The 57,671-nt window shown below is 51.7% G+C and carries 48 protein-coding genes and 1 other annotated feature (1 of these 49 only partly in view); of the genes, 25 read left to right on the top strand and 23 right to left on the bottom strand.

The window, feature by feature from the left end:
• Positions 1-375 precede the first annotated feature (375 nt).
• Together FD28_RS00685 and FD28_RS00680 are read right to left on the bottom strand one after the other, a co-directional pair.
• Positions 376-1,707, bottom strand: a complete 1,332-nt coding sequence (locus FD28_RS00685) for a C1 family peptidase (protein WP_057731533.1) — start codon at positions 1,705-1,707, stop codon at positions 376-378.
• 247 nt (positions 1,708-1,954) lie between these two features.
• Positions 1,955-3,136, bottom strand: coding sequence for an NADH-dependent flavin oxidoreductase (locus FD28_RS00680; protein ID WP_057731530.1), 1,182 nt, complete (start codon positions 3,134-3,136; stop codon positions 1,955-1,957).
• Positions 3,137-3,268: 132 nt separating this feature from the next.
• Between FD28_RS00680 and FD28_RS00675 the strand changes: the two genes are divergently transcribed.
• Positions 3,269-4,189: a LysR family transcriptional regulator gene (locus FD28_RS00675; protein ID WP_057731527.1), complete on the top strand. Its 921-nt coding sequence runs from the start codon at positions 3,269-3,271 to the stop codon at positions 4,187-4,189.
• Between the two features lie 97 nt (positions 4,190-4,286).
• Here FD28_RS00675 and FD28_RS00670 read toward each other — a convergent pair whose 3' ends face one another.
• The 7 genes from FD28_RS00670 to lepB all read right to left on the bottom strand — a co-directional run bounded on the left by FD28_RS00670 (position 4,287) and on the right by lepB (position 9,668).
• Positions 4,287-4,931 (bottom strand): TetR/AcrR family transcriptional regulator, encoded by a 645-nt coding sequence (locus FD28_RS00670; protein WP_057731524.1) that lies wholly within the window; start codon positions 4,929-4,931, stop codon positions 4,287-4,289.
• Between the two features lies 1 nt (position 4,932).
• On the bottom strand, positions 4,933-6,129 hold the full coding sequence (locus tag FD28_RS00665; RefSeq protein ID WP_057731520.1) for an ABC transporter permease: 1,197 nt from the start codon (positions 6,127-6,129) through the stop codon (positions 4,933-4,935).
• On the bottom strand, positions 6,107-6,850 hold the full coding sequence (locus FD28_RS00660) for an ABC transporter ATP-binding protein (protein ID WP_057731517.1): 744 nt from the start codon (positions 6,848-6,850) through the stop codon (positions 6,107-6,109). Before FD28_RS00660 ends, FD28_RS00665 begins: the two co-directional genes overlap by 23 nt.
• Positions 6,851-7,013: 163 nt before the next feature.
• Positions 7,014-7,466 (bottom strand): MarR family winged helix-turn-helix transcriptional regulator, encoded by a 453-nt coding sequence (locus FD28_RS00655; RefSeq protein WP_057731514.1) that lies wholly within the window; start codon positions 7,464-7,466, stop codon positions 7,014-7,016.
• Positions 7,467-7,533: 67 nt separating this feature from the next.
• Complete coding sequence (locus tag FD28_RS00650; RefSeq protein ID WP_057731511.1) at positions 7,534-8,184, bottom strand: YczE/YyaS/YitT family protein; 651 nt, start codon at positions 8,182-8,184, stop codon at positions 7,534-7,536.
• Between the two features lie 7 nt (positions 8,185-8,191).
• Positions 8,192-8,872, bottom strand: coding sequence for a DUF6198 family protein (locus tag FD28_RS00645; protein WP_083478075.1), 681 nt, complete (start codon positions 8,870-8,872; stop codon positions 8,192-8,194).
• 196 nt (positions 8,873-9,068) lie between these two features.
• Entirely contained in the window at positions 9,069-9,668 is a 600-nt protein-coding gene (gene lepB / locus FD28_RS00640; RefSeq protein ID WP_057731509.1) for a signal peptidase I, read from the bottom strand.
• 339 nt (positions 9,669-10,007) lie between these two features.
• Here lepB and FD28_RS00635 point away from each other — a divergent pair, with 339 nt between their 5' ends.
• On the top strand, positions 10,008-11,207 hold the full coding sequence (locus FD28_RS00635; protein ID WP_057731507.1) for a multidrug effflux MFS transporter: 1,200 nt from the start codon (positions 10,008-10,010) through the stop codon (positions 11,205-11,207).
• Between the two features lie 154 nt (positions 11,208-11,361).
• The gene (locus FD28_RS00630) at positions 11,362-13,149 is read left to right on the top strand and encodes a DUF5776 domain-containing protein (RefSeq protein ID WP_057731505.1); all 1,788 of its coding nucleotides are present in this window, start codon (positions 11,362-11,364) and stop codon (positions 13,147-13,149) included.
• 49 nt (positions 13,150-13,198) lie between these two features.
• On the opposite strand, the gene FD28_RS00625 is transcribed toward FD28_RS00630, so the two are convergent.
• Positions 13,199-14,410 (bottom strand): condensation domain-containing protein, encoded by a 1,212-nt coding sequence (locus FD28_RS00625; protein ID WP_057731501.1) that lies wholly within the window; start codon positions 14,408-14,410, stop codon positions 13,199-13,201.
• Between the two features lie 158 nt (positions 14,411-14,568).
• On the opposite strand from FD28_RS00625, the gene FD28_RS00620 reads away from it, so the two are divergent.
• A complete protein-coding gene (locus FD28_RS00620) occupies positions 14,569-15,096 on the top strand; it encodes an acyl-CoA thioesterase (protein ID WP_057731497.1) in 528 nt (175 codons plus the stop codon).
• Positions 15,097-15,124: 28 nt separating this feature from the next.
• Here FD28_RS00620 and FD28_RS00615 read toward each other — a convergent pair whose 3' ends face one another.
• Positions 15,125-15,706: a GNAT family N-acetyltransferase gene (locus FD28_RS00615; protein WP_057731495.1), complete on the bottom strand. Its 582-nt coding sequence runs from the start codon at positions 15,704-15,706 to the stop codon at positions 15,125-15,127.
• A 122-nt stretch (positions 15,707-15,828) separates the two neighbouring features.
• Here FD28_RS00615 and FD28_RS00610 point away from each other — a divergent pair, with 122 nt between their 5' ends.
• The 4 genes from FD28_RS00610 (at position 15,829) to FD28_RS00595 (ending at position 19,210) form a co-directional block, all read left to right on the top strand.
• Positions 15,829-16,476, top strand: coding sequence for an NAD(P)-dependent oxidoreductase (locus FD28_RS00610; RefSeq protein WP_057731494.1), 648 nt, complete (start codon positions 15,829-15,831; stop codon positions 16,474-16,476).
• Positions 16,477-16,573: 97 nt separating this feature from the next.
• A complete protein-coding gene (brnQ, locus tag FD28_RS00605) occupies positions 16,574-17,917 on the top strand; it encodes a branched-chain amino acid transport system II carrier protein (RefSeq protein ID WP_191982149.1) in 1,344 nt (447 codons plus the stop codon).
• A gap of 158 nt (positions 17,918-18,075) precedes the next feature.
• Positions 18,076-18,759 carry a YjjG family noncanonical pyrimidine nucleotidase gene (locus FD28_RS00600; RefSeq protein WP_057731489.1) on the top strand — a complete coding sequence of 228 codons (684 nt, stop codon included), beginning with the start codon at positions 18,076-18,078 and terminating at the stop codon, positions 18,757-18,759.
• Positions 18,760-18,943: 184 nt separating this feature from the next.
• Positions 18,944-19,210 carry a hypothetical protein gene (locus FD28_RS00595; RefSeq protein ID WP_057731486.1) on the top strand — a complete coding sequence of 89 codons (267 nt, stop codon included), beginning with the start codon at positions 18,944-18,946 and terminating at the stop codon, positions 19,208-19,210.
• Between the two features lie 40 nt (positions 19,211-19,250).
• Here the strand turns inward: FD28_RS00595 and FD28_RS00590 are convergent, their stop codons facing one another.
• From FD28_RS00590 to rpmH, 8 genes are all read right to left on the bottom strand, one after another.
• Positions 19,251-19,478, bottom strand: coding sequence for a type II toxin-antitoxin system Phd/YefM family antitoxin (locus FD28_RS00590; RefSeq protein WP_057731484.1), 228 nt, complete (start codon positions 19,476-19,478; stop codon positions 19,251-19,253).
• Between the two features lie 81 nt (positions 19,479-19,559).
• Complete coding sequence (locus tag FD28_RS00585; protein WP_057731481.1) at positions 19,560-19,940, bottom strand: hypothetical protein; 381 nt, start codon at positions 19,938-19,940, stop codon at positions 19,560-19,562.
• 337 nt (positions 19,941-20,277) lie between these two features.
• On the bottom strand, positions 20,278-22,188 hold the full coding sequence (gene mnmG, locus FD28_RS00580; RefSeq protein ID WP_057731478.1) for a tRNA uridine-5-carboxymethylaminomethyl(34) synthesis enzyme MnmG: 1,911 nt from the start codon (positions 22,186-22,188) through the stop codon (positions 20,278-20,280).
• Positions 22,189-22,260: 72 nt separating this feature from the next.
• Positions 22,261-23,655, bottom strand: a complete 1,395-nt coding sequence (mnmE, locus tag FD28_RS00575) for a tRNA uridine-5-carboxymethylaminomethyl(34) synthesis GTPase MnmE (RefSeq protein WP_057731476.1) — start codon at positions 23,653-23,655, stop codon at positions 22,261-22,263.
• 257 nt (positions 23,656-23,912) lie between these two features.
• Positions 23,913-24,701: an RNA-binding cell elongation regulator Jag/EloR gene (gene jag, locus FD28_RS00570; protein WP_057731473.1), complete on the bottom strand. Its 789-nt coding sequence runs from the start codon at positions 24,699-24,701 to the stop codon at positions 23,913-23,915.
• A gap of 543 nt (positions 24,702-25,244) precedes the next feature.
• Entirely contained in the window at positions 25,245-26,078 is an 834-nt protein-coding gene (gene yidC, locus FD28_RS00565; RefSeq protein WP_202813056.1) for a membrane protein insertase YidC, read from the bottom strand.
• A gap of 2 nt (positions 26,079-26,080) precedes the next feature.
• A complete protein-coding gene (gene rnpA / locus FD28_RS00560) occupies positions 26,081-26,437 on the bottom strand; it encodes a ribonuclease P protein component (protein ID WP_057731471.1) in 357 nt (118 codons plus the stop codon).
• A gap of 104 nt (positions 26,438-26,541) precedes the next feature.
• The gene (rpmH, locus tag FD28_RS12990) at positions 26,542-26,676 is read right to left on the bottom strand and encodes a 50S ribosomal protein L34 (protein ID WP_081624573.1); all 135 of its coding nucleotides are present in this window, start codon (positions 26,674-26,676) and stop codon (positions 26,542-26,544) included.
• Between the two features lie 537 nt (positions 26,677-27,213).
• Between rpmH and dnaA the strand changes: the two genes are divergently transcribed.
• From dnaA to FD28_RS00520, 8 genes are all read left to right on the top strand, one after another.
• A complete protein-coding gene (gene dnaA, locus FD28_RS00555; RefSeq protein ID WP_057731468.1) occupies positions 27,214-28,572 on the top strand; it encodes a chromosomal replication initiator protein DnaA in 1,359 nt (452 codons plus the stop codon).
• Between the two features lie 274 nt (positions 28,573-28,846).
• Positions 28,847-29,986 (top strand): DNA polymerase III subunit beta, encoded by a 1,140-nt coding sequence (gene dnaN, locus FD28_RS00550; protein ID WP_057731466.1) that lies wholly within the window; start codon positions 28,847-28,849, stop codon positions 29,984-29,986.
• A gap of 556 nt (positions 29,987-30,542) precedes the next feature.
• Positions 30,543-30,770: a S4 domain-containing protein YaaA gene (yaaA, locus tag FD28_RS00545; RefSeq protein ID WP_057731463.1), complete on the top strand. Its 228-nt coding sequence runs from the start codon at positions 30,543-30,545 to the stop codon at positions 30,768-30,770.
• On the top strand, positions 30,770-31,924 hold the full coding sequence (gene recF / locus FD28_RS00540; protein WP_057731461.1) for a DNA replication/repair protein RecF: 1,155 nt from the start codon (positions 30,770-30,772) through the stop codon (positions 31,922-31,924). Before yaaA ends, recF begins: the two co-directional genes overlap by 1 nt.
• Before the next feature lie 3 nt (positions 31,925-31,927).
• Positions 31,928-33,874: a DNA topoisomerase (ATP-hydrolyzing) subunit B gene (gene gyrB / locus FD28_RS00535; protein ID WP_057731460.1), complete on the top strand. Its 1,947-nt coding sequence runs from the start codon at positions 31,928-31,930 to the stop codon at positions 33,872-33,874.
• Positions 33,875-33,895: 21 nt separating this feature from the next.
• The gene (gyrA, locus tag FD28_RS00530; RefSeq protein ID WP_057731457.1) at positions 33,896-36,433 is read left to right on the top strand and encodes a DNA gyrase subunit A; all 2,538 of its coding nucleotides are present in this window, start codon (positions 33,896-33,898) and stop codon (positions 36,431-36,433) included.
• Between the two features lie 338 nt (positions 36,434-36,771).
• Positions 36,772-39,147, top strand: coding sequence for a BspA family leucine-rich repeat surface protein (locus FD28_RS00525; protein ID WP_057731455.1), 2,376 nt, complete (start codon positions 36,772-36,774; stop codon positions 39,145-39,147).
• A 375-nt stretch (positions 39,148-39,522) separates the two neighbouring features.
• Positions 39,523-41,529 (top strand): BspA family leucine-rich repeat surface protein, encoded by a 2,007-nt coding sequence (locus FD28_RS00520; RefSeq protein WP_057731453.1) that lies wholly within the window; start codon positions 39,523-39,525, stop codon positions 41,527-41,529.
• On the opposite strand, the gene FD28_RS13300 is transcribed toward FD28_RS00520, so the two are convergent.
• Positions 41,513-41,671: a hypothetical protein gene (locus tag FD28_RS13300; protein ID WP_162255535.1), complete on the bottom strand. Its 159-nt coding sequence runs from the start codon at positions 41,669-41,671 to the stop codon at positions 41,513-41,515. The two genes, FD28_RS00520 and FD28_RS13300, sit on opposite strands and share 17 nt — an antisense overlap.
• A 142-nt stretch (positions 41,672-41,813) precedes the next feature.
• On the opposite strand from FD28_RS13300, the gene FD28_RS00515 reads away from it, so the two are divergent.
• From FD28_RS00515 to rpsR, 6 genes are all read left to right on the top strand, one after another.
• Entirely contained in the window at positions 41,814-44,036 is a 2,223-nt protein-coding gene (locus tag FD28_RS00515; RefSeq protein ID WP_057731450.1) for a BspA family leucine-rich repeat surface protein, read from the top strand.
• A gap of 320 nt (positions 44,037-44,356) precedes the next feature.
• Complete coding sequence (locus tag FD28_RS00510) at positions 44,357-45,223, top strand: helix-turn-helix domain-containing protein (RefSeq protein ID WP_057731443.1); 867 nt, start codon at positions 44,357-44,359, stop codon at positions 45,221-45,223.
• 3 nt (positions 45,224-45,226) lie between these two features.
• The gene (locus FD28_RS13500; RefSeq protein ID WP_268888924.1) at positions 45,227-45,358 is read left to right on the top strand and encodes a hypothetical protein; all 132 of its coding nucleotides are present in this window, start codon (positions 45,227-45,229) and stop codon (positions 45,356-45,358) included.
• 277 nt (positions 45,359-45,635) lie between these two features.
• Positions 45,636-45,932: a 30S ribosomal protein S6 gene (rpsF, locus tag FD28_RS00505; protein WP_057731439.1), complete on the top strand. Its 297-nt coding sequence runs from the start codon at positions 45,636-45,638 to the stop codon at positions 45,930-45,932.
• A 41-nt stretch (positions 45,933-45,973) separates the two neighbouring features.
• On the top strand, positions 45,974-46,540 hold the full coding sequence (ssb, locus tag FD28_RS00500) for a single-stranded DNA-binding protein (RefSeq protein WP_057731436.1): 567 nt from the start codon (positions 45,974-45,976) through the stop codon (positions 46,538-46,540).
• 28 nt (positions 46,541-46,568) lie between these two features.
• On the top strand, positions 46,569-46,805 hold the full coding sequence (gene rpsR / locus FD28_RS00495) for a 30S ribosomal protein S18 (protein ID WP_011666824.1): 237 nt from the start codon (positions 46,569-46,571) through the stop codon (positions 46,803-46,805).
• 92 nt (positions 46,806-46,897) lie between these two features.
• On the opposite strand, the gene FD28_RS00490 is transcribed toward rpsR, so the two are convergent.
• Positions 46,898-47,779 (bottom strand): AraC family transcriptional regulator, encoded by an 882-nt coding sequence (locus FD28_RS00490; RefSeq protein WP_235806815.1) that lies wholly within the window; start codon positions 47,777-47,779, stop codon positions 46,898-46,900.
• 157 nt (positions 47,780-47,936) lie between these two features.
• Here FD28_RS00490 and FD28_RS00485 point away from each other — a divergent pair, with 157 nt between their 5' ends.
• From FD28_RS00485 to FD28_RS00475, 3 genes are read left to right on the top strand one after another with little or no spacing between them, the layout of a single operon-like run.
• A complete protein-coding gene (locus tag FD28_RS00485) occupies positions 47,937-51,239 on the top strand; it encodes a DUF5107 domain-containing protein (RefSeq protein ID WP_057731430.1) in 3,303 nt (1,100 codons plus the stop codon).
• A gap of 3 nt (positions 51,240-51,242) precedes the next feature.
• Positions 51,243-52,262, top strand: a complete 1,020-nt coding sequence (locus tag FD28_RS00480; protein WP_057731428.1) for an aldose epimerase family protein — start codon at positions 51,243-51,245, stop codon at positions 52,260-52,262.
• 38 nt (positions 52,263-52,300) lie between these two features.
• Positions 52,301-53,689 carry a sugar porter family MFS transporter gene (locus FD28_RS00475; protein ID WP_057731425.1) on the top strand — a complete coding sequence of 463 codons (1,389 nt, stop codon included), beginning with the start codon at positions 52,301-52,303 and terminating at the stop codon, positions 53,687-53,689.
• Between the two features lie 343 nt (positions 53,690-54,032).
• On the opposite strand, the gene FD28_RS00470 is transcribed toward FD28_RS00475, so the two are convergent.
• Both FD28_RS00470 and FD28_RS00465 read right to left on the bottom strand, forming a co-directional pair.
• Positions 54,033-55,217, bottom strand: a complete 1,185-nt coding sequence (locus FD28_RS00470; protein WP_057731423.1) for a metal-dependent hydrolase family protein — start codon at positions 55,215-55,217, stop codon at positions 54,033-54,035.
• Positions 55,218-55,924: 707 nt separating this feature from the next.
• Positions 55,925-57,526 (bottom strand): peptide ABC transporter substrate-binding protein, encoded by a 1,602-nt coding sequence (locus tag FD28_RS00465; RefSeq protein ID WP_057731419.1) that lies wholly within the window; start codon positions 57,524-57,526, stop codon positions 55,925-55,927.
• Between the two features lie 76 nt (positions 57,527-57,602).
• Positions 57,603-57,671: a binding site (T-box leader), on the bottom strand (it continues 224 nt past the right edge of the window).

Here is a 57,671-nt window from a genome sequence, read left to right as displayed (position 1 = left end):
TTATATGATTGTCCTAAATATCGTTTATTTAGACATCCTTATTGGTCAAATCTAACATAAATTTCACTCAAACAATTAGTAAAAAGTAATGAAAACGCTGAAAATACCGTATTTTCATTACGTTAACTTCATACTTATCGTTACCATTTAAAGTTCATAAATAATGTTCACAAATTCTTCACATTTTCGTTTTAAGATGGCCTTAACTCGAAAACCGTTTTAACCAACCTATTTGTCATTAACGATGACCAACCGTTGCCCTAACCAAGCCACGGTCGCCGCCTCCTAACCAGGGGCGGCTTTTTTGTGCCATTTCGACGCAAAAAACGTTCAGAGTCAGTTGCCTCTGAACGTTAACTTTAGATCCTAAACTCGTTATTGTAAGGAATCCCAAGCAGGTAAGACTTGGGGTTGTGTCGCCAATACGGCCTGTTGGTCCGGCGTTAAGAAGCGCTTGTGTACGACCACTTCATAGACGAAGTCAGACATCCAGTCATCGGTCATCACGAAGTACCCCTTGTCACCGTTCTTCTCGCCCCAACTATTTTCCACTTTCCAACGCGTTGGGTCATCGGCAACCAAGTCGACCCCGGTCAGCGTCATGGCATGAGAAACCTCGGCTTCACCCGTGGCCAAGCGCTGGGCCTTCGTCAGACTAAGGTCGACTCCAAATAGGTCGGCCGTCTGATAGAGGTGGCTATCCAAGAAGCCCCGTTCGCGACTCATCTGTTGTAAGACGTCGTTGCCAAACCAGACGGCTTCCCCACTTTGCAGCTGGGCAACCGCCGTTCGCTTGAGTTCAGCCATTGGCAAGTTAAGGAAGGTAATGTGTTTGCCCCCCACGATGTTGTCTTGGCTAGGCAAGCTGTACAGCCGATCGAATGGCTTGTCGGGTGAATTGGAGATCACCACGTAGTCATCCAAATCAATATCGAAGTATTTTTCAAAGAAGCCCTGTGGCGTCAAACCGGCATCACGATGGTACTGGTGCTTGTCGTCCTTATACTCCAAGTCAAACGTTGTTGGTGGTTCACCGAAGGCATAGGCGGCCATCCGATAGACTTCCTTCAAAGCCTGTGCGCGAGTCGTTGCAATCTGTTCCTCACTCGCACCATCGGCAACCAATTGGCGTAAGGCCAATGCATCCTTGCGTAGCTTGAGGTTCAATGCGGCCGCGAATCCCGTCGTATCATTGGTATTGAAAGATTCTGGCATTGCACTTGCCGGAACAACCCCGTATTTCTGCACAAGGGCCGCACCCATGGCCCACTGACCGCCGTCATCGCCGGGCCGACTCAGATAAAAAGCCACTTCCCGGTCATCGAGTGGCTGAGTTGCCGTCCGTAAAATATTGTCATAGAAGATGTTCGCCCGTTCTACCTTATCCCAGAAGAAGAGGTAACTCTGCGAGAGCTCAAAGTCTTTGACGTTATACTTCGCCGCAAATTGGTGACGAATGGTATTCAGCGTGGAAAACAACCAGCACCGGCCGGAGTGCTTTTGGTTGGATACCTTCCCCGTATCGAGTTCCACGGAAAAAGTTCGGTTCAAGCGAACCGCGGCTTGGGGGTCTTCTGAGGCGGCGAGCACCCCATTTTTAATGACCGCCCGGCTCACAACATCGTGGGCGGGTTGTTGCTGAAGATCGGCGTGTAGGGCCGCCGTTTCGGCAGCGGTTAACACGTGATCGGTTTTCGTATCTGGCATAAAATGACTCCTCTCTCTTCTCGTTTACGAGAAATCTCATTGAAATCTCATAATCTAATCTGAATTCATTCTACCGCTTTCCCCAGATGGACGCAATGCTTCTTCAATGAAGTTCCACTCAAAATGGCGCCAGATATAACGCAAAAATCAGCTTTTTCAGAAGGGTCTTCTAAAAAAACTGATTTTTTGCCATTATAGTGCTGAAGCGTGAGCCACCAGGCCATTGGTTGCGCCCTTAATTCACGTTCTAAGCCCCTTCGTGAGGCGCTAGTTTCTGATCAAACTGATCCTTGTCGTAGTCGGGTTGGTTGGAGATGTGCATGGCGGACTTCAACCGCACCGTTAAGAAATGCCACATGGCCGGGGTAATTCCCAACTCGTCTAAGTCCTGTTCGGAAATGGTATAGCGAATGCCTGCCTCGTCATGGGTGGCCACCTTTTGAACCCACTTGGGCTCCCGCAACATTTCTCGACCGAGAGCCACGAAATCAATGCCCGCAGCCATGACCTTTTCGGCATCGGCTGGCTTCTCAACGGAACCCACAGCAATTAGCGGTAACCGCCCGGCCACTTGCCGCTTGATCTTCAGGATCAACGGCTCTGAGTCGGCGGTATCATTTAATGAGGTCCGCCAAGCATAGCCCATCGAGATGTGGAGATAATCCAGCGGTTGCCCACATAACGTGTCGACCAACTGCAGTGTATCCGCGAGGCGAATTCCCGGGGTTTCAATCTCTTCCGGTGATAACCGATACCCCATGATAAACGGCCGATCCGCAAATTTTGCAATGACCTCGTGACACCGTTGAATGACGGCCAAGGCAAAGCGCATCCGCCCCGTCACGTCGCCACCCCACCGGTCCGTCCGACGATTGGAATGTGGAGAGAAGAATTGCTGCAACAGGTACGTATTGGCCCCGTGTAACTCAATCCCATCGAAGCCGGCTTGAATGGCCCGCCGCGTAGCCTCACCAAAATCCGTCACGATTTGCGTGATCTCGGCATCGGTTAGTTCACGTGGCACCTCGGCATTCTGCCGTTCAGCGGCGACTGCACTGGCACTGACTGGCCGTTCTCCCCGTAGCACGTGGGAGTTGGACATCCGCCCCGCGTGGAAGATTTGCAGGATGGCCTTGGTACCATTCTGCTTCATGGCACTGGCCATCTTGGTCAGCCCGGGTAAATAACGGTCATCCGTAATGGCCAATTCGCCCTCGAATCCCTTACCACTCGCAGAAACATTGGCCACCGGCGAGATGAATAATCCCACACCACCACTGTGAATTCGGAAGTATCGCAGCTCATCGCTGGTGATCGAGCCCTCTTCAAAGGCCGAAGCCTCGGTCATTGGCGGAATAACCACACGGTTCTTTACGGTAACGCCATTTGCAAACGTATAAGGTTGTAAAAATTGATAATCTTCAGCCATTGCTAACTCACCTTTCCACTTCATCAGTTCAACGTCTATAAGCTCAGTATAGTTCGATAAATCACAAAGTCTAATACTTTTGTGATAACGTTTTCAGAACTAAATGGTTATAATAATAGAGAGGTGATTCCTATGGCATCTAGCACCACGCGGCTCGCCGAAATCTTATCGGCCGTGCATGATCTGGGTAGCATCACTGCCGCTGCCCAGCATTTATTCGTCTCCCAACCCTATATCAGCCGGACGGTTAAGGAGGCGGAGCAAGAACTGGGACTCCAATTAATCGATCGAACGGCTAAGCCCACGCGCCTAACCTATGCGGGCACCCAATATCTCGCTGGCCTGGAAAAAATTCAGCATCAGCTCACCGACTTGGACCAAACCATGCGTGAACTTGCACAATCTAAATCCGGTCACATTTCAATCGCTCTTTCCGAAAGCATGGCCACCCAAATTCTGCCCGATCTGGGGAGTCAGTTTTTGCGGCAATACCCCCAATACCATCTCGACATCCACGAAATGCCCTCGTTGGCAGCGGAAAAGGCCGTGACCGATAACCAAAGTGACGTGTATATCGGCCCTAAGTCCCCCAATCACAGTGAGTTTTTCTACCGGGTCATGCGCGATCAGGCTTTTAGTCTCCTTCTCCCCGCCGACAGTGCGTTCTCACTACCGCACATTGAAAATGCACAGCAGCTCAAACCCTTGCTGGCCCAACCGTTCATTGGCTGCGACTTGCAAATGGTTCTGGGAGAAATCACCCGCGACTTCATGGCCAAACACCATCTCTTTTTGCAACCTGCACTCACCTTAAATAGCCTAGCCACGATTCAACAACTCGTCGAACACGGCGCCGGGTGGACGATCCTGCCGACACCCCCTGTAACTACCGCTCGGGTGATTCCTATTAATGCCCGTCTGCTCACCTACCAGCTCATCATGGCGCACCGAACCAGCAAGGAAAACACACCGGAAATGACCGCTTTTCTCCGCGTCGCCCAACGCGTATTCAACATCGATCCCGTTCAACAAACCAAGCACCGTGACGACTAGTGACGGCCATTATTCCTAATCACAGAGAGACTAAACGACCAGGACTTTTGCCCTGGCCGCTTTTTGGATGCAATTATTCGCCTGGCCTGGCTCATTATTAATCCGGTGCCAAACCCTTTTCTAAAAATTTAATTATAGTCGGAATGGCCTTCTCGATGTCTTCTGGCACCAATAATGTCCGAACCAGTTCTGTTAACATTGTACCAATCATGAACTGGGCAATCCGTGAGTCGGGCCAGTCAACCAGCTCCCCGCGGGCCTTCAGCCGATCGAGCACGGGAAACAGGTTCTCCTGTAAGAGGGGCCCGGCATGGGTTATAAATTGACTTCTCAAGTCTGTTCTTACCGAAATCTCGCGAATTAGAATCCGTAAGATCGGCCCATTTTTCTGGATAAATGCCAACCGATCCTCCGCAATCGACTGAATCATCTCGTGCCGCGTCAGATAAGGTCGGCCCACGACCCCTTCGGCGAATTCCGTAATAAGTCGTGGTAATACCTGTGTCACGAAGGGCGCCAGCACGGCTGCCAGCAATTCGTCCTTTGTCTTGTAACGGCGGTAGACTGTGCCTTCCGCGACACCGGCCTTCTGGGCAATCTGCTTAGTCGTGGTATTCGCAAATCCCTGTTGGGCAAAGAGCTCGAGGCTGGCTGCTAAGACCTGTTGTTGTTTGGGGGGAATATCCCCGTTGGCCGCCATAACCGCCTGAAATGCTTCCTGAATGTTGGTTTCTTCTGCCATATTAAACCCTCCGATAGCGTTTCATCCCCACGACGTTGAGAATCGTAAATAACGCCGCAAAGAGAACTAAAATTCCCAATTCAAATGCGATGCCACTGAAGCCCACGCCCCGTGTGGCCACATTCATCAAGGCATTTCCACCATAATACAGGGGGAAGATGTGTGCAATCCACTGTAGCCAGTTGGCCATCTGATCCACCGGAATCAATCCGGAGAAGAAGACCTGTGGGATCACGAGGATCGGAATGAACTGCATCATCTGGAACTCGGAGTTGGCGAAGGTGGACACAAAGATCCCCATGGAGAGGGCCACCAGCGCCAGCAAGAAGTTAATCAGCAGAATGAGCCAGACGCTCCCAATCATGTGAATCTGGAAGACCGTCAGCGCAAACGTCACGGTAATCACCGTTTGGACTAAGGCAAAGAGCCCGTACCCCATCAGGTAACCGGTAATGATTTCGCCCCGACGAATGGGCGTTGCCAGTAGCCGCGTTAGCGTTCCCGTGGTCCGTTCGTTCAAGAGCGAGATCCCGGAAATTAGGAAGACAAAGAAGAAGACGAAGAAACCCAAGAGAATCGGGAGGAACGTATCAAAGAAGGTCGAGTCCGAACTCCCATAAAGATAATGGCTGGTAACCTGATAATTGGTCGGGGCCTGCACCTGGGCCTTTTGCGACTGGGGCGCTAGATTGGCGCCAGCCGTCCCACGTGCGCCTTGGGCCGCCGCCATTTTTTGCTGCTGTGCCATCAGGGTCTTTAACACTTGGGCCTGTTGCTGCAACGCCTTTTTTTGCGTCTGAGTTGCCGCGGCTAGGGCCTGCACCTTAATCTTGGTCAGTCCCCCCTGTAAGGCCTGCCGAACCAGTGCCGAATCACCCGGTTGACTGTTCTGATAGGTCACCGTGAGTTTCCCATCCTTTTGCTTGATAAATGCCGCCAGATTGTCCTCACGTACCTTATCCTTAGCCGTCGCCTGCACGCTATAATGGTGCAGCGTCACGTGCTTATTCTTGATCGCCTTGACTACCGTGGTGTCCACGTTGCTGACCCCAATTTTAGCGATCGAATCCGAACTGGTATTAAAGAGAAAATACATTAACGTCAGGATGAAGAGGGGCGCCAGAAACATTAAGGCTAGCGTCCGCTTATCCCGTAACATCTCACGTAAAACACGTTTAAAGATCGCTATGACTCTCATCTTGTAGCCGCCCCGCTTTCAAAAAGACTTGTTCAATCGTTGGTACCGCATAATCCTGTTCCAATTGTTGTGGGGTGCCCTGCGCCAGCGCAATCCCCTCGCGAATCAACATCAAGTAATCGCAATGCTCGGCTTCGTCCATCACGTGAGTCGTGACCAGAACCGACTTTCCCTGAGCCTTCAATTGATACAGTTCTGCCCAAATCTGTTGCCGCAACTCTGGGTCAATCCCGACCGTGGGTTCATCCAAGATCAGGAGTTCTGGGTCCTGTACCAAAGCAATGGCCAGCGACAATCGCCGCTTCATCCCCCCGGAATAGGCCGACACACGGCGATCCAACGCGTCATTCAAATTCACGACCTGCGCCGCGTGAGTAATCGCCGCGGCTAACTGTGACTTGGGAACACTCATGAGTTCCGCAAAGAACCGAATATTCTCACGTGCCGTTAAATTCTCATAGAGGGCATCGCTCTGGGCCATGTAGCCAATGCGCTGCATAATCTTTCGGTTCGGCATCGCTGTTCCCAAAACCGTCGTCGTTCCCGCATCGATCTTTTCCATTCCCAGAATGGCTTTAACCAGCGTGGTTTTCCCGGCGCCAGAAGGCCCAATTAATCCCATAATCTGTCCGACCGGTAATTGCAAACTAACCTGCTTAAGGACGGGGTTATCGCCGAACTTCTTCGCAACATCCCGCACATCAATTGTGTTGGTGACCATTTCCATTCCTCCTGACGTCCTTCTTTGTGAGTGTGTGCTCACTCATTTACACTCACATCGTACGACCAACACCGGGTAAAGTCAACTGTTAAGTGTCAGCGCTTACAGAACTAGTTAAAAAAAGTGGCCGTCGTCTCCGACCGCCACCGCTAGTTTAATTAAATTAAGTCGTTTCCCCTGGGGTCTCATTCGCCACGGCCTTAAGCGCCAGCTGGCGAATCTGATCCACCAATTGCTCATGGTCGGTCGCCATATCTGCGAGCAGGTTATCGGCCACCTCTTGTCGTAATTTCACAATATCTGGATAAATGCGTTCGCCCCGCTTGGTCAGTGAGAGTTCGTAAACTCGCCGATCCGACTTGGATTGACGCTTACGCACATACCCCAGATTGACCAACTGATTGACGGCCCGCGTCACATTACTTGGATTCAGATAGGTCAGGCTAATCAGCTTATCCTGCGTGAGGCGGGGATGCTCATGTAACCGCAAGATGTAGTAGTACATACTGGCATTTAACCGGTATGGCTGCAACCGCCGATCCAGCGCAATCCGGGTATAACGATTGGCAATCGAGAGCCATTTAACAATGTCTGAATCATTTCCCGTAGTGGCCATGCGCCGCCTTCCTCTCCTGAAACTACGTGCGCAAGCATATTCTATTTCTTGTGAAATGTCAAGCGAGTCATTGGGCCTGCTTGGCACGGAAATTATGATGCAAACTCGGCCACACCACCCGATCGGCTAATCCAATCAGGGTCCCGTTAAAGAGCAAAGTGAATAACGTCCCCCAATTGACTGCATAGAGTTGGTGCGTATTCAGCCAGCAGACCAGAATGATCACCACCGGCGGCGTAAACGTCAGGAGCTGTGCGACCACCACGTTATCGTGACAGTACATGAACCGCAGAATATTGGTGGTATCGTCATTAGGATGCATGACCAGATTGGCCCGCTGATACATGGAAATTGCGGCACAAAAGATCGTGATGCCCACGATGGCGAGTAATAACCGCACTCCCGCCGACAAACGCATGATGCCCATCCGAGTAAAGGTATTTGAAAAAACATCCACAAAGTAACTAAAGAACAAGACAAAACCGACTTCTCCCAGCAAACGGGGCAAGTCCCAGTGCCTTAACAAGAGCTGATTAACCAAAGCCGCTAGACAACTGACCACGAAGATTGCCAGTCCCACACTAACCCCCAGCCAGTGACTGAGATTCACTTCCGACGCCGTCCAGGGACTGGTCCCCATGTTGGAAGCCACCGAGAGACCATTTCCAAAGGCGTTGATCACCAACCCGAGGAAGAGCGCTAGCCAACGCTGTGTCATTGTATTTTTAATCGTCAATCGCCTCCGGTTGCACCGCGAAGTTGTGCTTGAGTCCCGGCCAAATGAACCGGTCCGTCAGATTGATAATATTCCCCGTAAAGATCAGGGCAAACAATGTCCCCAGATTGATCGCAAACAGTTGCTGGGTCACCAGCCAGCTCACGACAATAATGGTGACCGGCGGAATAAAGTTCAGCAGTTGGGCATGCAAAACGTTCCCATGGCAATACATAAACCGGAGAATATTCGTGGTGTCATCGTTAGGATGCATCACCAGGTTGGCTCGCTGATACAGCGAAATAGCGATGCAGAAGATGGTCACACCAGCAATCGCCAGCACGCCACGCGTGAAGACCGACAGCCGCAAGATCCCCATTTGGTAGAACATGTGCGTAAAGAAGTTCACGAAAAAGCTGACAAAAAACATGAAGCCAATCTCACCGAAGAAGCGCCGGGGTTCCCACCGCCGCAAAAGAAATTGGTTGGCCACTGCCGCTAAACAACTCACGACAAAGACCGGCCATCCAATATCCAGCTTAAGCCACTCACTCAAGTTCACTTCCGAAGCCATCCACGGACTAGCCCCCATGTTTGCCGCCACGGTCAGACCACTTCCAAAGGCATTAATCACCAATCCGAGGATCAACGCGATCCACCGTTCTTTCAACGTATTCTTAATAACTGCCATCTCCCCGACCCAAATCTCGCGTCGTTTACCGAGGACTAACACTACTTTCCCCGGCCAACGCCATATAGAGTCTACGATACTCCGATTCTCACAAAATGTAAGCGGCTACTTTCATTTAATTCCCATCAGACCTCAAAAAAGCGCCGTGACCGCTCACCCTCTCGGTGACTCGTCACGACGCCATTATTCGTTAAATTTAGTAGGCCAGGGAATTGATGTTCACTCGCTTGGTCTTGCTGGAGGCCCAGAATGGCACCTTCACCACGCCGACAATTTTATCTTTGTCGACAAAGCCCCAGTAACGACTGTCATTGGAGACACTCCGGTGGTCCCCCAATACGAAGTACTTCCCCTTAGGGACGACCGTGGCAATCTTACCGTTCTTGCCGCCTTGCCAATCGTTTTGCCGTTGAAGACCGGCTAACGTCCAGTTTCCAGTCCCTGAGGTCTGTTCACTCTGGCTAATGAAGCTTTGGTTGATCCGCTTGTTATTCACATAGATATAGCCGTTTTTGCTCTTCACCGTATCCCCGGGCAACCCAATAACCCGCTTCACGTAGTTGGTATTCGGCTTGGCCGCTGGGTCTTCACCATGTGCGTCAAACACAATGACACTGAGGTGCTTAACCTTCGACATCTTCCAGGCAAAAACCTTTTCATTATTATTCAGGTTTGGCTCCATAGACGGCCCATCCACCCGCACACGGGTAAAGACGAACTGTTTGAGGGCTAAAGCAATTGCCAGTCCAATGATGACCGGCACAATCCAACTCAAAACTTCCTTTAGTTTCTTCATGATGGCACTCCTTATTTTCGGGAATCACTAATTATGTTATTATCATACACCACCCGCCGCGCTTCGCACATTTATTTTGGCTGGTAGTATCGTTTTTAATCATAACATTTACGTTCCCACTGTCCCGTGCTTTACACAAACTTTACGTGTTTGAGATAAAACTGAAAGATTCGGGTCACGCTAGGACTTGCAAAATCACTGGTTTCCAGCAATAATGGAGCAATACGCTTTTACCTTACATAATGACCTGGGCCGCCATTCTGCAGTAGAGTGGCGGCCCAGCGCCGTCTTCACTGGTTATTGCGAAATTTATAAACTAGCTGAAAGGGCTGACTACTTTTGAATCCTACTCTTACACGACGCCGGCAAATCTGGCTGACTCTCTTACTGGGAACCGTCAGTGCCACCGGCCCCTTGGCCATTGACCTCTATCTGCCAGCCTTGCCGCAAATGCGCACTCAGTTTGCCACGAGTGCCTCGCTGATGCAACTGAGCATTACCGCCTGTTTGATCGGGCTAGCACTGGGCCAACTGATTGCGGGACCGCTATCCGATCAATATGGCCGCCGCAAGCCCTTGATTGTGGGCTTTATCATCTTCGGACTGGTCTCACTCGCGATGGCCTTTATTCATTCAATCACTTTATTAATCATCCTTCGCTTCATTCAGGGCCTGGCGGGAGCGACCGGTCAGGTGATGGCCCGTGCCGTCGCGCGTGACCTCTTCTCCGGGAAGAAGTTAACCCGCTTCTACGCGTTGCTCAACACCGTCAACGGGGTCTTTCCGATCATCGCGCCCATCATTGGGGGCTTCATGATCCACTACGTTGACTGGGAAGCTATCTTCATCCTCCTGGCCGCGATTGGCCTGGTCATTGCACTGGCCGTTGCGTTGGGCCTGCCCGAATCCTTACCCGTTGCAGAACGGCAAACAGGGGGCTTTCACAGCTCGTTGGGCGCTATGGGCCGCTTGGTCGTTCAACCCGCTTTCTGGCCTTTAATTCTGGCCACTGGGCTGGTCTACGGCGGCCTATTCAGCTACATTTCCGCCTCGACCTTCGTGTTTCAAACGGGCTTTGGTATGGCACCCCAAACGTTCAGCCTACTCTACGCCTTCAACGGCCTGGGAATCGTGGTCGGGAGTAACTTACCGGGACAATTATCACGGCGCTACTCCAACCGGCAACAGGTCACGAGCTTATTGGCAATTGCGGCGGGTGTGAGTCTGGTGTTGATGGCCAGCCTCCTGTTTCCCGCCAACGTGTGGGTCGTGAGTGGTCTGGTGCTGATGATGGTCATCCTGATTGGTGCTTTGTTAACCCTCACGGTGACAATTATCATGGACCAAGCCACCAAGAATGCCGGCGGGGCCTCTGCCGTGATTGGTCTGGCGCAAAACGCCTGTGGCGGCCTGGCATCACCATTGGTCGGTTTGACCGGACAGTCTTACGCCGCCATGGCCGTCATGCTCTTCGTCTGCAATGCTGGGGCGTTGGGATTAGTTCGGTATCAAGGTAAACAGAAAACCGCTAAGTCTTAAGATATGGGCGTTTGGGAGAAATCCTGAACGCCTTTTTTGAGGCCTTCCGTCGACCCCCACGGACACAATATGTCCAAATCAGTCAAAATAATGCTATACTGACCGCAAAAGTGATTATTTGAGCAATTAATCATTAATCCGGAAGGTGGTTTATATGACTTGGAAGATTGGTTTAATGGCTTTGGGCATGACGCTAGGGCTGAGTCCCCTGTTTGGGCTCAACAATCAGCCGTCATCACCGACTTTACAGACACCGGTCGTGGCGTTAGCGGATACGACCGCTAACGAATCTTACTCTGGCGTTATTGGATCTGGCGATACGACGGTCCCCTGGACGCTACAGAATGGTACCTTAACGCTTAAGGGGGGCACGATACCGCCATTTTCTGGACCGATTTTCCAGATAGGCAATGGCCAACTCCTAACCGCGCTACAAAAGGGCAACACGGATAATTTAACCATGGCCGATTTTGCCAATAAGGTATCCACTATCGACTTCGCTGGTAAGGTCGTTGCCAACGCCAATTCAACCTCTTTGTTTGCACGGTTTTCAAATGTGACGAGCTACCGCCATCTAGAAAATCTCGACCTCTCTCTCGTAACCAATATGTCGGGAATCTTTTCCTCTAACACTTCGTTACGGACATTCACTGCCCCAACATTCGCGGATGATCATCCCCATACGCTGGCAAATATGTTTGGCGCTGATACCGCATTGACCTATCTAGATCTTTCCAATTTGGATTCTCAACACGTCACGGATGTCAGTGGCCTAGCAGGCAGTTGTACTAGCTTACAAGTACTCAATCTTGCTAACTTTTCGGCTCCGCTACGAAACGATCCCACAAAATACACAGACTTGGTCACCGCTAGCCGTTCTTTAGCTGACATTACCGTCAATGACAATGTCGTTCTTTCTGGCTTAAATCTCACTCTGACAACTGCATCACTGCAAGATATCGATGGTCAAGCTTGGCAGGAAGTTGGTCCCGGAAAAGTGACGCTGCTTAATCAGACACCCAACGCCGACTTCACCGATACTAAGGCAAACTATTCTAACTACGATCCACAGGGTGACACGATCACAGGCTACTCCCAATTATTTGCCATGTACAATGGCCACGATGACGTGGTTACCGGCAATCGGCACTACGTTTTGAAGCCTGTGGATTCCGGTACGGCACGGTTCACCACGCCAGATCCTACACCTAGCGTCCCCAGCATCCCAACGGTCAAGCCCGATACTGCTCAGTTTGACCCATTCACCGTCATGGCAACCCAAAAGATCGGCCTCTACAGCGGTAAAAACTTCTCGACTGCCAATCGCCTCGCCTGGTTCGCCAAGAAGCCCCAGATGAAGCAACCGACCTTTACCGTCATCGGCACGGATACGTCCACGGCCGGTCACGCGCGTTACCACGTCCGGGACACCAACCCGGCCTCGTCAACTGACGGCCAAACCGGTTATATCACGGCCAATGCCGCCTATGTCACCCACACCTACTATCAAAGTGCGCCCCCAGTCGTGACCGTCATTAATCCCGGCGGCGTCAAGGGGTACGGGACTGCCGCACTGACGCAACCGCAGACAGCCTACAGACAGGGCGCTCAGTTAACGGTGAGAAAGGTGGTTACCCACAATCAAACGACCCGTTTTCTCCTCAACAACGGTCATTACGTTTCTGCCAATAAACACTTCGTCACGCTTGGCAAGCAGCGGGTCCCCGCGAAGGTTCGCGCCAAGACTGCCGTTAACCGTTACGACACCGTCAATCTGAGTCAGAAGAATCATCACTATGCCCGCCAGAGCCATCATGTCTTCAAGGTTCTGGGCTGGGACTACTCGTACGGCACGACTACCACCCTTTCCGGAACCCTTCGTTACCGGGTAGCCGGGGGATACATCACCGCCAACCATCAGCTTGTTCAGGAACAACCTTAAATCAATCGTCAAAAAAACGCGCCTCACCAGCCCTGGTAAGACGCGTTTTTTATTTACCGTGTCCCCACTGATTGAGTTGGGTCACGACGTTCTTTAAAATTTTAATACCCAATTGATAGTCCGGCTCCGAGCCTAACATCCGAAAGGCCAGGGTCCACGCATCGTGATAAGCGCTGACCGTCAACTGAAAGTTCGGCATGGTGCGATAGGTCCCCGCGAAGTAAATCTGGGTAACGGGGATATTGCCAAAATTCAGTCGTGTCTGATCCACGTGACCGAAATTAGCAAAGGAGACCGTCGCCGACTCGTGGTGTTTGCCCGCCAATCGCCGCACCAATTCCGGTGGCAGCGCCCGACTCATGCGATTGATTTCCACCAAAGGCGCCAGGTAGGCAAGGCTTTCGTGTAACTGCGTGAGGGTGGCCTGCGTACGGGCAGCCACCTCCTGCAGGGTGTCCCCTTCATGCACGGTGATGGCCACCGGCATCTGACTGGTCAGGTTCGCAACCTGAACCACGTTGGTCGCCGCCACCGGCCCGTGCAAACGCAGATCCACCTGATAGGGAATCACGAGCTGCCGTTCACCGGTCAAGGAGAAGAGGGCCAAGGCGTAAGCTGACAAGAGAACGGCATTCATGGTCACCCCCTGCTGCCGCGCCAATCGACGTAACTGCTGACTTTCAACTCGTGGAATCAAGGCCTCGCCCTTGTGATGGTGAACGTTGCCTGCCAACTGTGGAAAGCCCTCTGCCGCTGGCGCATCACTGCTCTGCGGGATCGGTCGATGCGGATGCCGGAGAAAGTTCATAATCCGGCGTACACTGCGCTCATTGACAAAGTCCGTGAGGTCCTGACCATCATAGGCCGCCGCCAACAGGTACAGATAGTGTTTGAACCCCTCACCGTCAGTCAACAGGCGACTCATGATCAAACGAAGCTGGTCGTAATCCGCATAGTGAATGACCTGGATCTTCAGCTGTGGTCCCTGTAAAACATCTAATTGACCGCGTCCGGGGTCGTGACTGGCATCGTACTCTTCAATCACCTGTTGAAGCCGCGCGGGCTGTTCCTCAAACCGATTACGTCGCAAATTATAGCGACTCAAGACTTGGGGAACCACCGTTTGCGTCGTTTTTACAGCCGTTAGCAACCGCGCCACATCCACGGGATGCATGAGGCTCAGCGTGCATTCCAGTAATGGATACGTCTGCGCCAAGTCTAAGGTTGGAATCAGGTCCAACGGTTCGCCACGATAATTCACACGATCACCCCTTCTGCTTAATTTAGGTTCAGTATAGCAAAGCCGCCCCAATAACCTCTACGAATCCATCAAGATATAGCGAAAAGTTAATAATCCTGTAACCTCGTGGGGAGTCCTGTTAGAATGAGGGTAACTGTTAACGAATGGAGTGACTGCTTGTGTCAGCACCATCTACCCCCGTATCCTGCAACGCCACGCTCATCGTGACCACCCACCGGGTCTTTCAGCCCGATTTAAATGAACATCAAACCGTCTTCGGCGGCAAGATCCTATCACTCGTCGACGACAGTGCCTCCGTGGCTGCCGTTCGGCTCACCCATAAGACGGTCGTTACCGCCTCATTCGACCACGTGAGCTTTCTACGGCCCTTTCACCTCGATGATTCCATGATTCTGGAAGCCTATGTCAGTGGAACGGGGACCCGTTCGCTGGAGGTCTTCGTCAAAATCATCGGTGAAAATCTCACCACTGGCGAGCGTTTCGTTGGGTTCACCTGTTTTATCACCTACGTCATTGACGACAAGTCCGTCACGGCACCGTTGCCAAGCGTCACCCCACTGACTGACGAGCAACGTTACCTCTGTGCCGGCTATGCCCAACGAACGGCACAACGCAAGGAACGGCGACAGGAACAACGGGGACTGAATGCCCACGTCACCACCAATTCACCGTGGCCCGCCGAGTAAATGTTTCATGTGAAACACCACTGTCGACCTAATGGTCTGCGGTGGTGTTTTCATCTGGAATTGTTCCACGTGAAACAGCCCACCATTCCTTAGCCAGAATGCCGAATTGGTAGAGATCGAGCCACTCACCATCTTGGTAGACGGCCTCCCGGTTGATACCCTCGCGCACAAATCCCACCGCCGCGTAAGCGCGTAAAGCCGCCTGATTGTTGGCATTGACGTCCAAGGTTACCTTGTGAAGCCCCAACTCGTTGAAGGCGAACGACAGGACCGTGTTGAGCGCATCGACGCCAAATCCCTGACCCCGATCACTCACAACGGGGAGGGCAATTCCCAGCTCCGCCCGCCGATTCTTCAGCTGAATCTCGTCTAAAATCACCCAGCCCAACAGGCCATCGTCAGCGTTTGCCCGCACCATAAAGAAAAAATGATCATCGCTATCGGGATTGGCCGCCAGTTCGGCGTACTCGGCCGCCGTCCATGGATGCAAGGCATCGGCTGAAAGGTTGCGTAATAGTCCCGGCTCCCACTGCGTATCTTGAAGCCACTCAGCATCCCCGTCACGCATTTCCGTCAGGTGAATCAATTGTCCCTGAACCACACTTTTCATGTTGTTGCCTCCTCGGCTTTTTCTCTAACTCTACCATACCTTTAACCGCGTTGAGCCATAATTGTTGGCGCCTCCCCTAAAAACCGGTATACTGATCGCAGTCAAAAATGGGAGGTTCCTTTATGAAGATTACAATTATTGGCGCAACGGGGATGGCTGGTTCAGCACTCGTTGCGGAAGCTTTACGACGCTGTCACACGGTCACAGCCCTGGCCCGTTCCGCAGAAAAATTGGCGCAGTTACCCGCTAACCCACAACTCACGACCAAGGTCCAAGACGCCTTTGCCCTGACACCCGAAGAACTGGGAACGGCTGATGTCGTCATCGATGCCTTCGCAACGGCGCCTAGCCTGGCCTTTCAGCACGTGGACCTGGCGACCAACCTGGTAGCTAAGCTGCGCACTACTACGACGCCGCGGCTGGTCTTTATTTTGGGAGCTGGAAGTCTCCGTACCGGCGATGATCACCACCTGTTTGTCACTGACATTGCCAAGGACCCCAACGCAGCTAGTTTTTTGAGCATTCCGCAAAATCAGCTAAAGGAGCTTAACTTCCTGCGTGACGTCGACAATGTCAACTGGGTCGGCGTGTCACCGGCCGCCGATTTCCATCCCGGGGAAGCAACGCCCTTCCTATTGGGGAACAACGAGCTGCTCTTTAACGCCGACCACCAGTCGGAAACCTCTGCTGGTACAATGGCCGTGGCGATCCTGGACGAAATCGAGCAACCACAACATCAGCAAACGCGATTCACCGTTGCTAATAAATAAATTTGTAAGGGGTGCCCGTTTCCTTGGGCGCCTTTTTTTGCTATGCTTACCTATGGTCTGCACGACCGTACTCAAGCTATAGAAAGTTGCGATTATTTTGAAAACTCGATTATCTTGGCGGGAGCTTCTCTTTATCGGTATGATGCTTTTTGGTCTCTTCTTTGGTGCCGGTAACCTGATCTTCCCCGTCTTTCTGGGCCAACAAGCGGGGCACCATGTCGGCCTCGCCGTCGTTGGCCTGTTGATCACGGGAATTGGGTTACCCCTCCTAGGGGTAACCGGGATCGGCTTGACGCGAAGCGAAGGCGTTTTTGACCTCGCTACAACCGTTAACCGGCCCTTCGCCTACGTCTTCACCATTCTTCTCTACCTGACCGTGGGCCCGTTCTTCGCGCTCCCACGGCTAGCCACGACCTCGTTTCAGATCGGTCTTGCCCCCTTCGTTAGCCCCGCACATCAGGGGATCGTCCTGGCTAGCTTCTCCGTACTGTTCTTCGTGATTGCATGGTTACTCGCGCGTAATCCGGGAAAGTTGATGACCTACATTGGCAAATGGCTCACACCCACTTTTCTGATTCTCCTGGGGTTGTTGATCCTGGCAACGTTTCTTAAACCCATGGGAGGCTTTAACTTCCCTGCCCGCGGTGCTTATGCGGTCACGCCTTTGGCAACCGGGTTTACGGAGGGATACAACACCTTGGATGCCTTGGCGTCACTCGCGTTTGGAATTGTCGTCATCGACAGCATTCGTGCGCTGGGAGTCACCGAACCGGGTCAGATCGCTAAGGACGTGATCAAAGCCGGCACTATCAGCGTCGTTCTCATGGGCCTGATCTACACATTACTAGCTCTGATGGGCACCATGAGCCTAGGCAAGTTTGCTGCCGCCGCTAACGGTGGGATCACGCTCGCCCAAATTGCCAACCAATACTTTGGGGTCTTTGGCAATCTTCTGCTGGCCCTAATCGTGATCATCGCCTGCTTGAAGACCGCCATTGGGTTGATTTCGGCCTTTGGCGACACCTTTCACGAGATGTTTCCGCGACTGTCTTATACCTGGCTGATTGTCTTCGCCAGCATCCTCCCCTGTTTGTTTGCCAACGTGGGCCTAACCAAGTTAATTAGCTACTCGACGCCCGTTCTCATGTTCCTGTATCCGCTGGCCATAGTTCTCATCGTCTTGGCGGTGCTCTCACCCTTACTCGGAACCAGTCGTTGGCTCTTTGGCCTGACCATGCTGTTCACACTGATTCCAGCCATCTTCTCGGGTGTCGCCGCCCTACCTAGCCACCTGCAACAGGCCGGCTGGAGCCGCGCGATTCTAACGCTCAACAACCATCTGCCGTTAGCCGCACAAGGTTTCAGCTGGGTCGTTCCGGCCTTAGTCGGTGTCGTCATTGGTTGGGTGCTGGGTCAAGTGTTCCGGTCCAAAAACGTTTAAACGGCTAAGCCGGTATCACTCATCCTGGGTGTGCCGGCTTTTTTAGCCGCTCTAACCGCGATTGGCAAGTCGGCATTGGCCCCCACGAGACGTTCGGATTGGAACTTTTGCCCATAATTTGCTAAACTCAGGAAAACTTATTCGAAAGGTGCGCTCCCATGAAAAAATATGCCATCATTGACTTAGACGATACTCTCCTGGACTTTACCCGCGGTGAAAACGAGGGTGTGACGCAATTGTTGAAAAAATACGGGGTAACCGACGTCCAACGGGGACTCGCCACCTACGTACAAATCAACCGAAATGTCTGGCACCAGATTGAGCTGGGAGCCGACCGGGGACCCCTACTGAATACGCGGTTTACCCAGGCCTTCGATGCCATGGGGATCGCCGTTGATGGCATCGCCCTGGAGAAACAATACAAGTCCATGTTGGATCACAACTACTACACGTTGCCCGGCGCAACGGCCCTGTTGACGGCACTGAACCACGCCGGCGTGACGGTCATTGCCGGCACAAATGGCACCAAATCCATTCAGCTCAATCGTCTGAGCGGCGCCCACCTGGCCGATTATTTTGACAGCATCTTCATCTCCGAGGATGTGGGCTATGACAAGCCTGACGCGCGCTTCTTTGCACCTATCTTCAAGCAATATCCCGCGATGTCAGCCGCCAATACGGTCATGGTTGGAGATAGCCTGCATTCCGATATTCTGGGTGCGACCAACGCTCATCTCGACAGTATCTGGTTCAACCCGCGCCACACTGCCGCATCAGCCACGTACCGGCCCACTCACGAGGTGGATTCCTTCACCGCCTTAAAACAACTGTTACTGGCTTAAAAATCGAAACCAATCGCCCGTTAGCGTGATGTCGCGCTGACGGGCGATTTTTGTACTGAGGTTAAGCAACTTTTCTTACCTTTTAGAGGTTAATTCACCCCTTTAACCAGAATATCTGGTATGATGGTAACAAGTTATAACCAAAATCTCATATTCTCATTTAAGCGAAACGAGGTGAAGAGCCATGACCGAAACACGTTTTCCAGCAACCCCCGCTAAAATCGGTGTAACGATTTTAACGCTGATTCTGTTCGTCGCCATGTTATCTTTTCAGACGCCCCAAATCGTTGCCTTTCTCTGCTTTAGTTCGTTAATTACGGCGATGCTGCACTTTAATGTCTTTGAGAGTACGACCGATAGCAACCCGTTAAACCGGATTGACTTGGCCATTCAAATTATCTTCTTAGTTTCTTCAATCGCCCGTGCCTTTATCCTTGGGAGCGGCAAATAATGAGGAGCCACGTTATCCCCACGGATACGCGGCTTTTTTATTAGCCCCATTCGATCTTGTCGAGATCTAAGTAGTCGGCGCGTTTTGCGGACTGGGTGGCTTCTAGTGCATCCTTTAAGAGCTCCCATTCATGCTTGGCTAGGATCACCACCGAATCGGCATCCCGACCATCCGTTGGCGTGACGACCACGGTCTCCTGCTGATGATTGATCTCATCTAAGATTTGGAACAAGGCCTGTTGCGCAGCAGCTGGTGAGTAACGTTTCATCGTTGTTTCCCCCTAATAAAAAATCCCGCTCGCGTTGATTTCCCAGCGTTAACGGGTTCTCCGAATGACCATCTTGTTGTTTTACGCTGGTAAACTCATCAGCGTCCCCAGTAAAACCGCGGCCAGTAGCAACTGGCTGCTCACTAAGTACCAGGCTTGTTGGTGCCACAGCGCTCGAGTTGCCGCCGGGTACGTGCGCTGTCGATGCTGATAATAGCTCATCCCCGTCGCCACCAAATCCACGACCAACAGTAACCCAATCACCCGGGCGTCCATCCACTCGGGCCGCCACAAGCCAACGGCAACGTACACTAAACCTAAGTCTAAAAAACCATGATAAACGGCGCGACTTCGTCTGTGACGGACCGTCGTTGTGTGTTCGAGTTGTCGCAAGGTGCGATGATGCAACCCGTGACTAACGATTACCAAGATAAGACCTAACCCCAACAGACTCATTTTCATACGTAAAAACTCCCTACTCGAGATTTGATTCCCCAGCATTCAATTTTACCGAAGTTTGTCCGTAATTCCTAGACAGCCGCCGCTGTTGGAAAGGCCCCGTGATGGGCGACGCTGTCTGGGCCTCTTACCAGTCTGCCGTGCACGCAACCTCGCAACGGGCGCGTATCCCCATACCCGACTCGCTACAACTCTCAGATTATCAAAACCACATATTGTTTCTGCAAAGAATGTGTAAAGATCATGTATGCCTTTTATTAATCATTTAATTATTAGTAATAATGTAATTAATAACAGAAAAAGAGACCTTCACCAATCCCTTGGTGAGGGCCTCTCCTGTTTACTTCACTTTGGCAATTTTACCCTGTTCGATGTACACGCTCAAAATTGCGATATCAGCTGGGTTAACCCCACTGATCCGACTGGCTTGTGCCAACGTTTCGGGTTGAATCTTCTTCAGCTTTTGATGGGCTTCCGTAGCCAGACCGTCAATGGCATCGTAATCGATGTTGGCGGGAATGGCTTTGGCTTCCATCCGCTTTAATTTCGCAACGTTATCCTCGGCCTTCTTGATGTAACCGGCATACTTCAGTGAAACCTCAATCTCTTCGACAATGTGCCGATCCAGGGGCTGTTCAGGCGCTGGAATAAATTCCAACAACGTTTGGTAGTCCACGTAAGGCCGACGCAGGAAGACGGCGGCTAACACGCCATCCTGTAACGGCTTGTCGCCATGACTTTCGATAAACCCGTTGATAGCAGCGTTAGGCTTGATCCGAATGCTGTTCAATCGGTCAATTTCGGCCTTCAGAGCGGCCTTCTTGGCTAGGAAATCGTTGTAACGGTCATCACTGATCAGTCCCAACTCGTGACCCTTAGCCGTCAAACGCAGATCGGCGTTATCGTGACGTAAGATCAAACGGTATTCGGCCCGACTCGTCAGCAAGCGGTAAGGCTCCTTGGTTCCCTTGGTAACCAAATCATCCACCATGACACCAATGTAGGCATCGGAACGCTTCAACGTAAAGCCTGGCTTACCTAATGCCCGTAAACCGGCGTTGATCCCGGCCAAGAGACCTTGACCAGCCGCTTCTTCATACCCAGACGTCCCGTTGGTTTGGCCCGCCGTAAACAGGTTCTTCAGGGGCTTGGTTTCCAAAGTAGGCCGTAATTGGTAAGGCGACACGACATCGTATTCGATGGCGTAGCCTGGCCGCATCATTTGGGCATCCTCTAATCCTTGAATGGAGTGCAAAATCTTCTGTTGCACTTCTTCAGGCATGGAAGTTGATAGCCCCTGAACGTACCATTCGTCGGTGTTCCGGCCTTCTGGTTCCAAGAAGAGTTGGTGCCGGGGCTTGTCTGCGAAACGCACAATCTTATCTTCAATGGATGGGCAATAACGTGGGCCAACCCCCTCGATAACCCCCGTAAACATTGGGGCCCGATCGAGATTTTCTCTAATAATTTCATGCGTCTTCTGGTTGGTATACGTCAGCCAGCAGGATAACTGGTTCTTCAGATCAAGGTAGGCACTGTCGGGCGTGGTAAAGCTAAAGTGGTTCGGCTCCTTGTCCCCAGGCTGCTCCTCGGTCTCATCGTAGTGGATCGTGTTCCCATCAACCCGTGGTGGCGTCCCGGTCTTGAAACGTTCCAGGTCAAAACCATACTTCGGCAGGTTCGCCGTCAGCTTGTTGGCGGGTTGGGAGTTATTGGGACCTGATGAATACATCAATTCTCCAATAATAATCTTCCCTCGCGCCGCAGTTCCGGCCGCAATCACGACCGCCTTAGCCCGATAACGCGCCCCGGTGTTGGTGATGACCCCCTTGCAGGCGCCGTCTTCCACGATCAGGTCGTCCACGATGCCTTGACGTAATGTCAGGTTGGGTTCGCGTTCGATGGTGTGCTTCATTTCGGCGTGGTAGGCGTGCTTATCTGCTTGCGCACGTAAGGCCCGGACGGCCGGACCCTTACCCGTGTTGAGCATCCGCATCTGGACGTAGGTCTTATCGATGTTACGGCCCATCTCGCCACCCAGCGCGTCGATCTCCCGGACAACGATCCCTTTGGCAGGCCCACCCACGGATGGGTTACATGGCATAAACGCCACCATATCCAGGTTAATCGTCATCAACAGGGTCTTGTTGCCCATCCGCGCAGCGGCCAATGCGGCTTCACTACCGGCATGACCGGCACCCACGACGATAACGTCGTAGTCCTGTCCCGGATATTCAATTACTTCAGTCATGGTTCTTTCCCTCCATGCCTGATCGTCGTCACGACGGCGGTCAAGCGGTCTCTTAGTGGTTTTAGTTTTGCGTTATTTCCCTAAACAGAATTGGCTAAACAACTGATCGAGCAGCTCGTCTTGGTAACTGTCCCCGGTAATTTCACCGAGTAGGTCCCAAGCGCGCGTCATATCGATCTGTACCAAATCAACGGGCATCCCCGCAGCGATGCCGTGCATCACGTCATCGAGGGCCGCACTAGCCTGATGTAACAGGCCAATGTGCCGCGCGTTGGTTACCATCACCGTGTTCTGACTGGACTCAATGCCCTCATCGAAGAACAGGTGCGCGATGGTCTCTTCCAGCTTATCCAGGCCCGCACTCTGCAGGATGGACGTTTCGATAATCGGACTGTCCCCAGCGGCCTGCTTTAAGGCCGTCAGATCCAGCTTCTGTGGCAAGTCGGTCTTGTTTAGAATCAAGATCCGTTGCGTGTCCGCCGTGGCCACCAGCAATTGCTGGTCTTCGGCGGTCAGGGGTTCACTGGCGTTCAGGACCAGCATCACCAAATCGGCGGTGTTGATGGCTTTGCGCGAGCGTTCAACCCCAATTTTTTCAACCTTATCCGTGGTGTCCCGAATACCGGCCGTATCAATCAACTTCAACGGTACACCCTTAACGTTGACGTACTCTTCAATCACGTCACGCGTGGTGCCGGCAACGTCGGTCACAATCGCCTTATCCTCGTGGAGCAGGTGATTTAACAGGCTACTCTTCCCCACGTTGGGACGACCCACGATGGCCGTGGCTAACCCTTCACGCAGCACTTTCCCCTGTTTAGCGGTCGCCAGTAAGGCCTGGATCTGCTTCTTGACCTCTTGGGCCTTTTCCAGCAGCATCTTGGTCGTCATGGTCTCCACGTCATCATACTCGGGATAGTCGATATTCACTTCTACCTGGGCCAACGCATCGAGGATGTCTTGGCGCAGATGCCGAATCAATTTCGACAGATCACCGTCCAATTGGTCCAGGGCTACCTTCATGGACTTGTCCGTTTTAGCCCGGATCAGATCCATGACGGATTCGGCCTGCGTGAGGTCGATTCGACCGTTGAGAAAGGCCCGCTTGGTGTACTCACCGGGTTCGGCTAGTCGGGCACCATAGCTCAGGCATAGCTGGAGAATCCGGTTCGTCGCGACGATCCCACCGTGACAGTTGATTTCGATAATGTCTTCCTTGGTGTAGGTCTTTGGTGCCCGCATCACGGTTACCATGACCTCGTCAACCTCTTCGCCATTCTCAGGGTCCAAGATGTGGCCGTAGTGGATCGTGTGACTTCCCACTTTTGTCAGGTTCGCGCCCTTAAAGAGCTTCCCCGCAACGGCAAAGACGTCTTCACCGCTGAGACGAATAATGGAAATTCCCCCTTCACCAGGTGGGGTTGAGATTGCTGCAATCGTATCAAATTCTGTTGTGGTGACTGCCATGAGCCATCCTCCTTTTATGCTTTGTCTGTCTGTTTTTCTTAAACAAGTTTCGGGTCATTGCGAGCGTTTCACCGGCCATGACCAGGCGCGTTTGGCCCACTCTCAGGCCGGGCGTATCATTTAACGCCATAAAAAAAAGCACCTACTCCACGCCACCTAACTGTGCGTGGATAAAGTACTTTCACTACTTTATCGTAAACTTGATAAGAATGATTGTCTTCACTATAAGGGGTAATCGGCCGTTTGTCAAACGAAACTTATGCCGGTTCAATCACGACAGCGCGGTGGGGTTCCTTCCCCGCCGAATAGGTCGTGACATACCGGTTTTTAGCCAATACCGCGTGAATCTGCTTTCGTTCAAACGATGGCATCGGGTCCAAATAAATCGGTTTTCCCGTCGCCACCACTTCTCGAGCCGTGCTCTCCGCCAGGCGGCCTAGCGTGGCTGCGCGCCGTTCCCGGTAGTTAGCCACATCCAGTTCTAGTTCCACGTGGGCGGCCCCGTGATGGTTCAAGAACAGCTGGGCCAAACTCTGCAGTGCATTGATGGTCCGCCCGTGTTTGCCGATCAGCAGGCCTTCCTTATCCGTGGTAAAGACTAACCGAACCTGACGATGGCTCCCCGTCTCAGCGTCTATCGTCGCGTCTATGCCCAGTTGTTCGACGATGGTTGCCAAGTAGTCCTGAACTGCCTCAATCGCCGCCTCACGTCGTTTACGGCGCTCCTGCGGCGTAACTGTGGGTTCGGTCGACGTGCTAGTCGCCACTGGCGCTTCAGCTGGGACCGCCGCTTTTTGGGGCGCCGCAGCCGACGTTTGTGGTTGTGGCGTTGCCGATGAAGCTGGTGTTGCTGGTGTTGCTGCCGTCGACGTCTCCGCGACCGTCTTGAGGACAATATCCACCATGGCCTCACGGCGGCCAATCCCCAGCCAGCCCTTTCGTGGAGTGGCGACCACCTTGGTAATGACTTGGTCACGACGACTATTCAGCGCGGCCAATCCTGCCGCTATCGCCGCTTCTTCCGTTTTCCCCGTGTAGATTGTCATCGTCCATTCCTCCATGTCTTTTTCGCTAAAATTCAGTATACCATAACGGTTGGAGAGCGCCCGGTAATCCGTTTGAAAATTGCTGAATTTGCGACCGTCAGTCTCCTGGCAAACCACACTGACGAAGCCCTTGGAAAATGGATGTGTGACCCTGCTAAACTGGGCGTTGTTGCTGGTCGCACCACTATTTAGGGAGGAGATGCTTATTTGAAAAATACAATGACATGACCGGCCTTCCCTGTCATCATTCTTCGGGTCGGCTAAATACCGCGTGAACTCAACCTAGGCCTTCTTAATCGGCTCAGCCTATCTCAGTTGGACTTGACCTCTCTCTGACATTTCGCAAATTTGCGGCCTCCGAAACGTGCGCCGCAAACCAGCGCCTTCCGCTTAGAAAAATAAGTGACCCCTGCCCGGCATAGCCGAACAGAGGCCCCTTTCCCTAATGCTCAGGATCTAACCGGCTTGCGGCGCACGCTTATCCACAAAAAGACCCAGAACCAAATTCGGTCCTGGGTCGATAAAATGCATTTATGCGTTCTGTTACTTACGTTTGCTTTGCTTAGCGCGACGGATGGCCTTCCGTACGGCGCGTTCATGTTCGTTCTTTTCCTTTTCCTTGGCATCGCGTTCCGCTTGAATCTTCCACGGATTTTGAATTAACAAGGTTTGACCAACTTGGAAAATGTACGAAATCGTCCAGTACAATGACAGTGATGAAGGCACGTTCAGGGCAGTGAAGAAGACCACTACCGGCATCCCGACGATCATCATGGTACTCATTGAGTTAGACTCTGGCATTGACTTGGTGCTGAGCCACGAACTTAGTAACGTCGCGACGGCAGCCAAGATTGGTAAGATGAAATACGGGTCCTTGTGGCCCAATTGTAACCACAGGAAGTTCCCGGACCGCAGAACGGCCGTCCGCCAGATCGCTTGGTACAACGCCCAGATGATTGGCAACTGAACGACTGCAGGGAGGCAACCCAACATGGGGTGAACGCCCGCTTCCGAATACAGCTTTTGCTGTTCGGCCTGCATCTTTTGCATCGTTTCGCGATCTTTAGAGGAATATTTCTTCTGTAAGGCTTTTAATTGTGGTTGTAGGTCCTGCGTCTTACGCATGCTCCGGGTCTGGAAGATCATCAATGGCAGTAAGATAATCCGCACAATGATGGTAAAGATGATAATCCCGACACCGTAACTCCCGCCAAACATGTGTGCCAACCCAATAATGGCCCGGGAGAAGTTCAGAACGATCCAGCCGTCCCAAATCCCCGTACTCTTATCCGTGATTGGCGCGTTGCTACAAGCGGAAAGGATAAAGACCAAACTCACAATACCTAGCATAAGTAGGGTGCGTTTGTACTTTTTCACTTTTAGTCCTCGCTATAGTTGGAATCCAGCAGTTTTGCCAGCTTCAAAACATGAATCAGGCTGCTCTTCGCATCGGTCATGGAAATGCCGTCCGCCCGGGGCCGAGCAATCACGAGAAAGTCCACATCCTGTTTGAGGTGGGGCTTCAGCTCGAGTAGACTCTGCCGAATCCGGCGCTTCACCCAGTTACGGTGGACCGCGTTACCAATCTTTTTGCCGACCGAAATGCCAACTCGAAAATGTAATTGATCAGGTTTTTCCATTGAATACACCACAAATTGCCGGTTAGCGACTGAATTTCTGGTTTCAAAGACCTGCTGAAATTCCGCTTCTTTCTTAATGCGGTAAGATTTTCGCATGGTGCATCTCCAAAATTCTCAACGATTTGTTGAACAGTCCGCGAGCGATTAGGGTCCCAGTCAACTCGCAGATAAAATAAAAAGACCACTGAACCATCAGCGGCCTATGCAGACAATACTTTACGTCCCTTTTGACGGCGACGTGCTAATACTTGACGGCCATTGCTAGTGCTCATACGCTTGCGGAAGCCGTGGACACGTGAACGGTGACGTTTCTTTGGTTGGAAAGTGCGCTTCATCGTAAAATCTCCTCTCTTAACTATGACTATTTTTTATCTGGTGAAGCCAGACAAATACTAAATGCATTTCCTGAACATATTAGCATAAATTCAGCCGAATGGAAATAGGAACTTTGAATTTCCAAGAAAAAGTTGTCCCCGGCGAAATTTGTTTCATGCACTTTAGCTGTGGATAACTCCTAATTTCAAAAAAAGTTTTTCCGGGCTTTCCCACCAGGTTATCCACTGTTCCACAGGCTGTTTATTTCGAAAAATCAGGTTCGGTGGATTCTGTGGATAACTTGTGAAACACTTGCCCTTGACACGTTTGTAATGAACGCCAGTCTGTGCATAACTAAAACAAGCTAAAACTTTCCACAGGTTTTGACTAGGCTGTGGATAACTCAATTCACTTCCTGTGAAACAATTATACACAGTCCAAAATGCCCTGTGGAAAACTTTTTTTCTTCATGCTACACTGGACTTACGTTTTCGTTAGGGGGCCTCGTGCGCCCTACGAAAAATGACTATCTAAAAGATTAATAGGGGGATTCATCAGTGCCAGATATGTTAACTTTATGGACTGATATCAAGGCGTTATTTGAGGAAAATAACACACCAACGACCTACAAGACTTGGATCGAAACGGCCAAGCCGATTGCCTTAGAAGGCAACAAGTTGACGTTGGAACTTCCGTCACCCCTGCATCGTGATTACTGGACCCATCAACACCTGGACCAGCAATTGGTAGAATACGCATACCAAGCCGCTCACGAAGATGTTCAGCCCGTTTTAATTATTGAAAGTGAACGCCAACAACAGGCGACCCGCAAAGCCAAGACCGCAACCCCCGAGGAAACGGCCACCGCTGAGCCCACACCCACTTTTATGAAAGAAACCGCGCTGAATTCCCGCTACACATTTGACACTTTCGTCATCGGAAAAGGCAACCAAATGGCCCATGCTGCGGCCTTGGTCGTCTCCGAAGAACCCGGCGTGATGTATAATCCGCTGTTCTTCTACGGTGGCGTGGGCCTTGGTAAAACCCACTTGATGCACGCGATTGGCAATAAAATGCTTGAAGATCGCCCGGACACCAAGGTCAAATATGTCACTAGCGAGGCTTTCACCAACGACTTTATTAATGCGATTCAAACCCGGACGCAGGAGCAGTTCCGACAGGAGTACCGTAACGTTGATCTGCTACTGGTCGATGATATCCAGTTCTTCGCTAATAAGGAAGGAACTCAAGAAGAGTTCTTCCATACTTTCAATGCGCTTTACGACGATGAGAAGCAGATTGTTCTGACTTCCGATCGTTTGCCTAACGAAATTCCTAAGCTACAAGACCGCTTGGTTTCACGGTTTGCCTGGGGGTTATCCGTCGACATCACGCCACCGGATCTCGAGACGCGAATCGCGATTCTCCGGAACAAGGCGGATGCCGATCAGATCGACATCCCCGATGACACCCTGAGTTACATTGCCGGTCAAATCGACTCTAATGTGCGGGAACTTGAGGGCGCCTTGGCGCGCGTTCAAGCCTATCACCAGCTGATGCACCAGCCGATTACCACCGACTTGGCCGCTGAGGCACTCAAGAGTCTGAATTTGGCCAACGCGACCGATGCCATCACGATTCCGGTCATCCAGGATCGTGTGGCCAACTACTTTCACGTTTCTCTCAAAGATTTGAAGGGCAAGAAACGCAAGCAAGCCATCGTGGTGCCCCGTCAAATCGCCATGTACCTGTCCCGTGAGCTGACCGAAGCCTCACTGCCACGGATCGGGAACGAGTTTGGCGGTAAGGATCACACCACGGTCATTCACGCCTACGATAAAATCCAAGATTCTCTCAAGACCGATGCCGAGCTCCAGAAGGATATCGATAATCTGAAAGATGAATTAAGGCGCTAGGGCGAAACCGGCCGAGTCAGCGCGACGAAGTTAGCAGACTCGTGACGGTTTTTTTGTGACCACTTGCGGTATGATAGACGTACGACTAACGCAGCGTGTGGATAAGATTTGAAAAGTCCAAAAGTTTTCCACAAGTTATCCACAGGTGGAAAAGCTAGTAACACAGGCGCTTGTCTCAAGTTATCCACAGAATACACTGCTCTACTACGGCTACTGTCTTTTTCTTTTAATTAAGTAAATAACTACGCACCACAAAAAAGGAGTGTCTCAACTTATGAAATTTTCCATTAACCGGGCGGCCTTCATCAAGGAACTCAACAATGTGTCACGGGCCATTTCGTCAAAGACGACTATTCCCATTCTGACTGGGATTAAAATTGTGGCGAGTGACGCCGGTCTCTTATTGACTGGCTCCAACGCTGACATTTCCATCGAATCTCTCATTCGAGCAGACGATCCCGATATTGGCCTAACCATTGACGAACCAGGGGCCATTGTCCTAACGGCGCGTTTCTTCAGTGAAATCGTTAAGCGTTTGCCAGAACAAACCATGACGGTCACCGTTAAAGACGGGTTCCAGACAGAAATTACGTCTGGTTCCGCAGCCTTCAACATCAACGGTCAGGATGCCAATAACTATCCTCACTTACCAGAAGTTGATGCGGCGGATTCCGTTGTTCTTTCGGGCGCGGTCTTCAAAGAATTGATTAGCCAAACGGTTATTGCCGTTTCCAATCAAGAAAGCCGGCCCATCTTGACGGGGGTTCACTTTGTTTTGGCGGATAACCAATTTCTCGCGGTCGCCACGGATAGTCACCGACTTTCACAACGGCAGATTGAGTTACCAACACCAAGTAATGCCGCTTTCGACGTGATTATTCCCGGAAAGAGCTTAACGGAACTTTCACGGATGATTGGTGACGACGATAGTGATGTGAAGATGCAGTTCTCCGAAAACCAAGTCTTGTTCTTACTGGGCGATACGTCCTTCTACTCACGATTGCTGGAAGGGAACTACCCAGACACGTCACGGCTGATCCCGAAGGAAGCCTCAACCACGGTTGAATTCGAAGCGCCAGAATTATTGGCTGCCGTAGAACGGGCCTCATTGTTGTCTCACGAATCACGCAACAACGTGGTCAAGTTAACGTTGACGCCAGCCGACAATCAGGTGACGATCTTCAGTAACTCGCCAGATGTCGGGAACGTTGAAGAAGCCTTGGACCCTAAGGAAATCACTGGGGAAGACCTCGAAATTTCATTCAACCCCGATTACATGAAGGATGCTTTACGATCATTCGGTCAAACGACGATCCGGGTAGCCTTCACGTCCGCCTTGCGGCCATTCACCTTGGTCCCAACGGAAGATACCAGCAACTTCATTCAGCTGATCACGCCGGTCCGGACATTCTAAAGTTAAAACCTAACGAAGCGTTGCCTAAGAGAAGGGCAGCGCTTTTTTTGTGAAAAGCGTGCGCCACAAGGCGTTTAGGTCCTGTCTTGTGGCGCACGTTTCGGCAATATGAGATTAGCGGGAACGCTCTAAACAAAGTTCGCCACCCAAAAAACACACCCATCCAAATGCCAAGACAACCACCCTGAATCAAGCGGCCCCACAATCCCCTAAAAGCGCTGAAAATACCTGGCTATCACGGCAAGGTGACCCAACATCCGCAACTTTCCTGAAAATTCCCAAGAATAACCCTGAATTTACACGTGAAACCCATTAATTGCGTGCGCATATGTCTAGTGATTTTCATGATCTTTCAAAATTGACTGAAAAAAGGCCTGAAAAAACAAAAAAATCGATATAAGGCCGTTATTTTCGAATTAGAGCAAATTTACCGGTTTTTCACCAAAAATATCAAGAAGGGCTTAAATCGGCTGAGAACGCAAAAATCAAGCAGTTAAACTGTACTTTTCCCTAAAAAGCGGTATAATAGAAGAGAATAATATTAAGGGGTGAAATTGTGAAAAAAGAAGTTTTCATTGAGACGCCCTACATTACTTTAGGCCAGTTACTCAAGGAAGAATCCATTATCAGTACTGGCGGTCAAGCCAAGTGGTATTTGCGGGAAAACACCGTCAATATCAATGACGAGCCGGACAACCGGCGGGGCCGCAAGCTGTATCCTGGAGATACAGTGGAAGTACCTGATACAGGATTATTTTTTATACGCTCAAAGCAGGGTGAATAATGTATTTGCAAGAGTTGCAGCTGCAACATTTTCGGAATTACCCCAGCGCTAGTCTCGAGTTAGGACCCGGGATTAACGTTTTACTGGGAGAAAATGCGCAGGGCAAGACCAATCTATTAGAGGCAATCTACGTACTCGCGTTGACGCGCAGTCACCGTACCGCGAATGATCACGATCTCGTGAACTGGCAGGCCAAGACGGCCAAGGTCAGTGGACGAGTGGTTAAATCCGCCGGAACGGTGCCCTTAGAATTAACGTTCTCGCGTCAGGGCAAGCGCGCCAAAGTGAATCACCTTGAGCAGGCTCGGCTGTCACAATATGTCGGGCAGCTCAATGTGATTTTGTTTGCACCGGAAGATCTCGCCATTGTCAAAGGGGCCCCGACTGTTCGGCGGCGCTTTATGGACATGGAGTTTGGCCAGATGAATCCACGTTATCTGTATAACTTGAGTCAGTACCGGACGTTGCTCAAGCAGCGCAATCGCTACCTCAAGGACTTACAGCACAAGCAAAATCGTGACCTGTTGTTTTTGTCGGTGTTATCCGACCAACTGGCCGCGTATGGCGCGGAGATCATTGCCCAGCGGCTGCGTATGTTACATAAGCTGGAGCACTGGGCGCAGGCGATTCACGCCGAGATCTCACAGCAAAAAGAAGTGTTGACGTTTCACTATGCGACCCAGGTTCCCGAAGATCAATTGACGGACCCGGAGTCGATTTGTGCGGCGTTAACGCAACTTTATCAGGAACATCAAGCTAAGGAACTGTATCGCGGGACCACGCTGGTGGGACCGCATCGCGATGACCTGCATTTTCGGGTCAACGGGAAGAATGTGCAGACGTTTGGCTCTCAGGGTCAGCAGCGAACGACGGCGCTCAGCGTCAAGCTCGCTGAGATTGACCTGATGAAAGAAGAGACCGGAGAATATCCGGTGTTATTACTGGATGATGTTCTTTCTGAATTGGATGATGCCCGGCAGACACATCTGCTCAAGGCAATCCAGGATAAAGTACAGACGTTTATTACCACCACCAGTTTGAGCGGGATTACCCGTCAACTGATCAAGGACCCGACCATTTTTCACGTGGATAATGGGACCGTGGTGGCCGATGGATCGGCCCCGAGCGGCGATCCGGCAACAAAGGAGGATTAATCAGTGGCTGATAAAGAACACGAAACGAAGGCAGAACAAGCCAGAGAATACGATGCCAGCCAAATTCAGGTCCTAGAGGGTCTGGAAGCGGTTCGGAAGCGGCCTGGGATGTACATTGGCTCAACGAGTGCCCAAGGTCTTCATCACTTGGTTTGGGAAATTGTGGATAACGGGATTGATGAAGCCCTCGCTGGCTTTGCGGATTCCATTCACGTCACGGTTGAAAAGGACAACAGTATTACCGTTAGTGATAATGGTCGGGGAATTCCGGTTGATATCCAACAGAAGACGGGGAAACCCGCTCTAGAAACGGTCTACACCATCCTGCATGCCGGTGGTAAGTTCGGCGGCGGCGGTTATAAGGTCTCCGGTGGACTTCACGGGGTCGGGGCGTCCGTCGTTAACGCGTTGTCAACACACCTTGAAGTACAAGTTATTCGGGGGGGCAAGCGTTACGGTATCACCTTTAAACGTGGCCACGTTCAGAAGCCGATGTACGTGATGGAAGAGGGCCTGGACCCAGACCGTCACGGCACGATTGTCCACTTCCTGCCGGACCCAGACATTTTCCGGGAAACGACGACGTTTGATATCAAGACGTTGACGACCCGGATTCGTGAACTGGCCTTTCTGAACAAGGGATTGCGGATCACGATTCGCGATGAACGCCCAGAAACGCCAACCGAAGACGATTTCCACTACGAAGGTGGGATTCGCCACTACGTTGACTATTTAAACGAAAATAAAACCACGCTGTTTGAACCCCCAATTTACGTTGAAGGCGAAGAAAATGGGATTACCGTGGAAGTTGCCCTGCAATATACGGACGATTACCACAACAACCTGTTGACGTTTACCAACAACATCCACACCTACGAAGGTGGGACTCATGAAGAAGGGTTCAAACGCGCATTAACGCGAGTGGTCAATGATTACGCGCGTCAAAACAAGATGATGAAGGATAACGAGCCTAACCTGACCGGGGATGATGTCCGTGAAGGGATGACGGCCGTCGTTTCCGTCAAGCATCCGGACCCCCAATTTGAAGGTCAGACCAAGACCAAGTTAGGGAACTCCGATGCCCGGACGGCCGTGGACCACACGTTTGCGGATCACTTCATGCGCTACCTGATGGAACATCCTGATATTGCCCGCAAGGTTGTGGACAAGGGGACGTTAGCCTCAAAGGCACGGGTCGCTGCTAAGCGTGCCCGGGAAGTGACACGGAAGAAGAGTGGGTTGGAAATCTCCAACCTGCCTGGGAAGTTGGCCGATAACACGTCCAAGGACCCCGCTATTTCCGAACTGTTCATTGTCGAAGGGGATTCCGCCGGTGGTTCTGCTAAGCAGGGCCGGTCGCGGTTGACCCAAGCCATCCTGCCAATTCGGGGGAAGATTTTGAACGTTGAAAAGGCCTCGATGGACCGGATCTTAGCGAACGAAGAAATTCGCTCGATGTTCACGGCTATGGGGACGGGCTTTGGCTCCGATTTCGATGTGTCCAAGGCTAACTACCACAAGCTGATCATCATGACCGATGCCGATGTCGATGGGGCCCACATTCGGACCCTGTTATTGACGTTGATCTACCGCTACATGCGGCCATTGCTGGATGCTGGCTACGTGTACATCGCTTGCCCACCGTTATACCGAGTACGGCAAGGGAAGATGCAACGCTACCTGGATTCCGATGATGAATTGAAGGAATTGCTGGGCCAATTACCACCTGCACCTAAGCCACAGATTCAACGGTACAAGGGGCTTGGTGAAATGGATGCCGAACAGCTCTGGGATACGACGATGAAGCCAGAAAACCGGCGGCTGTTGCGGGTCGACGCTCAGGACGCCATCAACGCGGACCAAGTGTTCAGCATGTTGATGGGAGACAAGGTTGCGCCTCGACGGGAATTCATCGAGGACAATGCCACCTTCGCCGAGTTGGATGTTTAGTGAAGAACGGAGGGTAAAAATTTGGCTGATCAAGATTACAATATAGGTCGGATTACCGACGTTGACCTTTCACAAACCATGCGAACATCCTTCTTGGATTACGCGATGAGTGTGATTGTGCAACGGGCGTTACCTGACGTGCGGGATGGTTTGAAACCAGTCCACCGTCGGATTTTATACGATATGCACGAACTGGGGATTACGCCCGATAAGCCATTCCGGAAATCTGCCCGGATGGTTGGGGACGTCCTCGGGAAATACCATCCGCATGGGGATTCCGCCGTGTACGAATCCATGGTACGGATGGCCCAAGACTTCTCCTACCGCTACATGTTAGTGGATGGTCATGGGAACTTTGGTTCTGTCGATGGTGATGGGGCCGCTGCCATGCGGTATACCGAAGCGCGGTTGAGTAAGATCGCGATGGAAATGCTGCGTGACATTAATAAAGATACGATTGATTTTCAAGATAACTACGATGGGTCCGAACGCGAACCCGTTGTGCTGCCATCACGGTTCCCGAACCTGTTAGTTAACGGGGCTTCCGGGATCGCCGTGGGGATGGCCACGAACATTCCGCCACATAACCTGACGGAAGTCATTAGTGCCCTGCACATCTTGATGAAGAACCCTGATGCCAGTCTGGCTGAGTTGATGGAGGTCTTACCTGGCCCCGACTTCCCAACCGGTGGGATCGTCATGGGGAAGGCTGCCATTCGCCGGGCTTACGAGACCGGGAAGGGGACCATTACCTTACGGGCGAAGGTCGATATCGAGGAAGAAAAGAACGGTAAGCAACGCATTGTCGCCACGGAAATTCCGTACATGGTGAACAAGGCCAAGCTGATCGAACGGATCGCCGAACTGGCCCGGGATAAGCGAATCGAAGGCATCACCGATGTCAACGATGAAACCGACCGGACGGGGATGCGGATCGTGATCGACGTTCGCCGGGATGCTAGCGCCGAAGTGATTTTAAACAACCTCTACAAGATGACCCTCATGCAGACCTCATTTGGGATCAACATGCTGGCCATCGTCAACGGGGCACCTAAAGTGCTGGGTCTCAAGGCCATTCTGCAATACTACCTGGACTTCCAACTGGAAGTTATCCGGCGGCGGACGCAGTTTGAACTGAAGAAGGCTGAAGCCCGGGCCCACATCCTGGAAGGGTTGCGGATTGCCCTCGACCATATCGATGCCATTATCACCATTATTCGGCAATCACAGACCGCTGAAGTGGCGAAGAATGAATTGATGACGCGTTACAGCCTGTCAGACAAGCAATCACAAGCCATCTTGGACATGCGGTTGGTTCGTCTGACCGGTTTGGAACGGGAAAAGGTCGAAAAAGAATATAATGACGTGATGGCGAACATCAAGGATTACAAGGAAATCTTGGCCTCCAAGGAACGCCAACAAGCCATTATCTACGATGAATTGATGGAAATTCAAAACAAGTTCGGCGACGCGCGGCGGACTGAATTGATGGTCGGTGAAGTTCTGAGTCTTGAAGACGAAGACCTCATTGCCGAGGAAGACGTCGTGGTCTCATTGACCCACAACGGCTACATCAAACGGTTACCAACGTCCGAATTTAAGGCCCAAAACCGTGGTGGTAAAGGGGTTCAAGGCATGGGTGTCCATGAAGATGACTTCATTGAACACTTAGTGGCCACGTCAACCCACGACATGCTGTTGTTCTTTACCAACACCGGGAAGGTCTACCGGATGAAGGGGTATGAAATCCCTGAATACGGACGGACGGCCAAGGGAATTCCGGTCATCAACCTGCTTGGGATTAACAACAACGAGCACGTTCAGGCCGTGATTAACGTGGCTAATCCGGGTGAAAACGCTGAACGGGACCTGTTCTTTACCACGGTTCAGGGAACGGTCAAGCGGACACCGGTCGATGAGTTTGCCAACATTCGGAGTAACGGGCTGAAGGCGATCAACCTTAAGGAAGACGATGAGCTGATTGACGTCGACATTATCAATGGCGAAGCCAATATGATCATTGGAACGCACTTGGGTTACGCGGTCAGCTTCGCGGCTAAAGACGTGCGGTCAATGGGCCGTTCGGCTACCGGGGTGCGTGGGATTCGGTTACGTGATGGCGACTTTGTCATCGGGGCCAGCGTCCTACAGCCAGAGAGCCGAGTGTTTGTCATTTCCGAAAAGGGTTATGGGAAGCAGACGCCAGCCAGCGAGTACCCAATCAAGGGTCGTGGTGGTAAAGGGATCAAGACCGTTAACGTGACCGAAAAGAATGGTCCGTTAGCCGGATTGACAACCTTAGACGGTGACGAAGATATTATGTTGGTCACCAACAAAGGGGTCATGATCCGCTTTAGCGGCAGTGATGTCTCCGAAACGGGACGGGCAACCTTAGGGGTTCACCTGATTCGTTTGGGCGATGACACCGCTGTGGCAACCATGGCAAAGGTGGATAAGGAAGACGACAGTGACGAAGCAACCGAAGCCGCAACGGACAGTGATGCCCCTGCGACTGACGAAGCGCCAGTCACGCCGGATTCGGATGCACCAGAAGCTTAGTTAAATCAAGATAAATCGAGGAGGTCGTTGCCTTAACGGGCGATGGCTTTTTTTATGCAATAATTAGCTACTTGTATATAATTTAATTTATAAAAGGTTTTGGTAGCTTTTACAATAATGACTCGGTATACTCGTTCTGGGTAGCAATCGGTCGACGATAAAGATGATTGGAGGCGAAAGCTTTGAAAACGCAGCGAGAAAAAAGAAAGCGTTCACATAAAATAATGACTAGAATTGGTCTACTTACCGGAATGGCAGTTTGGGGCACGATAATGGAAATAACACCGATACAGGTGAAGGCCATAGCCGTCCAGGAAACAATGACTAGGGATACTGGCATGGATAGCTCGGTGATTACGGGACAAACGGGAACTTGCAAGTGGACCTTGCAGGATGGTGTCTTGAAGATTGGTGCGGGAAATTTTGCCCAAAATGGGGATTGGCTAAAGTATAAGGCGCAAATTCAAGAGATCCAATTCACAGGACGGGTGGTTTTCCCAGAGGCGTCATTTAATTTATTTTCGAATTTGCCCAACTTGGAGCGCTTTTTGGGTACAGAGAATGTGGATACTAGCCAGGTCACTAACATGGGGAGGATGTTTGAAGGCGATAAAAAGCTGACAACCTTGGACTTGCGAACCTGGGATGTGAGTCATGTATGGGCAATGCCCAATTTATTTGAGCGGACGTCTAATCTACGAACCTTACACATTGAGACGTGGGATACATCTGCGGTAACCTGGGCGAACTATATGTTTTCTGATTGTGGTGTGGAATCTTTGGATCTTAGCCAGTGGAACGTTAGTCAGGTTACCGAAATGAATAGCTTATTTTACGGGATGAGTAACCTGAGAAAGCTTGATCTAAGTGGGTGGCAGACGGATAAGGTGACATCGATGCAGTGGATGTTTTGCGAAGATAGTCGATTGACTGACTTACGCTTGGGACCTAAGTGGAATACGAGTCAGGTAACCAACATGAATGCGATGTTTTCGGGAAGCGGGCTGCGCTCACTGGATTTACGGTCGTGGGATGTCAGTCGCGTGACCAACATGTCGCAGATGTTTTGGCGCTGTTCCAATCTGAATACGCTAAACGTTGCGGGGTGGCAAACGGGGAACGTGACCAATATGGCGATGATGTTTCGCAAAGTTCCGGCGGCGGAGTTGGCGATTAGCGACTGGGATGTTAGTCATGTAACGAGAATGGAACAAATGCTTGCAGAGACTAGGGCCGAGGTACTAGATGTGCAAAATTGGGATGTCCGGAATGTCGTGAATTTTGAGCAGATGTTTGCGGCAAGCAATGCCCGTCACATTCGGGTCGGCGGTTGGCAGACCTCAAGTGCCGGGAGTATGCAGAAGCTTTTTTATAAATCGAATGCGAGTGAACTTGATCTGTCGGGTTTTGATATGTCGCATTTGGACTACCAGGGGAGTGGTAATGGTTATTGGGGAGATGGTCGGGTAGAGTTGATGTTAAATACGATGCCCAATCTTTCCCTTTTGCGGTTGGGGCCTAAAACGCAGCTAAAGGATGCCAACGGCTACACGGTGAGTTTGGACGAAAGTCACGACAACTGGCAGGCCGTGGGGAAGGGAACCATAGAGCGGCCTCAAGGTGCCGTCTTCACGGGGAAACAACTGGCAGCGACCTATAATGCGGCTATGGCTGATACGTATGTGCCTGAGGTCAAAGCCGCACCGGTTACCGTGAACTATCGCGATTTAGCGACCAATGAGGAGATTCAGCTCACAACCCAGATTTCGGGCGCCATAGACGATGAGTTTAAGATTGACACAACCGTTCCGGGCTACCGTTATCAAAAGGCGGATGGCCCGTTGACCGGAACCTTTCAAAAGGAACCACAAGAAGTTACCCTCTATTATTTGAAAACGGCTGCCGATCTCGGCAGTGTGACATTTAGGTTTGTCAACGATGCTGGGCAAGATCTGCTCCCCGAAGAAACGCAGATTGGTAAGATTGGTCAATCCTACGTCATCGCACCGCCGAAGATTCCCGGGTATCACCTACATCTGGAGTCCCCCTTACCCTCACAGGGAATCTTCACAGCGGAAGCGCAGACCCTCACCTTTCTATATCGGCAGTTAGGCCAAGTTAACGTGGTCTATGTGGATGAATCGGGGCGAAAAATTGCGGACTCACGCAACTTTGAGGGCGAGTATGGTACCGCGTATCGATTAGAACATTTCTTGAAAGGATTGGATTCAGAGCTAGCGGGGTATACCTTTGTCAAAAGTATGGGGCCCTTACCCGGGGTTTATGGACCGGGCATCACCAGAGTGGGCTTAGTCTTCAAGAAAAATATAGTTGTGACGCCCAACCCTGATCCGGACCCAGATCCTGATCCCAACCCAGGCCCTAATCCTACCCCAGATCCTGATCCCGCACCGACGCCAGACCCCAATCCCGGTCCCGGAATTACGCCACCGACAACCGGAAAACCAGATGAAGAAGATAACGGTGGCGCAGGTGATTTGATCCAGAATGAAAATGCGGGTCAGGGGGATCATGCCGTAAAACCGCAGTCTGTCCACGGCTCTAGTTACTCTCAGAAGCCTGAAAGAACCAAACATCAGCAAAAGTTACCGGCGACCGGCGACTCTTGGCAAAACATGGCCGCTGCACTGGGGGTTATTTTACTAGCCGGTTTGGGCCTGTGGGGGTATCGGCAACGTTCGCGGCGTAAGTGACGAATTAAGGCCAATCGTCTGACGTTTTGATTTAGATCAATTGGAAACAGAATGTAAAAATAATCGTAAAGGGAATTTACCAACGGGTAGAATCCCTTTTTTTCGTGGCTTGGTTGGTTAGTGTTGGTTGGCCAGTCAGACTAAATTCAAGTCATAAAGGGAGGCTAACGTTATCAGACTGTGTGGTACGGGCATTTTGTAAGGTTGCTTCCACAACCAATTGGTTTACGAGTTATACTTTTATTTTATTTCATTAGTTCTGTAGAAAATGAAAGTATATGTTAATTGTTGAATAGTATGGACATTATTGCCAATGTGTCCTATACTACATTTAGACAGAACTTGAGAAGTGTTACACATGAAAGGGGTAGCATCATGATTGAAAAGTTGGGGAATAATTCAAAACAAAAGTTGACTACTTTAGCAATTCTCGGCGTTATCGCTGGCATGGGGTACCAAATCGACACGGCTCAAGCGGATACTAAGCCGGCAGCCAATGAGAATCCGGGTGAAGAGAATACGGCAGTATCATCGACGGCTAATGATCTCAATAAAAACGAAACTGTGCTCACACCTACACAAAAAGATGTCGATGCGGGTACGCCTGGCGGTCAGAATGAAAAGGGTAATCCGGGCAGCTCCGACGATTTGGTAAAAGAGCCTAGTGAAGAGGAGTCGCAACAGCAGCCTAATGGAAATCCGGCCGGTGAACCTGGGGCACCGGGAAATGTGGATAATAATAAAAATGAAGGCGCTACCAATGATGGCTTGAAAGGGAATGAAGAACCAGATCAGACGTCAGAAAAATCAGCGGAACCAGCGGGAACAGAAGTAAAATCACAGACACCAGCACCAATGGGACTGGCAGTAAAAGCACAGGCGCCAGCTGGTCTGTTAAACAAGCAGGACTTGGTGAAAGAAGTCGCTGCACCAGTCGTTCAAACTGGGAAGTGGGGGACCAGCGCCTGGAAGCTGGATGACCAAGGGGTATTGTCAATTGGGGCCGGAACATTGGGCACGAGTGCCGATATGAATGCGGTCAAAGGAAACGTCACCAAGGTTGTCTTTGGTAGTGGTGTGGTCTTACCTTGGAATAGTTCAAAACTTTTCGACGAGTGGACTAAGGTGAAATCATATGAAGGCTTGGAAAACGTTGACGCGTCAGCGGTTAATCTGATGACGAACATGTTTGCCTTTAACTTTGCTTTGGAGAATATTGATCTGAGTAGCTGGGACATGTCGAATGTTAATAATATGCTGGGCATATTCCAAGGACCTGACAATAACCCCGATTTTTCACTCGGTGGCGATAATTACATGCATTTGACGAGCGTCAAGCTGGGAAGTAACTTTGGCAAATATTCCGTGAATATGTCGGCCATGTTTGAAGGTGACAAGCTGTTAACTTCGGTTGATGCGGCCAACTGGGATGTCAGTAAGGTCCACATGATGTCAAATACTTTCCGGGGAACGGGTTTCGCAGCGCTAGATCTCAGTAACTGGCAAGTTCAATCCAATGTGCAGGCCATTGATATGTTCTCAGAGATGTATAACTTGACGACGCTCAATTTAACCGGCTGGAACTTAACGGGGAATGTCTCTTCAATGTTCGCCAATGATGTTAAGATGAGCAGCCTTGATTTAACCAACTTGGCCGGGACGGGGGTTTACTACCAGGTTCACGGCATGACGGGCTTGAAACAATTGACCTTGGGACCGAATAACTTGATGGCAACGCAGGGTTACCCCGAATGGACCATGGACATTCCCGAAATCACCCCAAGTGATGACTACACGGGTCTCTGGCAGTTTGTCGGCACCGGGACCGTTGCCAATCCAAATGGGCCAACCTACACGGCCGCAGAATTAATGGCCGCTTACGATGGTGCCACGATGGCCGGGACCTACGTTTGGCAGAAGACGACGCCTAAACCAACGACGCCAACCAATCCTGGAACGGACACGGGGAACACGACCAATCCCACCACGCCGGACGTTGACAACACGACTGACCCAACCACGCCGGATACCACGGCTCCTGAACAGGGCGGGGATGCCGATGTGGTAACCGGGGGTGATGCAGCCACGATTGACAATACGACCACGCCTAAGGCTAAGAAGGGCGTTGTGCAAGCCGCAGTGGCTACGAAGACGACTCGGTCAGCTAGAAAAGCAACTTCTGGTGCACCAGTCACGGTAGCCTTTGCTAAGACTGATCACTCAGCCAAGGCAACGCACCTCGCCCAACCGGCGACTAAGCAACAGCGCCAGAAGACCACGTTGCCACAGACGGGTGAACAATCTACTGGCTGGATGGCCACTATTGCCGGAGTCATCGGCTTGAGCCTATTAGGTCTGAACTGGTTCAAACGGCAAAACTAAATTTGGTAATCAGGAATGAGGGGGCGTTCAACTTCGGTTGAACGCCCCCTTTTTGGAGATTGATGGCGAATAGATCGTTAGCAGGATGAACGGCCTGCTTCTTAAAAATGTGGCAACCACAGCGGATAAAGCGATGGTTCATAATAAACCGCCCGAATAATGGATTGATAGCGAAAACAAGTGTGGCATTAATAGTTGCATTTATTAGATTTTTCGTCAAAATGGTTGTACACTGATGGTGACAGAAAGTAAGAAGTGTTACATAAAGCTTGGAGGGAATTCGCATGAAAGATTTAAAGTTGGGGAATAAATCAAAGCAAAGGTTGACGACCTTGGTGGTTTTGGGGGCGATCGCTGGTATGGGGTACCAAGTTGATACGGCCTATGCGGATACGTCAGCGGACAATGATGCCGCTACGCCAAAGACCGAAACTAAGGCGCCGGTGGCTAATGACACAACCAGTCAAAAGGTGACATTGACTAATGAGACCAAGCCGGAGACAACCACCGACCATGAACAGTCGGACGATCAAACCGGTGCGGGCACGGCTGATAAGCTAACTAATCAGCCAACGACCGCGACCAAACCCGTTACCAAACCAACGACACCAGCGGCAGTTGGAGAAAAGTCCAAGCAGGTTACAGGTGATGATCCAGCAAGTACGCCGAAAAATGGTGCGCTAGAAGACGCTGATAAGCCGGCCGGCGCGCCGATCAATCAGCCAACGACTACGACCACGTCCAAGGTGTCTCAACGTTTGGCTGGCGCGGGGACAGTTGGGATTAAGCGATTAGCCAACACCCCCAACTTATCCAAGCTCATGTTTCGTTCAGTGACCCCGATCGTTGAGGACGCCGACGTGACAACGCCAACGATTGTGAGATCAGGAACGTTTGGGACGAGTCCCTGGACACTCGATAGCGATGGGGTCATGACCTTCTCTGCGGGAACTTTTGGTCAACGGACGAGCCCAGCATTCTTTAACACTGACGTCACTAAGATTGTCTTTGCGGGTCCCGTGGTGCTAAATGCCAACTCCAGTATGGCCTTTGAGGGAAGCACTAATTTAACGGCAATTGAAGGCTTAGAAAATGTTGATGCCAGTCAGGTTGTGAACATGAATCAGATGTTCCAGCAAAGTGGCCTGACTAGCCTTGATCTCAGTAGTTGGGATCTGAGTCACGTCACGGATATGAGCGATGCCTTTTCTTATGACCGTGCCTTGACGAGCTTGAAATTGGGGAAGACGACGGGAGCTGTCACGAGTATGGAAGAGATGTTAGTGGGAGATTCTGCGCTGACAGCAGTCGATGCTGCCGATTGGAATACCAGCAGTCTCCAGGACCCAGAGTCTCTTTTCCAAGGGGATGCGGGCCTGACCAGCTTGGATTTGAGTGGCTGGGATACGAGTCACGTCACTTCCCTGAGTAATGTATTTCATGGTCTAAGTAATCTGACCAGTTTGAACGTATCGAATTGGGATACCAGTCACGTGATGAATTTCGTGCAGACTTTTCAGGATGTGAAGAACCTGCCAACGCTTGATGTCAGCAACTGGAATGTTTCCAGCGGCAGGCAATTTGCGGAAATGTTTCGTGGTGACTCGGCTTTGACCGGACTGGACCTGAGTCACTGGCAGACGGGGGCAATTGCGTACATGGATTACATGTTTGCCAACGATAGTCGTTTAACGAAGCTAGACCTGTCTGGATTTAACCTTGCGGCCGGTGATGTTGGGGACTCCCTGGATCAGGCATTAGCTGGCACCAACAGCCTCAAGGAATTGACCTTGAGTAAAAACATGATCTTAGGTGATACCGCCAATGGCAATGCCGAACTTCCCGAGATTGCGAAGACCGATGCCTACACGGGGCTCTGGCAAGCAGTCGGGACCGGTACCGTGGCGAAACCCAATGGGGCCACTTACACGAGTGCGCAGTTGAACACGGGGTACGATGGCGCCACGATGGCCGATACCTACGTCTGGCAGCCAATTGCCAAGACGGATCCTAGCAATCCTGGTTCGGGGACGGATACGGGCAACACCACTACCCCAACCAATCCGGATACCGATTCAAACACGGGCACAGACACGGATACGAATACCACGACTGATAGTGGCACGGGCGATACCGTAACCGGTGGGGATGCCAATGCAATTGTCAAAAAGGATCAGACAAAGAAGAAGCAGGCATCTACGCCTAAAAAGGTCGCGAAGCAAACGCGTAAATCAGCAACGCCTCAACAGGCCGTAGCGGTTGGGGGGACCTCTAAAGCGCAATCTCAGACACTTTCACTGGGACACGCGGCCGCGACCGTTCAGCCACAGGGCCATCAGGAGGCCACTAAATCACCAGCAAACCGGTCGATGACAACCACGCCGCGGCAGTCAAAGACCGCGACGCAGCTTCCACAGACCAATGAGCAACAGAGCTGGGCAGCCGTCGTCGCTGGTGCCGTTGGCCTAGCCTTATTAGGCCTGAACTGGTTCAAACGGCAGGATTAAATGAAATGGTAGGTCACAGGGAACACGGAGAATCGTCGGCTTTGAAGGCGATTCTTCTTTTTTGATTTTATATCGTCTTTTACAGTAATATACGGAGATTTATGTGGGAAATTAATCAAAAGAATAACTTTTGATGCTGTTAGGTAATTGAGCCGATTCTTCTGATATCAAGGCTTTTATATGAATACAGTAATTTAACTTATTTAAATAATTGTATATAGTTGAATGTGTTTACTTTTGTGGACCGGTCTGGTAAGCTCAAATCAATAGACACGGCTAGGGTAATTGGGCTGATTTTTCGGGGAGGTTTTGGAGAAGCTATGGCCACCACTATCACAGATTTTGCGTCGGCAGTGACCACTTTAGGACAACACTTACAACTGCGTCGACAGGCGTTAGGCTTGTCTCAACAAGCGTTGGCAGCAGGAATTTGCGCGCAGTCGCTGGTTGATCGCATTGAACAGGGGCAGGACGTCCCCAATGCCGTCCTGTTGGCGCAACTGTGCGAGCGGCTAAACTTACCGCTGGTGTGTGCCCTTAAGGAAAATTACCCGATTCGGCGATTGCCCACGTTTAGTCGCCGGGTGCACCATCTCTATAACCGGCAGCGGTTCGCGGATTTAGTGGCCTACATGGATAATCCAGAACGGTTGCGCGTCTTAAAGACGGATGAGGATTTAAAAACATACTATTACTACTATGGCTGCGCCACCTATCAGGCGACTCACGATGCGGTAGCGGCGTTGCGGAGCGTCCATACCGCCTTGACCATGATGATGCCCCAGCGTCCGCTGCGTTACCGCACGTTAGAGGTGTTATTGATAGCCATGGAAAATGACATTGGCGTGGCGCTGACACCACGGGCCAACTTTGCGGGATTCGAACGTGCCGTGCGGATTATCCGGGAAGACCGTCTGGTAGATGTGAGTGAGAACCTCTGTGTGATTTTTTATCAATATGCGCGGGCCTGTCTGCACTTGGGGTATCCCGAGCGGGCCTTGCCGATCCTGCTAGAGGGGATTGACTGGGCGGTCGCGCATCAGTCACATTATCTATTGGCGGATGACTATTACTTATTGGCACAAATTTACGCGGGTTTGCAGCAGCCAACCGTTTCACCGGCGGCTCGTCAAACTGCGGTCGCACTGGCGGAAACTTTCAAACAAGTCGTTTATCAGGGGGAGTAGCGAATGATGAGTGAATGGGCAGCAATTCAAGAAACCTTGTTTTTGATGCATGATGGCCTGTTAGTGGATGCCTTGGAACGTGAGGCCAAGGATGAGGCGGAGACGGCGGTTAAGACCGCGCAGAACACGAAATAGCGGCACGCGTTCAGGGAAACCTGGGCGCGTGTTTTTAACGCTTGAGGAACAGAGCTGCTCATTTTTTGAATTAATTTTGGAAAATAAAAAATATTTGGCTCGTTTTTACGGAGTTAAGTAGTGTAGCGTAAGGCAGCACCCGTCGGTCGGCCCCGATTTGCTTAACCAAATGATTTATGCTATACTACTAGCTTGTGAGTATCTGGCTTTCGCTAGAGTCTCTCCTTGCTCCCGCATTGCAGTGGGGGCCTGAAGTCCATAAGGAGGTGTAACATTCATGGAAACTACTAAATACGAAATTACCTACATCATTCGTCCAGATCTTGACGATGCCGCAAAGACCGCTTTGGTTGAACGCTTCGACAAGCTGCTTACGGATAACGGTGCCAACATCCTTGACTCAAAGGATTGGTCCAAGCGTCGTTTTGCTTACGAAATTGGCGGTTTTAACGAAGGTATCTACCACGTTATTACTTTAAACGCTGATGACGATGCAGCATTGAACGAATTTGACCGTTTAGCTAAGATCAATGACAGTATCTTACGTCACATGATCGTTAAGCGCGAAGACTAATTTGACTTTAAACTTATATATTTGAGAGGAGTTATTCAGCAATGATCAACCGAGTAGTACTAACTGGCCGACTGACACGGGATGTTGACTTACGATACACCCAAGGCGGTGCTGCTGTTGCCACGTTTACCTTGGCCGTTGATCGGCGGTTCACCAACAAATCTGGTGAACGGGAAGCTGATTTCGTCAGTTGCGTCATCTGGCGCAAGTCCGCGGAAAACTTTGCGAACTTCTTCCACAAGGGTTCCCTTGTTGGAATTGAAGGTCGGATCCAGACCCGGAACTACGAAAATCAACAGGGCCAACGAGTTTATGTCACCGAAGTTGTTGTCGAGGACTTTTCATTCCTCGAACCACGTTCTCGAAACGCGAATAACAATGGCGGTAACGCAAATTACGGCGGTAACCCAGCGAATAATGCTCCTCAATCTAATCAGAATCAAAATGACAATCCATTTACGAGTGGCAACCCGTCTCAGGGCGCCCCTTCGCAAAACACGAATCCCGCACCTAGTAACAACGGCAACAACGCTGGGAACAACTCAGCTGATCCGTTTGCGAACACCGGCGATTCAATTGACATTTCCGATGATGATTTACCGTTCTAAACACTAAAATACGAGGAGGGAATTTCTCATGGCAGGACAACGTCGTGGCGGCCGTCGCCGTCGTAAGGTTGACTTTATTGCAGCCAACCACATCGAATACATTGATTACAAGGATACTGACTTATTACGTCGGTTCATCTCCGAACGGGGTAAGATTTTACCACGTCGAGTAACTGGTACTAGTGCCAAAAACCAACGTAAGTTAACTATTGCTATCAAGCGTTCACGGATCATGGGCTTAATGCCATTCGTTAGCGAAGAGTAGTCGATTAAGAACTAACACTCTGGTGTTGGTTCTTTTTTTTGCCAAAATTAAGAGGGGTCTGTCGTAGAGAAAATGCGACGGACCCCTTTAAGCTACAATTTGTTGCGAAAATGGCGCGGTGACAGGCCAAATTCCTTTTTGAATACCCGTGAGAAGTAGTAACTGTCCGTGTAACCCAGCCGTTGGGCAACCTGTTGGATGGGCACGTTGGTGTATTGCAGATAGTGGCTGGCTCGTTTCATCTTAATGGTCGTGATGAAGGCGATCACACTGGAGTTGACGACCTCCTTGAATTTTCGGCTGAGGTAGCTGGTCGAGATGCCCAAGTGATCCGCCACGTCCGCCAGCTTGATCGGCTCGTCAATGTGCTGATAAATGTAATGAATCGCCGCGTCCACGTAGCTGCCGCCGTGGGTGCTGGTCTGCTGATCCGTGTCGCCGAGGGCCAGGGTAGCGAGCATGACCCCGAGCACCTGCGAGACGTAAAAGACACTGTTGTAGGTGAAGCCCGGCAGAAAGGACTTAATCATTTGCCAGAACTGTCGCATGGTGGCGTTGACCTGCTCACTGGAGAGCTGCTCGATGAAGTGGGCTTTGTTGGGGGAGACGTTGACGTATTCATCCGCGAGTTGGCCGCGAAAATGCAGCCAATAGATATCCCACGGGTCGTCCTGTGAAGCGTAGTAGGTGTGTTTGATCCCCGGAGGCATGATGATCAGGGAATATTGGTGAAGGTGATAGGTGGCGTCACCAACCTTCACGGTGCCCGCGCCGCCCGTACAGAAGATGATGATCCAACCGGCCGACCCCTGTTCACGGTTAACGTAGTGGTATTGGGCGTTGGGGAAAAATCCCAGATCGGTCACGTAAAGGTTCGCAATAATCGGGGAAAAGATGTAGTCCTGCAAGACGTCCTTGGGCAGGACAAACAAATATTCATTATCAAAGTCCTGTAGTCGCCGCACGTCCGCCATCCTCCTTCGCTAGAGCCATATAAGCTTAAGACCATCAACTACCTTAGAGTATACAGGTTGAAACGCGGATAATCCATCTTTCCGTTCTGTTTATGCATTCAAAGAAAGCGCTTTCCATATTATGGTTAAGGCAGCTTGAGGAAAGGAACGATCGTGGATGTTAAATACAATTACGGGTGTTTCACTGACAGAGACTGAACTGACGATTCCAACTTATCAGACGGGACAGCCAGAGAAGAATCCCATGTTTTTGGAAAAGCGGGTTTATCAAGGCAGTAGTGGGAAGGTCTATCCCTTCCCCGTTACCGAACGCATTTTTAATGAGAAGCAGGATCACACGTATCAGGCCATTATTCTAGAAAATCAATACTTGCAGGTGACCTTTCTACCGGAACTGGGTGGCCGGATCTACCGGGCACTCGACAAGACCAACAACTATGACTTCGTTTACTACAATCACGTGATTAAACCGGCGTTGGTGGGGCTGACGGGCTCCTGGATCTCCGGTGGGATTGAGTTTAACTGGCCGCAACATCACCGCCCAGACACCTTCTTGCCCATCGAATATCAGTTGGAAAACCATGATGATGGGTCTAAAACGTTGTGGATGAGTGACATTGACCGGATGTACGGCACCAAGATTTCGGTCGGATTCACGATGTACGCCGACAAATCCTACCTGGAACTCAACGAGCACTTCAAGAACCCCACGGATCTACCGCAGACCTTCCTGTGGTGGGCCAATCCGGCGGTTCCCGTTAATGATCACACGCAGTCCATCTTCCCACCCGATGTTAACGCGGTGTTTGACCACGGGAAGCGGGCCGTCTCGACCTTCCCTATCGCGACGGGTGAATATTACAAGGTCGATTACTCCGCTGGCGTGGATATTTCGCGGTATAAGAACGTGCCGGTGCCAACCTCCTACATGGCGGCGCACTCGGAATACGACTTCTTGGGGAACTACGATCACCAGAAGAACGCCGGCTTGCTCCACGTGGCCGATCACCACACTTCGCCGGGGAAGAAGCAGTGGACCTGGGGGAACGGGGACTTTGGAAAATCCTGGGATCACCAATTGACCGACAATGACGGCCCCTACATTGAGCTCATGGTCGGGACGTTTACCGACAACCAACCCGACTTCACCTGGCTACAGCCGCACGAAGAAAAGTCATCGACGGAATACTTCATGCCTTACAAGAACGTCGGGGCCGTGAAGAACGCCACGATTGATGCCGCCGTTAACCTGGAACGGGAGGACGATGAACTGCGGGTTAAAGCCTATGCGACGGCCGTCTTCAAGGATGCCCATATTAAACTGTTACACAACGGCGAGGTGCTTGCCGATGAAGTCCAGACACTGAGTCCGACCGAAACGTTTGCTAAGACCTACGCCAATCCGGCGGGGGCCGATCACGACTTCCGCCTTGAAGTGACGACGGCTAGTGGGCGCGTGCTGGTCAGCTATCAACCCGCCAAGGACGAGGTTGAACAGATTCCGGACGCGGCTAAGGAAATTGCCGCACCAGAGAAACTCCAAACCAACGATGAACTTTACTTAGCCGGCCAACACCTGGAACAATACCGGCACGCCACTTACCGGCCAATCGACTACTACTTAGAAGGGTTAAAACGCGATCCCGGTGATTACCGAATCAATGACGCTTACGGCCTGCTCCTGTATCGGCGCGGGCAATTTGCGGAAAGCCAACCCTACTTTGAAAAGGCCATCAAGCGCCAAACGGCCCACAATACCAATCCAGTCAGTGGGGCCGCGCACTATCACTTGGGCCTGAGTCTACGGATGCAGGGGAAGGACCACGCGGCGTACGATCACTTCTTCAAGGCGACCTGGTCGCATGAGACGCAGGCGGTGGCCTTCCTGGCCTTGGCCCAATTTAAGACCAGTCAGGGTGACCTGCAGGCGGCGCTGAAATTTGTCAATCAGGCGCTGATTACCAGTGCGCACGACATGGGGGCCCGCGCGTTAAAGGTTAGTCTGTTACGGCAGCTTAACCGAACGGACGATGCCCGGCGCTTAGTGGCGGAGAACACGCGCTTAGACCACATCGACTTGGCCAACCGCTACGAGGCCTACCGCTTGGATACGAACGACACAACGACAGCCCAATTGGCGGCCGCACTCAATAGTAAACTCAATAACTATTTGGCCTTGGCCGAACCTTATATGCGCAGTGGTGCCTATGCCGATGCGTTGGCGATCATCAGCCACTACTCCGGCACGCATCCCCTAAAGAGCTACTATCAGGCCTACTTAGCGGCTAAATTGGGTCGGCCAACGGACGCTGCCGAATACGCCGCAGCGGGGGCCCAAGCCTCGCCGGATTACGTCTTCCCGAACCGGTTGGGTGACGTGCTCGTACTCCAGTACATCTGTGCGACCTATCCCGATGACGGGTTAGCGGCCTACTACCTGGGCAACTTCTTCTATGACCGGCAAGTCTACGCGACCGCAACGCAACTGTGGGAACACTGTACGCAGGTTACGCCGGACTACGCGATGGCGCACCGGAACCTGTCGATTGCCTACTTTAACCGCCAACACGATCCCGACAAGGCCCTGACCGAACTGACCACGGCGTTCAGACTTGATCCGCAGAACAGTCGCTTGGTCTTCGAGCTGGCGACCCTGCACGAGAAGTTAAACGCACCACTGGCTGATCGGCTGAAGTTCCTGGAAGATCATTTCGACCTGGTCAAGCAACGGGATGACAGCTACGTCTTACTGGTGACGTTACTCAATGAGACGGGGCGTTATCAGGAAGCCTACGATGATATCATGGCACACATCTTCCATCCTTGGGAGGGTGGCGAAGGCAAGGTCAGCACGCAGTATGAATACGCGTTGGTTGAGCTGGCCAAGCAGGACTTGAAACAGCAGGTTCCGGACGCCGCCATCGACAAACTGAAACAAGCGCTGGTTTATCCCCGGAGCTTGGGTGAAGGTAAGTTGCCGATTGCCGTGAACAATGTCATCGACTTTTACCTGGGGCTGGCCTATCGCGCTAAGGGAGACGAAACGCAGGCCCAGGCGCACTTTGCGGCCGCAACGAAGGGTCTGAGCGAACCGACCGATATGATGTACTACAACGACCAACCCGCCGATACCATCTTCTATCAGGCCTTAGCGGATGAACAGTTGGGTCGCAAAGATGCCGCTAAGGCGCGGTATTACAAGCTAATTAACTTCGGTGAGCAGCACCTCTTTAATCACTTCAAATTGGATTACTTCGCGGTTTCGTTGCCAGATGCGTTGCTATTTGACGATGACTATCAAGCCAAGAATTCCGTTCACTGTGATTACCTGATGGCACTGGGCTACCTGGGCTTGAACCAGACGGCCAAGGCGCAGACCTTCTTTGACCGGGCCTTAGCCATCAATAATCACCACCAAGGGGTTCTGCGGCACGCCAACTTTGTGAAACCCGAGGTCTAGGCCATGGATATTACGGTAACGAAATACGACCATCAGGCCGGTAAAGACTACTGTGAACTGACACTGACCAATGATCAGGGAATGCAGGTGAAGTTACTGAACTACGGCGCAACCTTGGAGAAGATCTTGTTGCCCAGCGATCAAGGTCTGGAGAATGTCATTCTGTCGTTGGCCACGCCGGCCGATTATGCACGGGAACGCAATTTTCTGGGCGGTACGGTTGGCCGTATCGTCGGCCGCGTGCGGCGCGGCCAGTGGCAGCTGGGCGAACGCCGATTACAGCTTCCTTTGAATGACGGCAAGAATCACGCCCACGGGGGTCAGGGAACGGATACGCAGGTCTTTAGCTTTCAACCGGAAATCGGTGACCGCAGTGTGCGGGTCACCTTTACGCTGGTCGATCCAGATGGGGCCAACGGTTATCCGGGCAACCTGAAGCTGCGGGTGACCTACGAACTAGACAACCAGAATCAGTTAACCTACCGCATTCAGGCGGTTACGGATCAGATGACGGTCTTCAACCCGACCAATCACGTTTACTTTAATCTGGATGGTCCGGAAACGACCGTGAAGGAACAGCATTTGAAGCTGGCCAGTGACTATTACCTGCCCCTCGACGCGGAAAGTCTGCCTTACCGAGGCCGTGCGGCGGTTGCGGGGACGGTGTTTGATTTTCGCCGCGGGCAACGGCTCGGTAACGTCCTGGACGGAAATGATCCGGAAATTCGCGCGGAACGGGGGTTGAACCATCCCTTTATGCTCAGTGGTCGGGCGCCCGCGGTCACGCTGACGTCGCCCCTGAAGAACCGGGTGATGCAGCTGCGCACGACGGCCCCGGCCGTGGTGGTCTACACGGCCAACCACTTTGCCCATACACCGGGAGTGACGCGCCAGATTGGCCAGTACGCCGGTGTGGCGTTCGAGGCACAGGTGGCGCCCCAGGAGAGCAGCGACCTGACGCCGTTGATTCTGATGCCTAACGAGCACTTTGTCCGTCAGACCAGTTGGCACTTCGATTTCTAGGCTGGGCAAGTCCACATCATGGATTGGAGAAATAAAAAATGAAAAAGAAAAAGATAAGTTCCTACGTGATCTTAATTTCTTGTGCGGCGGCGTTAGGCGGTCTGTTATTCGGGTACGATACCGCCGTGATCTCCGGAGCCGTGGGGTTTCTACAGATCAAGTTCGCGCTCAGCAGTGCGGCGGTTGGCTGGGTCACCTCGTGTATCCTAATTGGCTGTGCCATTGGAGTCACGATTGCCGGGGTCTTGAGTGACAAATTTGGTCGGAAAAAGATCCTGGTGCTGTCCGCCATCATCTTCGCCGGTTCCTCACTAGGTGCCGGTCTGGCGGGGAGTTATACCACGCTCGTCATTTGGCGGATTCTAGCCGGAATTGGCATTGGGTTAACGTCTCTGATTACGCCACTGTACATTGCCGAAATGGCGCCCGCGGATGTCCGTGGGAAGCTGGTTACGGTGAACCAACTGGCGATTACCATTGGGATCTTCGTGGTCTACTTCGTCAACGCCGCCATTGTTTCTGGGTCAACCCAGGCGTGGAACGTGTCCACTGGGTGGCGCTGGATGATGGGCGTTGGGGTCCTGCCTTCCGTTCTGTTCCTGTTGGCCTTAATTCCCGCCGGTGAGAGTCCGCGGTGGCTGCAACAACATGGTCACAAGGACGCGGCGCTCGCTGTTCTGAAGCGCGTTGAGGGGGATGACACCGCAGCGCAAACCCAATTAGACGACATCGTGGCCTCCGAAAAGATTGTGGACGATACCTCCTTCCGCGACCTGTTCAGTAAGACGTGGTTACCCGTCTTGATGATCGGGGTATTGCTGGCCATCTTCCAGCAATTTTCCGGAAGTAACGCCATCATGTACTATGCGCCGGAAATCTTTAAGGGTGCCGGCTTCGGTCAAAACGGGGCCTTCATGGCCACCGTCTCGATTGGGGTTATCAACATGGTCATCACGGTAGTTTCCCTGGGATTAGTCGACAAGGTTGGTCGAAAAGCGTTGCTAGGTTGGGGATCATTTGCCATGTCCCTGTGTCTGCTCGTGGTGGCAGTCTGCTTCTTCATACAGGCACCGGGCGCCGTGACGCTGACCTTCATCCTGTTAGCGATCGCCTCTTATGCCATTTCCCTGGCACCGGTGACCTGGATCATGCTTTCCGAAATCTTCCCATCGAAGATCCGTGGGCGGGCCATGTCCATCTGTACCCTGATTCTCTGGCTGAGTGACTTTACCCTGAGCTACACCTTCCCAATTCTGACTAAGAATATTGGGGAAGGCTGGACCTTCATGCTCTACGTGGCGGTGACCATGATTGCGGCCATCTTCATCTGGCGGAAGGTGCCGGAAACCAAAGGGAAGTCTCTGGAAGAGATCGAAATGTACTGGCGTCAAAAGAGTGAAGGATCTGTCGAAACGGCTAAGGAGTAAGGCATGTTGTAGCCGTGGTTAGAAATTAGCGAATTGGGAGCGTGTTTGGACGACCGTTATGGAAGTTCGGACATGCTCTTTTGCTGGTTTAGAAGTGAAATAAAAGGGCGGTGACCGTGTCTTTAAGGGTTCATTCGGGTGAGCTAGTTGTGATAACTTGGCGAAACTGAGGAAGTTCTCCTCAGTTTAACGGAATATGAAATAATGTCAAACGGTAAACCGTTAATATAAAGAAATAAATTTTAGGGAACTGATTACCGAAATATAAAACCGAAAGCCACAAAAGCAATGCCCACGCACCAGGGGTCGGATCCCGTGCGTGGGCATTGCTTTTTAAGTATGGTTAAAATTCCCGGTGACCACCCAGGTAGACCTGCTTGTCGGCCTGAACCACGGCGGCGGTATCGGTGAGGGGATCGGCTTTGAGAACCTGGAAATCGGCGAATTTACCGACCTCAAGCGTCCCGTATTCCTGGTCCACGCCCATCAGTGCGGCGGAATTTAAGGTCGAACACTGGTAGGCCTGGGCCGGGGTCATGCCCAGTTTGGTCAGGAGGCCAAACTCATTCGGCGTCAGATCAAAGCCGTTGAAGGGTGTTCCGGCATCGGTCCCACAGGTGAACTTTACGCCCAGCTTGAAGGCACGGCGCATGTTGACGTAGGTGTCATCTAGGGCATCGGCGGCCTTCTTGACCTCCCAGTCAGGAAGCACACCGTGACCCTGTTCGGGGATGACCCATTCGGCGATCAACGTTGGTGTGAGGTAGGTGCCCTGTTTCACCATCTGCTTGGCCTCATCCTCGGTGACGTAAAAGCCGTGTTCTACGGAATCGACACCGGCATCGAGGGCGTTTTGGATGCCCGGGTTGCCCTCAGCATGGGCCGCCACCACGCGACGCTTGTGATGGGCCTCTTCAACGGCGACGTGCATTTCCGCCACGGAGAGCTGGGCGTCTTCCATGAAATCATTGGGCGTCATGACGCCCCCGGTTGCCATGACCTTGATGCTTTCGGCGCCATTCTTAAAGGCGGTTCGCACGGCCTTACGCATTTCATCGGGGGAGTCGACGGCGTGCCCGCCGTGAGGAGAGTCCCCGTGGCCCCCGGTCATGGAAAAGGCCCTGCCGGAGGTTAACATGTGGGGCGTGTGGGGGAGCTGCCCGGCTCGTTGTAGTTTCTTGAGTTTCACGTCGGCGTCGTAGTCGGTCCCACAGCCGCGGACGTAGGTAACCCCGGACTTGAGTAGGGTTTGCAGATTGGTAAAAGCCAGGACGCCCGCTTCAGCCTCGGCGTGTTCTTTGCCCTGAAGTGCCTGGGTGTCGGCCGTCACGTGAACGTGGACGTTCATGAATCCGGGCATGACGTATTGGCCCTTGAGGTCGACACGGGTGTCGGCGGTTGCGGGCGTGCCCTGCCCACGGTCGATCAATTTGCCGGAAGCGTCATCGACGGTGAACCAGGCATCGGCTTGATTCTGGTCGTTGGTACCATCGAATAAGGTGAAATTAAAGAAAGTGGTTTTGGTCATAAAAATACCTCCTGAATGGGTGTGATTTTTGGTTATGTGTCGTTAAGCTAGAAATCATTTGATAATGGCTCTTCTGATGAAACGCCGCACAGGCAGCGCCTCGACCGGAATACAGTCACCGGGAGAAACATTTGAGGATGTCGGCGGGTGATCGTGAAGCGGCGAGGTGAGCACGGGCGGCTTGGATGGTTCATGGGAAAAGGTGTCATTGCGTTAGAGAATTGGGGAATCACCTTCTGTGGTGGCGCGAGAACTTGAAGTGAATTTTGGCTCGGGGTGTTAGGTAGTCTCTTGCCGTTATATCCGGAAACATGCGGCTTCTGAAACGTGCTCCGGTAGCCAGATTACTGCGCTTAACTCCATTAAGCACCGGCTCGGTTCTGAGTTTTAACACATCTTCTGACTTAGTACGTTAGTCTTTCTCTCGCCGTCATATCCGGAAATATGCGGCTTTCGAAACGTGCGCCACAAGGCAGATCCCCGCGCTTAGCAAGTTAAGTGACTCCTGCCGGATGTGGCGTGATTGTTGCAATATTTGTTTAAGGCATTAGTCTTTCTCTCGCCGTTATATCCGGAAATATGCGGCTTCTGAAACGTGCTCCGCTAGCCAGATTCCTGCGCTTAACCCCATTAAGCACCGGCTCGGTTCCACCGAGCGGGCACTTAATGACGTTAATGCTCAGAATCTAACCGGCTAGCTCCGCACTCTATTTCCAGTACCCATACTTATACTGTGCCGCGTGCAGCAGCGTATCCTTTAAGCCGCCGACGTCCTTGCTGACCAGCTTGGCTTGGGATGGCTGGTACAGGGGGATGTAGCCCTTGACCGCCATGAGGCGTTGGTTGGCGTCCATCAGGGTGTTGTAACGGGTCAGTCCGGTCTGGGTGCCAGCCTTGGTGAGGAGTGTGTTGAAGGTGTCGTCATTCCAACCGGTGAAGTTAACCGTGTTGCCCTTGGCGGCGAGGTTCAAGAAGTCCGAGGCGTCCAGCAGGTTGGTGGACCAGCCGGTTAAGTTGAGTTCAAAGGTGCCGGCAAAGTCGCGGGCGACATGTTGGGCGTGGGGGATCGACGTGGTGGTAACCGTCAGTCCCTTGAAGTTCTTTTCCATCACGGATTGAAGGTAGGCGCCGACGTGTTTGTCATCGTCGGTGTCATCGGTCAGTAAGTTTAGGGTGACCTTGGTCTTACCGGTGGCTTTTAAATACTTGGCCCAGTAGGTTTTGGCCTTGGCGACGTCGGTCGGTAAGAGGTTCCCCAATTGGGTCGCCATGTCTTCGCCGGTCTTCGGGTTGGCCTGATCCCCACGAGGAACCGCATTGAGCGCGGGCTTGGAGCCATCCTGGAGGACCTTGCTGGTGAGCGTTTCCCGATTGGTGACGTAGGAGATAGCCTGCCGGAGATCCTCGGAATTGGTGGCCGTCTTCTGACTGTTCACGTAGAGGTACTGGAGCCGCCCCTGCAAGGTTTTGTGGAGCTCCTGATTGTTGGCGTTGGCGCGGACGTACTGGCCACTGACGGTGGTTTCCTGGATCTTACCGCTCTTGAAGAGGTTGGCGGCCGTGCTGTCATCCTTGGTCACGTTGACCTTCACCTGCTTGATCTTCACGTGCTTGGCGTTCCAATAGTGGGGGTTCTTAACGTAGGTCCATGAGGAATTACTGCCCGTCCAACCGACGAGCTTGTAGGCACCGTTACTCATGGTCTTAGTGGCGTTGGTCCCGTATTTCTGGCCGTATTTCTTCACGGTCGCGGTGTTTAACGGATAGTAGTCGGAAACGAGGTCGTCGAAGTAGGGCACGGCCTGACTCAGTGTGATCTGAAGCTTGGTTGTGCTGAGGGCTTTGACACCGAGGGTGGACGGGGCGGCCTTACCATTCTGGATGGCGGCGTAGCCCTTGATGGCGGAAAGCTTATTGGCGTATTGTGCCTTGGTCTTGGGATCGACCCAGCGGCGCAGGGACGTGACGAAATCTTGAGCGGTGACGGCCTGACCATTCGCCCATTTGGCATTCTGCCGGAGGTTAAAGGTGTAGGTCTTACCGTTGTTGGTGGGCTTAACCAGCTTCGTGGCGACACCGGCAACGATCTTGCCGTTCTGGTCATAGGTGTAAAGGCCCTCCATGGTTTGGGCGATCACGCTGCCGCTGTTGGTGTCGGTCGATTTGTTGGGATCGGCCGTGGCCGGTTCGCTGGGCAGGGTGACGTTGAGGGTACGATTCTTAGTGGTGTTACCGGCAGCGCTGCCGCAGCCACTCAGGGTGACGAGTAAGAGTAGGACTAACGGCGCGGTTAAAGCAAGATGTTTCATAGAAAAACCTCCTAGACTATCAATTGATTAGATGACCGCTGAAACGAAAAAAAGCGCCCTTACGGAAAAAACTCTCCGTAAGGGCGCAGTCTGCACGGTACCACCTTATTTTTGCTACTCAAAAAGTAGCACTATCCATGAACGG

It is taken from the genome of Levilactobacillus hammesii DSM 16381 (assembly GCF_001434395.1).
GTDB classification, from domain to species: Bacteria; Bacillota; Bacilli; order Lactobacillales; family Lactobacillaceae; genus Levilactobacillus; species Levilactobacillus hammesii.
This window is presented reverse-complemented; position numbering and strand designations above follow the sequence as displayed.

Excerpts from the sequence above, each read along its gene's own strand:
- rpsF (WP_057731439.1), top strand. The coding sequence starts at position 45,636 with ATGGAAACTACTAAATACGAAATTACCTACATCATTCGTCCAGATCTT.
- FD28_RS00590 (WP_057731484.1), bottom strand. The coding sequence starts at position 19,478 with ATGAAACGTTACTCACCAGCTGCTGCGCAACAGGCCTTGTTCCAAATC.
- FD28_RS00475 (WP_057731425.1), top strand. The coding sequence starts at position 52,301 with ATGAAAAAGAAAAAGATAAGTTCCTACGTGATCTTAATTTCTTGTGCG.
- FD28_RS00680 (WP_057731530.1), bottom strand. The coding sequence starts at position 3,136 with ATGGCTGAAGATTATCAATTTTTACAACCTTATACGTTTGCAAATGGC.
- FD28_RS00655 (WP_057731514.1), bottom strand. The coding sequence starts at position 7,466 with ATGGCCACTACGGGAAATGATTCAGACATTGTTAAATGGCTCTCGATT.
- FD28_RS00615 (WP_057731495.1), bottom strand. The coding sequence starts at position 15,706 with ATGAAAAGTGTGGTTCAGGGACAATTGATTCACCTGACGGAAATGCGT.
- FD28_RS00650 (WP_057731511.1), bottom strand. The coding sequence starts at position 8,184 with ATGACACAGCGTTGGCTAGCGCTCTTCCTCGGGTTGGTGATCAACGCC.
- FD28_RS00670 (WP_057731524.1), bottom strand. The coding sequence starts at position 4,931 with ATGGCAGAAGAAACCAACATTCAGGAAGCATTTCAGGCGGTTATGGCG.
- FD28_RS13500 (WP_268888924.1), top strand. The coding sequence starts at position 45,227 with ATGATGAGTGAATGGGCAGCAATTCAAGAAACCTTGTTTTTGATGCAT.
- FD28_RS00585 (WP_057731481.1), bottom strand. The coding sequence starts at position 19,940 with ATGAAAATGAGTCTGTTGGGGTTAGGTCTTATCTTGGTAATCGTTAGT.
- ssb (WP_057731436.1), top strand. The coding sequence starts at position 45,974 with ATGATCAACCGAGTAGTACTAACTGGCCGACTGACACGGGATGTTGAC.
- FD28_RS00610 (WP_057731494.1), top strand. The coding sequence starts at position 15,829 with ATGAAGATTACAATTATTGGCGCAACGGGGATGGCTGGTTCAGCACTC.
- FD28_RS00490 (WP_235806815.1), bottom strand. The coding sequence starts at position 47,779 with ATGGCGGACGTGCGGCGACTACAGGACTTTGATAATGAATATTTGTTT.
- FD28_RS00525 (WP_057731455.1), top strand. The coding sequence starts at position 36,772 with ATGGATAGCTCGGTGATTACGGGACAAACGGGAACTTGCAAGTGGACC.
- recF (WP_057731461.1), top strand. The coding sequence starts at position 30,770 with ATGTATTTGCAAGAGTTGCAGCTGCAACATTTTCGGAATTACCCCAGC.
- lepB (WP_057731509.1), bottom strand. The coding sequence starts at position 9,668 with ATGAAGAAACTAAAGGAAGTTTTGAGTTGGATTGTGCCGGTCATCATT.
- rnpA (WP_057731471.1), bottom strand. The coding sequence starts at position 26,437 with ATGCGAAAATCTTACCGCATTAAGAAAGAAGCGGAATTTCAGCAGGTC.
- FD28_RS00645 (WP_083478075.1), bottom strand. The coding sequence starts at position 8,872 with ATGGCAGTTATTAAGAATACGTTGAAAGAACGGTGGATCGCGTTGATC.
- FD28_RS00660 (WP_057731517.1), bottom strand. The coding sequence starts at position 6,850 with ATGGTCACCAACACAATTGATGTGCGGGATGTTGCGAAGAAGTTCGGC.
- FD28_RS00665 (WP_057731520.1), bottom strand. The coding sequence starts at position 6,129 with ATGAGAGTCATAGCGATCTTTAAACGTGTTTTACGTGAGATGTTACGG.
- FD28_RS00470 (WP_057731423.1), bottom strand. The coding sequence starts at position 55,217 with ATGACCAAAACCACTTTCTTTAATTTCACCTTATTCGATGGTACCAAC.
- FD28_RS00480 (WP_057731428.1), top strand. The coding sequence starts at position 51,243 with ATGGATATTACGGTAACGAAATACGACCATCAGGCCGGTAAAGACTAC.
- FD28_RS00485 (WP_057731430.1), top strand. The coding sequence starts at position 47,937 with ATGTTAAATACAATTACGGGTGTTTCACTGACAGAGACTGAACTGACG.
- FD28_RS00595 (WP_057731486.1), top strand. The coding sequence starts at position 18,944 with ATGACCGAAACACGTTTTCCAGCAACCCCCGCTAAAATCGGTGTAACG.
- FD28_RS00510 (WP_057731443.1), top strand. The coding sequence starts at position 44,357 with ATGGCCACCACTATCACAGATTTTGCGTCGGCAGTGACCACTTTAGGA.
- rpsR (WP_011666824.1), top strand. The coding sequence starts at position 46,569 with ATGGCAGGACAACGTCGTGGCGGCCGTCGCCGTCGTAAGGTTGACTTT.
- FD28_RS00465 (WP_057731419.1), bottom strand. The coding sequence starts at position 57,526 with ATGAAACATCTTGCTTTAACCGCGCCGTTAGTCCTACTCTTACTCGTC.
- FD28_RS00685 (WP_057731533.1), bottom strand. The coding sequence starts at position 1,707 with ATGCCAGATACGAAAACCGATCACGTGTTAACCGCTGCCGAAACGGCG.
- FD28_RS00600 (WP_057731489.1), top strand. The coding sequence starts at position 18,076 with ATGAAAAAATATGCCATCATTGACTTAGACGATACTCTCCTGGACTTT.
- mnmE (WP_057731476.1), bottom strand. The coding sequence starts at position 23,655 with ATGGCAGTCACCACAACAGAATTTGATACGATTGCAGCAATCTCAACC.
- FD28_RS00515 (WP_057731450.1), top strand. The coding sequence starts at position 41,814 with ATGAAAGATTTAAAGTTGGGGAATAAATCAAAGCAAAGGTTGACGACC.
- FD28_RS00630 (WP_057731505.1), top strand. The coding sequence starts at position 11,362 with ATGACTTGGAAGATTGGTTTAATGGCTTTGGGCATGACGCTAGGGCTG.
- FD28_RS13300 (WP_162255535.1), bottom strand. The coding sequence starts at position 41,671 with ATGAACCATCGCTTTATCCGCTGTGGTTGCCACATTTTTAAGAAGCAG.
- rpmH (WP_081624573.1), bottom strand. The coding sequence starts at position 26,676 with ATGAAGCGCACTTTCCAACCAAAGAAACGTCACCGTTCACGTGTCCAC.
- mnmG (WP_057731478.1), bottom strand. The coding sequence starts at position 22,188 with ATGACTGAAGTAATTGAATATCCGGGACAGGACTACGACGTTATCGTC.
- jag (WP_057731473.1), bottom strand. The coding sequence starts at position 24,701 with ATGACAATCTACACGGGGAAAACGGAAGAAGCGGCGATAGCGGCAGGA.
- FD28_RS00520 (WP_057731453.1), top strand. The coding sequence starts at position 39,523 with ATGATTGAAAAGTTGGGGAATAATTCAAAACAAAAGTTGACTACTTTA.
- FD28_RS00675 (WP_057731527.1), top strand. The coding sequence starts at position 3,269 with ATGGCATCTAGCACCACGCGGCTCGCCGAAATCTTATCGGCCGTGCAT.
- dnaN (WP_057731466.1), top strand. The coding sequence starts at position 28,847 with ATGAAATTTTCCATTAACCGGGCGGCCTTCATCAAGGAACTCAACAAT.